Origin of the sequence: Acinetobacter sp. AOR41_HL (assembly GCF_027854645.1) — a bacterium.
GTDB classification, from domain to species: Bacteria; Pseudomonadota; Gammaproteobacteria; order Pseudomonadales; family Moraxellaceae; genus Acinetobacter; species Acinetobacter nosocomialis.
In genome coordinates, this window is the sequence record NZ_JAKTHZ010000012.1 from 1 (window position 1) to 57671 (window position 57671).

Here is a 57671-nt window from a genome sequence, read left to right on the forward strand (position 1 = left end):
CTCAAGTAACTGTTTTTCAACAAGTTTCTATCTGCATCACCGCCGATGGATGTGCATTATAGACCATCCAAATCCCTTTGCAATACCTTTTTAACTTCCCACGCATCAACCGATCATTTTTTAGGCTTTTTAGTCATTTTTCTATATTATTTGACCAATTTTACATTGATAATAGCTTATCGCTTCTGTATTAAAATATATCTCTATCCAACTGCATATTGAACAGAGCCTGGCTAGCGGTTAAGGAATTATATGAATTATTCTAATTTACTATTATCGAGCTTATTAACTGTGGGTCTTTATACCTCAGCACACGCTCAGGAAAATCTTACTGAAGAATCTGCCGCTAGTCCGGAAGATGCTACTTCGACAAAGGCTCAGCAGGGCCGCCCCCGCTCACAAATTATTAAAGACTTGAAAGCACTAAAAGCTAAAGATTTAAAAATTAATGCAAACGCTGCTCAACCGGATACAGTAAAAGATCCATTACAGTCATTAAACCGTCCGATTTATTCTTTTAATGACATGTTGGATCGCAATATTCTTCGTCCAGTTGCAGTTCAATATAATGAGAAAACTCCAGAAGATGTGCGTGGCTCTTATCGTCAGTTCCGTAAAAATCTTGGAGAGCCATGGAATGCTGTTAACCAGTTAATTCAAGGACGCCCTGGACGTGCAGCAAAAACACTCGGCCGATTTACTGTTAATACATTAACAACTTTAGGTTTAGCTGACCCTGCTAGTCGCTTAGGCCTTCCGCCTGAAGATGAAAGCTTTGGTGTCACTCTTGCTTATTATGGCGTTCCTTCTGGGCCATTTTTGATGTTGCCTTTCTTTGGACCGAGTACATTACGTGATGGGATTGGCTTAGCTGTAGATTCTCAGGCTCGTCCACAAAAGTACATCATGGATAACCAAGATGGTCTTTACTGGTCAACTAATGTCTTACAGGCCATTGATACACGTGCTCAATATCTAGATTTGGATCAAACCATACAAGGTGATCAATATGCGATGATTCGCGATTTGTATCTCCAACGTAAGGCTTTCCAGATTGCTGAGAAAAAAGGTAATTCAGCAGACGTATCTTTTATTGATGATGACGAATCTGAAGATGTACCAGATGATAGTCAAACTAAAACTAAAAAATAATTAAAGAAGAAATCAAGGTATTGTACTCTTCATATAAAAAGGCAATACCTTGATTTTGATCATACATCCTCTATGATGGATAAAGTGATCTTGTAAAAGGACTACCATATCTTCTATGTATTTTATTAAACCGACCCGCTCTATCCCTTTCTTAGAGCAAGCTCTGGAAGCATTACCAGACTTACAAGTCATTCACATAGATGATCTCGATTTATATGATCCAACAATTATCGCAATTGCAGATGTACAAGATTTCCTGACTCATAAATGGCGTTTACCTACCATTGTGATTGCTTTTGAGCATGAAGGTAGTGCTTTAGCTCAAGCATGGGAAGCAGGTGCTCTTGCGGGATGGGTATGGAACCAGTTACCTCAAGATTTAAACAAGGCATTAACAAGGATTGATGCTCAATATAAACGCAATCAAGATAGTCGCGATTTGCCTTCCGCCGCAGAATTGCAAAAACGTTTATTACCAAATCCTATTGATTTATTAAATTATGAAGTTGAAACTTTTTTTCAACCTTCCGCCTATCTATCAGGTGACTGGTATGATTATTGGAAATTAAATGATAAAGAGGTTTTATTCTATCTTGCCGATGTATCGGGACACGGTGTTACAAGCAGTTTATTAACTTCATGGATGGCTGCCTTTCATGGTCGTTCAAAAACACCGCGACAGTTGATTAAAAAATTAAATGGAATGTTAGTTCAAGAGAATATTGAAAAACATATTACGATTGTAGTTGGTATTTTAAATCTGGAAACACATAGCCTTCGTTGGTCTAGTGCAGGTCACTACCCTCCTCCAATTATTTTTGAACCTAATCAACCTCCAAAAATTTTAACAACTAGTAGCTTTCCTTTGGGCTTAACTGACGAACTAGAAGTTGAAGAACACGTTTGCACATTAAATCGTCATGCACGTTTCATAGTTTGTTCAGATGGAGCATTAGAACCATTTGATGGCGGATTGAATGATCAATTTCAACAATTGGTTCAACATTTGCAAAATCAATCATTCCAAGCCCCTGATCATGTTGCTGATGACATTGCCATCTTTAGTCTTTGTCGAATGAATTAATTTAAAAATCAAACAATTAAAAAATATACGACTTAAGGACTCTTGAGTCTGAGATGGCACTATGTGATAATTTTTCTATCCTTCTCTGAAAATGGCATTTATATGTCAACAGGTCATGTTGAATATGCAAGCTTAAATGGAACGCATATTTTCAAACTTATTGGTGAAGTGCGAGCCCATTCTTGTATAAGTCTAGACAAACTTTTAAACAGAATTGAACAGCAAGAGAATGTTGTTGGTGCAATCGTTGATTTAACCCAAACAACATTTATTGATAGTACTGTATTAGGTATCTTAGCTAAGCTAGGTTTAAAACTGAAACAGACTCATCATATTCAAGCTGTGATGCTATCTACCAATCCAGATATCACAACCTTAGCCAACAGCATGGGGCTAGGGCAGGTTTTTGTCATTCTGAATTATTGTGGCGATCCTAACGTGTGCACTTTAACGTTAACGGATGAACACATTACTCATAATGCGATGTTAAGAACTGTTCTGGATGCGCATAAGACATTGATGAAACTCAATGCAAATAATCAGAATATGTTCGAGCCACTTGTTAAGCAATTGCAGAAAGAACAAGATACGCTTGAACAAGTATCTGATAAGCAAAATGCCTAAATTTTATTGCTAATCGGGATTTGTATATGACTCTTGTTTCAGTTGTTCAAATGAATTCTCAAGATGACATTGAAAGCAACTTTCAAATAATTGAGTCATTGATTCAGCAAAGCAAGGCTCAAAATGCTAGCTTAATTGTTTTTCCCGAGAACTTTGTATGTTTCGCTGCTGGTAAACAGCGTGAAACAGCTGAGCAATTTGAATCGATCCAGCAAAGACTTGAGAAACTTGCGCATCAATATCAAATCTGGATTGTTGCAGGTACTCTGCCGTGCCCATTCCGTCCAGATGGATCTATCATTCAAGATGGCCGTGTGCGTACAGTAAGCTTATGTATCAGTCCTGAAGGTACAGAAGCACGATACGACAAAATACATTTATTTGATGTACAAGTTGGCGATGCTGTTGGTGGATATCAAGAATCCCGTTTCTTCGAGCCTGGAACAGACGTTGTAGTCACATCTACTCCTTTTGGCAATATCGGCCTAATGGTATGTTATGACTTGCGTTTTCCCGAGTTAGCTTTAACCCTCAGACAACAAGGCGCTCATCTATTGACTGCTCCGGCAGCATTTACCTATACAACAGGGCAAATGCACTGGCAGCTGTTGTTGCAAGCACGTGCAATGGATAGCCAATGCTATGTTTTAGGAGCGGCACAACAAGGTTGGCATGGGGAAAAACGTCAAACCTGGGGACATGCAGGAGCAACTGATAGCCGGGGACAAATTTTAAGTATGATTGAACATGAAGGTAATGGTTTAATTACTATACCTTTTGATTTAGCTGCTCAAGAACTTGTTCGCACTTCAATGCCTTTAATGACTCATCGTAAATTAATTCACTATTAAAAGCTTAATTATTCATGTGGAAATACTTATTTAGCATTTTTTGCTTAGGGGCAAATATTCACTGTTACGCAGCGGATTTCGGTGCAACAAATCATTTTGTTTCCCCAAATTTAGAGCTTAAACAAAATACTTTTCCACCTACTCCAAAAAATATTCCTCTTCCTGCTTTTGGGCAACGAATTATTGGCTGGGGAACTGGTGCTGAAGGTGCAAGACAACGTTTAGAAAACATTCAACCAGCTGATGTTTCTATGATAAAAAAACAAGGCACAACCTTGGAAATGATTACAGCTTGGCAGGATTTTTACGAACAAGAGCAACAACGCGATGAGAACAATCCAACTGCAAGATACCGTGCTCGTTTAATGAAAAAAATTGCTGACCTCTGGTAATTGTTTCAAATTCATATTTTAAAGTTATAGAGTAATCCTTTGATTACTCTTTTTTTGCGTTATCTGATTTTTATCAATAATTCAGAATTATGAGCATTTAAGAAATTAAACATAAAGCGATATACTAGAAAAGCACCCACTAGTTTTCTGAGGAATATATGGACCAAGACTGTCAAAACTTAAAGCTTGAGAATCAATTATGTTTCCTCATTTATTCAACAAATTTAGCTCTTAATCAACTTTATCGTAAACTTTTAACTCCATTAGGTATTACCTATCCTCAATATTTGGTGATGTTAGTTTTATGGGAAAAAGATGAGATTACTGTTTCAGAAATTGGCAGCAAGTTATTTTTAGAGTCCTCCACCTTAACACCAATTTTAAAAAAGCTAGAAGCACTGCAATTTGTTAATCGTACTCGTTCAAAAGAAGATGAGCGACAAGTAATTATTACGTTAAGCGAAAACGGGAAAAAACTTAAAGAACGGGCAGTGAATATTCCAGCTCATATATTGGAAGCAAGTTCTTGTGATATGACCACGTTACTCGGCCTAAAAGATCAACTGACACAGCTTCGTACAAATATAGCTAAATAATCACCACTTTTTTTACAAAATTAACTTGTTAAAATATTTAAGTCGTGTACGATATATTTGTATTCAATTTAATTTAGGAATAAAAAGATGTCTTTAGAAAAAGTTGTGTATCGTGCAAAAGCTAAAGCAACTGGTGGCCGTGATGGTCGTGCAACTTCATCAGACGGTGTATTAGACGTACAACTTGGTGTGCCTAAAGAAATGGGTGGCGCTGGTGGTGCTGTAACCAACCCAGAACAATTATTTGCAGCTGGTTATTCAGCGTGCTTTTTAGGCGCTTTAAAATTTGTTGCTAACCGCGATAAATTCAACATTAGCAAAGATGCTTATGTTGAAGGTGAAGTTGGTATTGGTCCAATTCCTACAGGTTTTAGTATTGAAGTTACTTTAAATGTTTATTTAATTGGTATGGACCGCGAAGAAGCTGAAAAATTAGTTGCAGCAGCTCATATTGTTTGTCCATATTCAAATGCGACTCGTAACAATATTGATGTAACTTTTAATATTGTGACTGAATAATTATTCATATTGAAAAATGCCCGAATATTATCGGGCATTTTTTATATCTTTCGTATTATGCTTCACTTGCTTCATTAGTTACACGAAGTACTTCTTCAAGTGTAGTTTTGCCTGAGAGCACTTTACGCAAGCCATCATCTCGAATAGAACCAGAATACTGACGGGCATAATTTTCTAATTCAAACTCTGCTGCATTACCATGAATGAGTCGGCGCATAGGTTCATCAATAGGTACAATTTCATAAATCGCTGTACGGCCATTAAACCCTAAGTGGGAACATTGCTCACACCCTTGAGCTTCCGGTAACTTTAAAGTTGGCTCATGCGAAATATGCTGAAAAACCTGCTTTTCAAAAGTATCGGCTTCACGCCATGTCATACAATGTGGACATAAGGTACGAACCAAACGCTGAGCAACGACCCCAATTAAAGAACTTGAAAGTAAGAACGGTTCAATTCCCATATCTTTAAGGCGAGTAACCGCACCAATAGCAGTATTGGTATGTAGTGTCGATAAAACCAAATGACCTGTTAATGATGCTTGTACTGCAATTTCAGCAGTTTCTAAATCACGAATCTCACCAACCATTACAACATCTGGATCTTGACGTAACATTGCCTTTAAAGCACGAGCGAATGTCATATCCACTTTGGTATTAACTTGTGTTTGCCCTATGCCTTCAAGTTGATATTCGATTGGGTCTTCGGCAGTTAAGATATTGCGCGTATTATCATTTAAATCAGATAAAGCTGCATATAAGGTAGTGGTTTTTCCCGAACCCGTAGGACCTGTAACTAAAATAATTCCGTGTGGACGATGCACCAATTGAGTTAAACGCTCATAGTCATTTGCCATTAACCCCAAGTGAGTCATATTAAGGCGACCCGCTTGTTTATCAAGCAAACGCATAACAACTCGCTCGCCATGAGACGAAGGCAAAGTAGATACACGCACATCAACTTCACGTCCAGCAAGTCGTAAAGAAATACGTCCATCTTGCGGCACACGCTTTTCGGCAATATCTAGTTTCGCCATAACTTTAATACGTGAAACAAGTAACGGTGCCAACTCACGGCGCGGCTGTACAATTTCACGTAATTGACCATCTACCCGCAAACGAACGGATAATTTTTTTTCAAAAGCTTCAATATGGATATCAGAAGCACCAACTCGAATCGCCTCTGATAGAAGTGCATTGATCAGACGGACAATAGGCGCGTCATCTTCTTGGTCCATTAAGTCTTCTGTTTCAGGAACCTGATCGGCCAAACTCAATAAATCTGGATGATCTTCTAGACCTGCTGCAACTTGTTGCGACTCCCCTGTGTCACCAGCGTAACTCGTACTTAATAAGCTATTAAACTCTTGTTCAGTACATAGCTGATAATGTGCAGGCTTCCCCAAAATTCGTCTTGCTTCCTGCAATGCAATTTTTTCTGTATTTTGACGTCTAACAATAAAAACTTGATCACCGTCATAACGAAATAAAACACCATGACGCTTGGCAAAACTATATGGAACTTGTATTTGTTTCAATATTTGCATCACAATTTATAATGATGAGTAAGATGATTTTGAGTGTACTCTAAGCAGATTACAGCGTGAAGTCTGTTTAACAACTCGGTAGAGGAATTTTACGTCTTGTTTGAAAATAATGAATATCAGCCTCGCCCCCAGAATTCTTTAAAATGGTGGGGTGAACAGCACTTTGAAATTAACCAGTCCAAAGCATGGCAATTCGGTTCAATGCTCTTTCGTTTAACGCGGGGCATAAAAGAATGGCGTATCGAATATTATCGTCCCACTCTCCAAGATGATAATGAACAAGATTGGCACATTATCTCGGATGCAAATTTTGGTTTCCCCCATACTGTTCAAGTCGAACGTTACATGTTTAGAAAAACTAATCCAAAGTTTCTACTTATGCCTCGTTTGGCGGACCGATCTGTTGTGATTAAACCTGTTGATCCAATTTATATTCCAGCAGGTCAGCGAGGGACTCTTTATATTAGTACTCCTTTATGGATTGCAGGTTTAGTTGAAAGTCAGCATGAACCTTTATTTGAGATTCCTGTAATTCAGCCTAAAGATACATGGTTTGGACCCAATGCACAGCAAGGTGAAATTTGCTATGCCACCTCTGTTGATGGACGTACCGATTTAAATCTATTAACACCACGTGCTTTTAGAGCAGTTACGCCGATTGATTTTCACAATACCAGTAATCATCAATTACGCTTTGATCGTATGAATGTTCCGGTTACTGCCCTACCGCTATTTTATAGTGAAAGTACGGGACGCTTATGGACCTCACAGATTAAAGTTTATTATGAAGGGTCTGACCGCCCTGCCCGCATTCGTATTGAAAACCGTACACCGCCTCTTGCAGGTGAAGTGACTTACGTACATCCCCCACGTTCACCTGGCGGTGCACTATTTAATATGTTTGATTCATTTTTCTAAGGGGGTTTTATGGCTGATTCAAATATTCCTAGAGATATCGCTGATAGCCTCAAAAGTATATTCACCAATATTAATACCGAACGTATCAGTGAAATTTTAGTCGGTGTTGTGCTTTGTTTTATTGGTTTTGTCCTTGCCCGTATTATTTCCAATACATTTATTAGAACCGTTGGCTCACGTTTTAATGCTCATCAGCGTCTGGTATGGCGCCGCGGTATTTTCTATTTTATTTTCTTACTCTTCATTATGACGAGTTTAAAAGAAGCCGGTTTCAAACTTAGTGTATTCCTAGGGGCAGCGGGGATCTTAACAGTAGCGCTCGGTTTTGCTTCGCAAACCTCTGCCAGTAACTTGATTAGTGGTTTATTTTTGATTGGTGAAGGTTCATTTGAAGTCGGTGATACCATTCAAATCACCCTCATTCGTGGCAATACCATCGAAGGTGAAGTCATCTCAATTGATTTGCTTTCAGTAAAATTACTTACACTCGACAACGTCTATATTCGTTTACCGAATGAACAACTTATTCGTGCCCCTGTACACAACTTATCTAAATACCCGATACGCCGTATTCCAATTACACTCGCCATTAACTTTCATGAAGACATTATTAAAGTCCGTGAGGTTCTACTTAACGTCGCAGCAAATTACCCACTCGTGTTAGATGACCCAAAACCTGCGGTTACAGTAACTGCATTTAGGGAATCATCGATTGAGCTTTTATTTGCAATGTGGTGCCGCCAAGAAAATTCTTTAAAAGTTCGAGATGAAATGCAAGAACGTATCCGAAATGGCTTTTTAGATAACCAAATTGAGATTCCTGTTCCTAAAATGGGATTAATTGATCGACCATCTACTATTTTTGCTGAAGACGATATCGATCAATACAGTAATCAAAAAGAGTTAAAAAGAGAGCCTAAAGCTTAGGCTCTTGATTCTTCTTTACAGAGGATGATGGTGGTAATGGTGCAAGATAAGCAATAATCAGCATTACCCCACCTGCTCCAATAAATGAAATAACTCGAGTTAACGTTGCACTTTGCGATAGATCAAGCAAAATCAGCTTTAATACAACAATCCCTAAAAGTGCAGCGCCTACAAACCAGAGTTGACGAATCATTTTTCGACTAGAGAATGTCGTCAATACAAATGCCAAAATAACCCAAAGTAAGGTCAAACTTAGCTGTACTACACCATTTGTCCAAATTGAAGCACTCCATAGCGGTGTTGCCCAGTAATGGTGCAAGCCTCGAACGACTACACTACTAAATACCAGTAAGCCCACTAAAATTGTTGTAATTTTAAAAGTCCACTCCAGTGACTTATCTTGATCAAAATCATGTTGATAAATAATAAAAAGTAAGCCTGCAAATACCGCAATTGAAAGAAAGTCCGTTAAGTTAATTAAAGGAATAAAATAAAGGTACTCGGCAGAATGGCTATCAATACTCACCGCAAGCAACCACAGTAAGCTTAAACACCACACCGGAATTTGATGCAATAGTGTCGTTTTATGAGTTTTATAAGCCCAAAGCGAATAAGCCACAGGAACAAAAGCCAAAGCCACAATTGGCATTTTTGGAAAAATAGCCACGCCAACTATTGCTAACGCTAACCAGCTTAAACCAGCCCAGACTTTTAAGTATCCAGACTCACCCGTCTGTGGTTGAGCCATAATAAATAAGCCGCTAAGAATAATTGTAGCGACTAGGAAAGTAGTTTGCTGTAATGAGTCTCCCCATTTAAACAACGTAAATACTTGACTAACAGAGACCTCCCCCAAAACTAACAACAGTAACAGGCTAATTAAAATTAACTGCAAACTCTGCCATTGCACACGTAATTTATAGTGTACGACTGCACTAAATATTGCGATTAGGGCTACAGCGAAGATCAAATACGGACTTAAACCATGATGATGCCATGCCATTATTTCTATACCAGCTACGGCGCCCGCATACATACCTAAGCATAAGAAAATACCGCTAAACATACTTGCGCTAAAATAGCGTTGCTCTTTACTGTTGTATTGCAATAAATAAAAAGCAGAAATGAATTGAGCAATTGCATAAATGCTAGTGCTTAGCGTTGGAAACTTTTCATTTGCCCAAACCTGATAAAACAGTGCAAGTGAACTGAGTAAAACTAAAACTACGCCAATATATCGGCTTAAACGATAGCGCTCAGTTACTCCCCAAACGATTAAAGCCGTACCTTGTGCAACCCAGCCAATAGCAGTCCAGTGCGCCCCTTTTGCGAGTGGAAAAATTAAGGCAAAAAAAGCAACCGCGAGTATAAAAAAACTTTTTGCAAGAACTGAAAGTTGTGGATGGTTTTTTTTAATCCAATAAGTTAATACCGCATAAGTACACGCTAATACAGCAGCACCAATCGTCAAAGCTTGGGTCGACTCATGAACTAAATAAGCATGAAGTGTAAAGCCTAATACAGGAACACTAAAAATAAGGCCAACATCTAAGAGTGGAGGTACACGAATCCCCTCTTGTTTTTCATGTGCTGAAACCCGCGATATATTTTGGCTATAACGAACACTTAACCAAATAAACAAAGCAATATGACACCATAAGATCCAGTCTAATGTGTCAAATTTTGCAGGTTCAGCATAAAATGCGATTGCACTACCACCAATAAACATTGTGGCAAAGAAAGCAATCTGATTTAGGATTTTCCAAGGCTGAATAAAATTAACAGTGGCGACTGCAAGATTAATAACCAGATAGTAACTAAATAAAAAAACCACATCAGGACGATATTGCGGAATAACTAAAGGAGCTGCACAAGCCATACCCAGTGCGAGTATTGCCAAATAAATAGCTTGTTGTTTTAAACTCAGGAATACTGTAATTGCTAATAAAATCGTAAATAGAATACTTGCTGTAGTTAGGCTGGTAATTACACCAAAATGATGCGAGAACACAAGCGTTAGAAAGACAACAGCTAACCCGACACCTTGCAATGCCACAGCAAATAGCTGGTTTTTCTTTTGCAAGGTATATCCAAATGCTGTTAATACACCTCCTGCAATCGCAATAAAACCAAGTTTCACACCTAAGCTCAACTGCCAATGCTCACTGGCAAAACGCAGTAAGAGCACCACCCCAACCATAAGCACAGCAACAGCAACTCTTAAAATTGGATTACCATGAATCATCCAATCGACTGCTGGTTGCCACCATGCGGTGGTCTGTGTACGAGCTATTTGTTCTTCTTGATCTAAAGCTGTTGTTTCAGGCAAAGCTGGCTCGGTAATATTGTTTGGATCAGCTTGCTCTGATACAGGCATTATCACTTCTGTATGTATAGATTCATTTACACTTACTGTTTGCTTGGCTGACTCGAGGAACAATAGACGAGTATGAAATGTACTAATAGTTTGCATCAAACATAACAATAAAACCAGTAATGCCCCACCAGCAATCCACATCCAATGATTGATATAAGCAACTAATGCAACTAAAGCAGCCGCATAAATGACTGTGCGTTGTATGTGAATAGAATAAAGTGGGGTTCTCTGCCGAGAAAACTGTTGTTCTAAATGAGTTAAACGTTGATGTAGATTTGATAACGACTGAACTAGTATGACAGTAAGAGCAATAGATAAAGCAACAACGGCACTCTGAAATTTAAAACCAATTGAAATGGCTAAAAACAAAGTCAAAGCGATCAAAACAACGATCATTCCCTGTTTGTCTTTTTTATACATGGGCTTAGCAATATGACACCTTCATTACATATCATCTTACTTCAAGCCAATACAAGCGTATATTTATACATACAAAATACTGCAAAAATCATAAACCTGCATTCATAGCCGTTTTCACGTAAAATACCCCTAATTCAAATTAAGGAATTGTTCAATGCCACCATTTGTCTTGGTTGATGGGTCCTATTTTTTATTTCGTGCATATCATGCATTACCACCATTGACGACCTCTACAGGGTTACATACCAATGCAATACGTGGGGCAATTTCTGCCATTCAAAAATTAATGCGCCGTATGCAACCAACACATATGGCCGTAATTTTCGATACGCCTGAGCCAACTTTCCGTCATAAGCTTTCACCTATTTATAAAGGTGACCGCCCGACTATGCCGGAAGAGTTATCTCAACAGATTCCATATTTACACGCTCTAATTAAAGCGCAAGGAATTCCTTTATATAGCCTTCCGGGTGCTGAAGCTGATGACATTATCGGCACACTTGCTAAACGTGCCGTACTCGAGGGCCATCATGTACTTATCTCAACTGGAGATAAAGACATGGCTCAGCTCGTCAATGACCATGTCAAACTTGAAGATAGCTTTAAAGATCGTGTAATGGACACCGACGGTGTATTTGAAAAATTTGGTGTTTGGCCAAATCAGATTATCGATTACTTAACCCTTATGGGCGATGCGTCTGACGGTATTATGGGCGTGCCTGGCGTGGGAGCAAAAACAGCAGCCAAGTTACTGACCGAATATGGCACTTTAGATAATATCATTGCTAATGTAGACCAGCTTAAAGGCAAACTGAGCCAAAATATTAAAGATAACTTAGACAATATTAAGCTTGATCATCAGTTGGCAAGTATTGTTTGCGACCTTCCTTTAGAACTCGACTGGCATGAGTTAAAGCTTACTGATCCAAACGTAGAGGCTTTGCGTAATCTATACACTGAGCTCGAGTTTAGAAACCAATTACAGTCGCTTGATCATCCAAACAATCCAAATAGTTCAAGCTACAAACAGCAAGCTTCACAGACCGTGGTTCAAAATGAAGTTAAACCTGCTGAAACGATAGAAACAGAAGATCAAGCTAGCTTAACTAGTCAAGATGATCAGCTTGGGACTGCAAATTATCATACTGTTTTAACTCAAGAAGCTTGGGATCAAATCTGGCAACGCATGCAAAATGCCGATCATTTTGCTATTGATACAGAGACCACAAGTCTTGATTACCGTATTGCCGAAATGGTTGGTTTTTCAATCGCCTTTGATGCAAAAGATGCCTATTATGTGCCTTTAGCGCATAACTATGAAAATGCGCCACAGCAGCTGGATCGTGAACAAATTCTGGCTCAAATTAAGCCAGTATTAGAAAATGAAGCGGTTAAAAAAATCGGTCATCACCTTAAATATGATGCGCACATTTTTGCTAATCACGGTATAGAACTTAAAGGCTGGTATTTCGATAGCATGCTGGCATCTTATGTATTAAATGCAGCAGCAACTCGTCACGGTATGGATGATGTAGCTCGTGTCTATTTAAGTCACTTAACCACAACTTTTGAACAAATTGCTGGTAAAGGTGCTAAACAGAAGACTTTTAATCAAATTGAGATTGAAGTTGCAGCTCATTATGCAGCCGAAGATGCACATGTGACTTATCGTTTATATGAAGTCCTTTCAAATAAACTTAAAGCACATCCTGAGCTAGAAAATATTTTATATAATATCGAAATGCCGGTTGCCCGAATTTTGTCAGGCATGGAAGAAGATGGTATTCGTTTAGATCATGCATTCTTAGATAAATTAAGTGTTGAATTTGCAAAAACCATGGAAGGCCTTGAAAATCAGGCTATGGAAATTGCAGATGAAACTTTTAACATTGCTTCACCTAAACAAGTAGGCGAAATCCTATTTGATAAATTAGGTATTAAAGGTGGTAAAAAAACTGCAACTGGACAATACAGTACCAGTGAAAGTGTTTTAGAAAAAATCGAACACCCATTAGCGGAAATTATTCTAGAACATCGTGGGTTAGCAAAGCTAAAAAGTACCTATACTGACCGTCTAGTTGAACAATCTCATAACGATACCCATCGCGTACATACAAGTTATCACCAAGCTCTCACAGCGACAGGTCGTCTATCTTCTTCGGATCCTAACTTACAAAATATTCCAATTCGTAGACAAATTGGCCGTCAAATTCGTAAAGCATTCATTGCACCAGAAGGACGAGTTTTACTAGCAGCCGATTACTCACAAATTGAACTTCGTTTAATGGCTCATTTTTCTCAAGATGATGCTTTAGTACATGCGTTCCAGCACGGACAAGACGTTCACCGCCGTACTGCTGCAGAAGTATTGGGTATTGCGATCGAAGATGTAACAAACGATCAGCGTCGCCAAGCCAAAGCTGTAAATTTTGGTTTACTTTACGGTATGTCCGAGTTTGGCTTAATTCGTCAGTTAGGCTTCACACGTCAAGAGTCGCAAAACTATATTAAGCAATACTTCCAACGCTATCCGGGTATTTATGAATACATGCAACGTACCCGCCAAGTAGCATCGGAGCAAGGCTTTGTTGAAACTATTTTAGGACGTCGTCTTTATACACCAGATATTGATGCTCGAAATGTGATGGTACGTAAGGCTGCTGAACGTGCTGCGATCAATGCGCCTTTACAAGGTAGTGCAGCTGATATTATTAAACTTGCAATGATTGCAGTTGATAAAATCTTGCCAAAAGATCAAGCAAAACTACTACTTCAGGTACACGATGAATTAGTGTTTGAAGCCGATCAAAACATTGCCGAAGAACTTTCTAAGCAAATCGCAAGTGTTATGGAATCCGTTGTCGAAATTTCTGTGCCTTTAGTAGTTGAAGTTGGGCAAGGGCAAAACTGGGATGATGCACACTAAGTCATCAATAAACCAATAAAAAAGGGCTGTGAAATACAGCCCTTTTTTATCGTCTCAACTTAAAGTCCAGTTAAAAGAACTTTAGCAACTTCATTCATTAAGATCTCAGCAATATAGAGCGCTAAGAATGCCAAAATTGGCGACAAATCAATCATTCCCATATTAGGCAGTAAGCGACGGAACGGCGCTAATAATGGTTCTGCCAAATCTTGAATGACTTCAATATAAGGTGAACGAGATTGAGTGAACATCACCACCCAACTCAAAATGATTGTCGCAAAAATTAAATAACGACAGAAACGAATCAAATCTTGGATCATTGTCACAAATGTCAGAATCACTAAATGAATCGGACTATTTGGCATTGAACCTGAAAGATACATCACACCGAAAATTTTCAGTAAATATAAAATAATTAAAAGAACTAACGCGGCTAAATTGAATCGGCCTTTTGCGACTGTTGGAAAAATTCGGCCAAAAATATCAACAATCTTCGTCGCCTTTACTGTCGATAAAACCACAGGATTATAAGGACTTACTGCCGCCAATTGCATTAAGAACCGGAAAAAGACCAATAAAATCGCAACGTTAATTAAAATTCCAAAAATTAGCGCAGAATTTGCACCCATAGTTGTCTTATCCTATTAAAGCTATTTTGCACTGTCACTCAGTTCTTGAGCCAATTCTTGGCTACGTTTCTGTGCAGCAGCTAATGCAGATTGAATATTTTGAGAGATTTGTGCACGATCAAAAACTTCAAGTGCAGCTTGTGTTGTACCATTCGGTGATGTCACATTTTTACGTAGTTCAGACGGAGTATTTGAACTCGTAATTGCCATTTGAGCCGCACCTAATGCTGTTTGAAGAGTTAAAGCAGTTGCAACTTTTTCATCTAGGCCTAGATTTTTACCTGCACGGATCATACTTTCCATGAGATAGAAGAAGTAAGCTGGGCCTGAACCTGAAACTGCTGTTACCGCATCAATTTGAGCTTCGGAGTTTACCCAAATTGTTAAACCAGTTGCTGCTAAAATTTGACTCGTTAATTCACGGTCTGAAGCACCAACTACATCAGTCGCATAAATACCATGTGCGCCAGTTTGAACTAATGCTGGCGTATTAGGCATAACACGAACAATTCGTTCGCTATCAATAAGATTTGATATTGTCTTAATTTCCGCACCAGCAATGATGGAAATAACCAGTTTATCCGATAATAAGCCTTTCAGCGGACGTAGAACATTCGCTAGAACTTGTGGCTTTACCGCAAGTACAACAACATCCGCATTTTTAATTGCAGCCACATTATCTTGTGTTACATGAACTTCTTTTTCTTGTAATAAATGACGGATTTGTTCAACTGGATCTGAAACGGTAATACGTGTTGGCGGCAAACCTCTTGAAATCAGCCCGCCGATCAACGCTTGGGCCATATTACCACCACCAATAAAACAGATATTACTATTTACTGCACTTGTCATAACCATATTCGCCATTTACCAGATCACAAGAATGAGAAATTAAATCTGGTTGCCATCCTCCTTGCTCACAATACGGAGACTGAGCCAACCAAAATCCTTTCGGTGTAAAAACCCCAAGCATAACATTATCTATGACTAATATTTGAATTGTATGACGAAGCCAAGGCAAAATATGTGCTTCTTGAATCGCTTTTTTTAACGGCCATTGTCCAACACGACCATATAGATGAATCTTTTCCCCACCTTGACGTCGAATTATTTTCAATTTTTTATTCAATAAAGAATGACTTAAACCAATTTTTTTACTCTCAATATTGAACAGCCCTGCTGCGCCCTGCCATTCTTCTTGTAATTTAAATGAATGCTCCAGTTCAGCTTCAACCGGATTTAATTTTTCAGCAAGATAAATCTGTTTACTTAACCTATAAAGAATATTTTGATAACGGACGTAATAAAACTGGTTCCAATGTAAAGCGGCTTGTGCATCAGATTTAGAATCAATGACTTCTTTTTTTAAGCGCTCGACCATTTCAAATGCAGGCCGATATTGCCCATCACCCTTCATCCATGCAGAAAGTAACTGGCGCTGTCGTGCAAAAGATAACTCAAATAATTTCGTTAAATCTAAATAGTCAGCTGAACCCGAATATTGCCAATCATTTTTCAGAACTTCTTCTAAAATTTCGGAAGCATCCTGCATGAGATAACTGGTTCGGCTCAGCGCCTGCTGCATTTTTGGAAATCTTTTTGATAAAAATGGCCAAAGCTCTTCACGACACCACACACGGTCATAATGGGTATCATAATTCATTGGATCATCAATATACTTCACTTCAAGCTGAGCAGCCCAAGAAGCAATTTGCTCACGTGTTAAATCCAAAAAAGGACGCCAAATCGTCATATTTTCACGGTAATCAATGGCTTGCATTGCAGCAAGTCCATCTACACCTGTACCTGACAATAAACGTAAAATAGCTGTTTCGGCCTGATCTTGCTGATGATGAGCAAGCAATAGAATTTCATTTTGTTGTAAATGTTGCTGATAAGCTTGATAACGTGCTTGACGTGCTTGAGCTTCCAGATTCCCATCAGAAATCTGTACTTTTTGAATAATATAAGAAATATTTAAACTTGTTGCCTGACTGGCAACAAGTTTCCCCCATTCTGCACTTTGTTCTTGCAGTTGATGATCAATGTAAATTGCCCGGATCTTTTGAGGGAAAATTTGAGTCATTAAATGTAGTAGTAGCATTGAATCCAAGCCACCACTACATCCAATAAGAAAAGAACTATTTTCTGAAAACTCTTGAGCCTGCTTTAAGACGTGATGCCTAAATTTTCGCTGCCAAACTTCATTAAACGTTGATAACGTGCTTCGCATCGTTCATTTGCATCCATCGGTAGCAATTCATCCAAAGCTTGCTTTAAAACTACTTTTAGGTTTTGCATCACACGCTCAGGGTCTAAATGAGCTCCTTCGCCTTCATCTACTACATATTCAACAATACCTAGAGATTGTAGTTTATCTGCTGTTAAACCTAAAGCTTCACTCGCTTGAGCTGCTTTTTCAGCAGTCTTCCATAAAATAGATGCACAACCTTCTGGTGAAATCACAGAATAAATACTATGTGATAGCATAATCACACGGTCAGCAACCCCAATACCTAGAGCACCGCCAGAACCACCTTCACCGAGTACTGTTGCAACAACAGGAACTTTCAAACTTGAAAGTTGAGCAAGACTAGTGGCAATTGCTTCAGCTTGTCCACGTTCTTCAGCACCAACACCTGGATATGCACCCATCGTATCAATAAACGTGAAAACCGGAAGATTAAAACGCTCAGCCATATCTAGTAAACGCTGAGATTTACGGTAACCTTCTGGGTTCGCCATACCAAAGTTGTGCTTTAATTTTTCACGGGTACTACGACCACGGTGTTGTCCAATGACCATCACAGGTTGACCGTCAAAACGAGCAAGACCACCTACCATCGCACCATCGTCACCAAACAAACGATCACCATGCAAGGCATCAAACTCTGTAAAGATTTCACCGACATAATCTAGAAACTGCGGACGATCAGGATGACGTGCAATTTGAACCGTTGTCCACGCTTTGGACTGAGTAGCTTTTTTCATAGGTCGAATATTATCCCTTTAATCGATAAATTTTTCCGACTGAATATTCAATTCAATGTCCCAATGCTTAAACTGCTCTTGCTCATCATGCAAGTCGGCAACTAACAATGGCCATTGTTTGGCATCACCAGAAACACTAAGCTGCCATTGTTGATCATTTATGATGGTCAATTCAATGGCAGGAAGCATCTGATCACTGCGACTATGGTTGAGTAAAACTGCAAGGCGAAGTAATAAACTTAGGTAGAGTAATTTATTACCGCCCGCCTTTAAAACTTCATTTTTTACATCATTACGTAATTTACGACGATGATGAGCAACTAAATGTGAAAGATGGTTTTGATCAATTTGTGAGAAACCAGGAATATCAGAATGCTGTAATAAATAAGCACCATGACGATGATAACCACCATGACTAATTGCTAAACCAATTTCATGCAAATATGCTGCACGGCGCAGTAAGTCACTGTCTTCACTGGTTAAATTCAGAGATTCTGCTACCCCATCAAATAAGTGTTGAGCTGTATTTACAACTCGTTCTGCTTGTTTCGGATCAGCGTTATAACGTCCCATTAGGGCTTGCACACTACGATCTCGGATATCTTCATGCTTAAAACGACCTAAAAGGTCATACATGACTCCTTCACGTAATGCACCATCAGAATATGCCAAATGTTCAATTTCTAATACTTCAAAAACTGCGTACAAAATTGCCAATCCGGCTGGCAAAACTGCTCGTCGATCTTCTCTAAGTCCTTCAAAATCAATTTCAGAAATATTTTTGAACTTGAGCAACTTATCTTTAAGTTTATAGAGACCCTCACGAGTAACATTTTCTTGCTCGTCACTTAACCCCATATTTACCATAATTTGACGGCAGGCTTTAATTGTACCGCTAGAACCAACAACAGTATCCCAACCTTCCATTTTATAAGTTGTTGCGATCGCTGAAAGTTCTTTGCGCGCAGCAACCACTGCCTTATCAAAAGCTTTTTGGGTAATTTCACCATCAGCAAAGTAGGCTTTAGTATATGCTACACAACCCATCTGTAATGATTCGGTATAAATCGGCTCGAATTCTTCGCCAATAATAAACTCAGTAGACCCACCACCGATGTCAACTACTAAGCGGCGTCCACCATTTGCCATCGTGTGAGATACACCGAGATAAATCAGTCGTGCTTCTTCACGGCCTGCAATAATTTCAATAGGTTTAGGTAATATTTCAGCAGCTTTTTGAATAAACTCATGGCCATTTTTAGCCTGACGTAAAGCATTCGTTGCCACAATTCTTAAACGATTAGGTTGAACCGACCCCAAACGCCCGACAAAACGAGCCAAACATGCCAAGCCACGTTGCTGTGCAGCTTCTGTTAAGTTTTTATTTTCATCCAGACCAGCTGCAAGCTGTACTTTTTCTGACATTGAAGCCACTTTTTTAACTTCACCGTGATCTACCCGTGCAATGGCAAGGTGAAAACTGTTCGACCCCATATCTATGGCAGCAAGTAATTCTTCATCAATCAGAAAGTCAGACATTATTGAACTAAACCCATAACAATTCACGCCTAGAGTAATTCACAAGAATGCAATTGAAAAGCCATTTTCATCAACAATTAATAGCCATCGATAATTTTCGATTTGTTAAACGATTGTACAAGCCGATGGTGAATATCGTGAGCATCCATTAGACAAATTTAATTAAGCCTTGAATAATAGCATCAAACCCTTACATTGAACTAAGTAGCTATGTAATACTGATAGAGATTATATCCTCCTATAGTGATAGCACTTTTTTCTAAAAATTGGAGCCGTACCATGTCTGCGACTATTGTAAATACAACTGATGATAACTTCCAAGCAGATGTTCTAGATGCAGAAACACCTGTACTTGTTGACTTCTGGGCAGGTTGGTGTGCACCTTGTAAAGCGATTGCACCTGTTCTTGAAGATTTATCAAGTGAATATGCTGGTAAAGTAAAAATCGTTAAAGTTGACGTGACTTCTTGTGAAGATACTGCAGTGAAATACAATATCCGTAATATTCCTGCTTTATTACTTTTCAAAAATGGTGAAGTAGTAGCGCAGCAAATCGGTGCTGTACCTCGTTCTAAACTCGTTAGCTTCATTGACGAAAACGTTTAAGTCCGAACGTTACAGATGAAATACGCTATATCTCTATAGCGTATTTTTTTCGGCTATAAATTGACAAATTAGCTGATCTCACTTATATTGCATGCTCAAGAGGCACTGAAGGGAATCGTCTTCTGTCCGGCTTCTTACAAGACACAAACATAAAGATCGCCACTCGGCAACAGAAATTGTTTTTTCACATTTCTCTTCGAAACAGTTAATTAGACTTCTGAATTGTTATTGTGTAAATACAATTGCGATACTCTTTTTTGTATGCGAGCGATTTTTCTTCTTTTAAACCACACTCTATTCTTTCCTAATTCTGACCCCTATGAACTTAACTGAACTCAAGAAAAAACCAATCGGCGAACTAATTAAAATTGCTGAATTTATGGGCCTTGAAGGTATGGCTCGTAACCGAAAGCAAGATATTATCTTTGCCATCTTGAAACGCCATGCAATGAATGGCGAAGAAATTTTTGGTGACGGCGTTCTTGAAATTCTCTCTGATGGTTTTGGTTTTTTGCGCTCTGCCGCAGGTTCGTATTTAGCCGGTCCGGATGATATTTATGTGAGCCCCTCACAAATCCGACGCTTTAACTTGCGTACAGGTGATACCATCACAGGTACTATTCGCCCTCCGAAAGAAGGTGAGCGTTATTTTGCGTTGCTCAAAGTTAACCAGATTAACTATGACACGCCAGAAAATTCTCGAAATAAAATTTTATTTGAAAACTTAACTCCCCTTTTCCCAACCGAACAATTGGTTATGGAACTTGGTAATGGTACAACAGAAGACTTAACTGCCCGTGTTGTCGACTTAGTTGCGCCAATTGGTAAAGGACAACGTTCTATTATTGTTGCACCGCCAAAAGCGGGTAAAACAATGTTACTTCAAAACATTGCACAATCTATTGTGAGAAACAATCCGGAAGTGTTCCTTATTGTTTTACTTATTGATGAGCGTCCAGAAGAAGTAACTGAAATGGAACGTACCGTACGCGGTGAAGTCGTTGCCTCAACATTTGATGAAGCACCAGCACGTCACGTACAAGTAGCTGAAATGGTCATTGAAAAAGCAAAACGTCTTGTTGAACATAAAAAAGATGTTGTGATTTTACTTGACTCTATCACACGTTTAGCTCGCGCATACAACACTGTAATTCCTTCATCAGGCAAGGTATTGACCGGTGGTGTAGATGCACATGCATTAGAACGCCCAAAGCGTTTCTTCGGTGCTGCTCGTAATATCGAAGAAGGCGGTTCTTTAACAATCATCTCTACTGCTCTTATTGAAACTGGCAGTAAAATGGACGATGTAATTTACGAAGAATTCAAAGGTACTGGTAACCAAGAAATTACACTTGATCGCCGTATTGCTGAGAAGCGTGTCTTCCCTGCCATGAATATTAAGAAGTCAGGTACACGTCGTGAAGAACGTTTAATGGATGAAGATAAATTACGTAAAGTCTGGATCCTCCGCAAACTCCTTCATCCTATGGATGAGTTGGCTGCTATGGAATTCTTACTTGACCGTATGAAAGAAACCAAAACAAATGATGATTTCTTTGATCAGATGAAACGTAAAGCTTCCACTTAATCATTATGTTGTTTTCCAAAAAGCTACTCTCATGAGTAGCTTTTTTATTTGGTTGACATGCTTTACACAAAAATACATTTTGTTAAACCTTATGTAAGGATATATTTAAGCTTTTGAAAACAAATATTTTTAATATAAAAAAATTATGTTTTTTAGTAGCTTACTTATACCTTTTCCAATATATCTAATCTAATTGATTGTTTTTTTCTGTTAAAAAACAGGCTGTTTTTTCAATTTTTCTGCGCTTTTTTGACAGGTGACAGTAGTATTTCAACATTTGCAGTGATAGCATAGCGGCAGACCAGTTAGACTGCTCCATGCGTTGTTACCTAGCTACGTTTAGGAATAATAAAAGCAAAACAGCCTAACTTAGGTTTTTTTAATCTCAAATTTTTTTTGTGAGAGTGATGCCATGTTATTCAAAAAATTCGCTGTTGCTGCTGCTGTTGCCGCTACTTTAGCTTTCGTTGGTTGTTCTAAGAAAGAAGAAGCTCCAGCTGCTGCTGCTGCTTCTGAAGCTGTAGCTGCTGCTTCTGAAGCTACTGCTGCTGCTTCTGAAGCTGCTGTTGCTGTTGACGCTGCTGCTTCTGAAACTGCTGCTGCTTCTGACGCTGCTGCTTCTGCTTCTGACGCTGCTGCTGCTGCTACTGACGCTGCTGCTTCTGCTGCACACTAATCTAGAATCTAGATTAGATAAAAAGAGGACGTTATGTCCTCTTTTTTTATGCTTAAATTTTATGATTTAAACAAATATATATTCGATATATGATTTAAATGAATTTGAGCGCTCCATAAAACATGTTAATTCTAAAGCTATAAAAAAATTATAAATAAAAAAAAGCAGATCAATCGATCTGCTCATTTCCAACGCGTTGTCTAAATTTCTGACCTGCTCTGAAGGTCACTACACGACGGGCAGAAATCGGAATTTCTTCGCCTGTTTTAGGATTACGTCCTGGACGCTCGCGTTTATCTCTAAGCTCGAAATTACCAAAACCAGAAAGCTTAACCTGCTCACCCGCGATAAGCGCTTGGCTAATTTCGTCAAAGAACAACTCGACCATTTGTTTTGCTTCACGGCGATTTAAGCTGGTTAACTCACTTAAATGATCAGCCATGTCTGCTTTAGTTAGTGCTGTCATGAGGCCCTCAATGTCGCTTGATAAGTGTTTTCCAACACTTGGATTATATTGTCCATACCAGATTTAATTTCAGCATCTTCAAGCGTACGTGAAGGATGTTGCCATAATAGTGCAAACGCTAATGAACGTTTACCTTCTTCGACACCCTGCCCCGTATACACATCGAATAACCAAGTAGAGTCTAAAAGCTCTCCACCAGTTTTTTCGATTAACTGCTGAATATCTCTAACATTTATATTATCAGAGATTAAAAGCGCAATATCACGTCTAACCGAAGGAAAACGTGATAATTCTGTAAAATTAGATACATAAGATTGCAAAACTGCTGCCTGATCAAGCTCAGCAACCCAAGTTGTGCTCAAATCGAGCTGATTTTCTAAAGATGGGTGCAAACGACCTAGGTAACCAATTGATTTACCATCAACTAAAATTTCAGCAGACTGTCCTGGATGTAACCATGAACGCTCTGAACGTACATATTCAACTTTGACACGTCCAGCAGCTAAAACTTCCTCTACTTCACCTTTAAAATCGAAGAAGTCCATTGGTTGTGGCTTAGCATGCCATGATTCTGGTTCACGAGAACCTACAGCAATTAAAGCTAATGTCGGGATTTGCTTTAAGTCTTGAATAGAATTGGCATCTTGATAATCAAAACGTAAACCAAGCTCAAAGAAACGTACACGGCTTTGCTGACGATTTAAATTATATTGCACACAAGGAATTAAACTAGAAAGCAAAGTGCTACGCATTGCTGCCAAATCACTTGAAATTGGATTTGCTAGCATAAGTGGATTGATTTGCGGGTTTAACTGCTTTTCAAGTTTTGCATCAGCAAAGCTAAAGCTGATTGCTTCTTGGTAACCTAAAGTAACTACTGTTTGGCGTAGCTGTGCAATTTCAAAACGATCTTGGTACTTAGCAAGCTGAACATCCATGCTTGGTAAGCTGATCTGAATATTGTCATATCCATCAATACGAGCAACTTCTTCAATCAAATCTTGATAAATTGCCATATCATAACGATGTGAAGGTGGAACTACGCTCCATTCGCCATCAGCTTTAAAAGTTACTTCACAACCTAGTCGAGTTAAAGCATCTGTAATAAATTCAGCAGCAACTTGATATCCCAATAATTGGTCTACCTGAGCTTGCTTAAGTTCGATCGCTTCACGTTTAGGAAGTAAATCAGATTTTTCAGCTATAGTAATTGGACCAAACTCACCACCTGCCAACTCTTGAATAAGCTGGGAAGCACGGTTCATCGCAATCAAAGGTAATTCGAAATCTACACCGCGTTCATAACGTTGCGAAGAGTCTGTGTGTAAACCAAAACGACGAGCACGCCCGGCAATCGCAAGCGGAGCAAAGAATGCACTTTCTAAGAAAATGTCTGTCGTATCATCAGTTACACTTGACGCTAGACCACCCATAATACCGGCAATTGCTAAAGCTTTCTGGTCATCAGCAATAACCATCACATCTTCTTGCAATTCAACTTCTTGATCATTCAAAAGTTGCAACTTTTCTTGCGGCTTAGCTTGGCGAACTTCTACAGTACCTTCGATTTTAGCCAAATCAAAAGCATGCATTGGCTGGCCTAATTCCATTAGAACGTAGTTCGTTACATCAACTAAAATACTGTGTGTACGAATTCCTGAACGTGCTAAAGCTTGTTCCATCCATTCAGGAGTAGCAGCTTTCACATTGACATTTTTAATGACACGTCCTAAATAGCGTGGAGCACCCTCTGTACTGATAACAACCTTTTTCTCATCAGTGATTGTCGCATCAACCGATTTAATTTCAGGTTCATTCATTTGCAGTTGGTTAATCACTGCAATTTCACGTGCGATACCACGGATACTGAAACAGTCACCACGGTTTGGCGTAATACTAATATCGATGACGTTATCATCAAGTTTTAAGTATTCACGGATGTTTAACCCTACTGGAGCATCGGCAGGTAACTCAAGCAAACCATCGATTTTATCTTCAAGATCAATTTCAGAAGCGCCGCACAGCATACCTTGTGACTCGACACCACGAAGCTTACCTTTTTTGATTTTAAAATCGCCTGGTAATACTGCGCCAATAGTTGCTACAGGTGCTTTCATTCCAGCACGAACGTTAGGAGCACCACATACAATTTGCAGAGGCTCACCTGAACCAATATTCACTGTTGTTACACGTAGACGGTCTGCATCTGGATGCTGTTCAACTGTTAAAACTTCACCAACTACAACTCCGGTAAATGGCTTAGCAACAGGCGCTAGTTCATCTACCTCAAGACCAAGCATAGTCAACTGATCAGATAATGTATCACTATCAATTGCAGGGTTAACCCATGTGCGTAACCAATTTTCGCTAATCTTCATCTTTATAAACCTTATTTAATCCTGAAAAAATGTTAGGCAAATTGGCGTAAGAAACGCACGTCATTTTGATAGAACATACGCAAGTCATTAATGCCATAACGCAACATTGCAAAACGTTCTACCCCTAAACCAAAAGCAAAGCCTTTGTATTTATCAGGATCAATACCCGCAGCACGCAATACATTTGGATGCACCATGCCACAGCCTAATACTTCTAACCAACGTCCACGCTCATCCATGATATCTACTTCTGCACTAGGCTCTGTAAATGGGAAATATGATGGACGGAAACGTACTTTTAAATCTTTCTCAAAAAACTCATTAAGTAGGTTAATTAATAAACCTTTTAATTCAGCAAAGCTGGTGTTCTCAGCAACATACAAACCTTCGATTTGATGGAACATTGGCGAATGCGTTTGATCCGAGTCACAGCGGTATACACGGCCCGGACATACAATACGAATTGGCGGCTGACTTGTTTCCATGGTACGTATTTGCACACCAGAGGTATGCGTACGCAACAAATGGTTTGCATCAAAATAGAAAGTATCGTGCATGGCACGTGCAGGGTGATGCCCAGGAATATTTAATGCTTCAAAGTTATGATAGTCATCTTCAACTTCTGGCCCTGTTGCAACCGTAAAACCAGCTTTAGTAAAGAATTGGCAAATACGTTCTTGCACTTGAGTAACAGGATGAACTGTACCAATACGCTGTCCACGACCTGGCAAAGTAATATCAATGGTCTCATTTGCTAGTTTTTGTGCTAGCGCAGCTTGTTGTAATGCCGTTTGACGCTCAGTTAAAGCACTATTAATCGTTTCTCGAACAGCATGAATCGCAGCACCTTGTACTTTACGTTCTTCAGGGTCCATTTTCCCTAATGCTTTCGATTGTTCTGCAAGCTGGCTTTTTTTCCCTGTAAATTGCACACGCACCTGATCAAGTGCAACAAGGTCTTGAGCTGCTGCAATGGCAGCAAGCGCTTCTGTGGTCAGGGCTTCCAGTGACATATTAACTCTCAAAGCAACAAATTTAAAAATATAATAAAACACTGCATTCTAACAGTTTTTCACCGTATTGATGAAGTTTATCCATCATGAAAAATGTATTAGGCAACAAAAAGATAAAACGTATAAAATAATAGCATCGTCAATGAGATCAATTATTATGGCGCTCAATCAGATTTGGAAACAACAACTTACACTTGTGACCTACGGTAATGAATACCTTCGCCAGAATTTAAGCTTCAACCAATGGCGACAACATCATATTTTTGACCAGCATAGTTTTCAATTTCGTGACTTAATTTCACAGCATTTACTTGCTCAACATTTCCAAGTTTGGTTAGAAGCACTCAAAAAACAAGGGACAACTCAAATATCTCTTCACCTATCTACTATTTTAAATGAAGAGCAAAACCCGAATAGTAATGTCGAGCTTTTACCTTATGCTCATTTTATTGTAAGCCACCAAAACAATAAAAAAATCGCATGGATTTTTGGTCATGAGCTTGCAGAGTGGTACAGTAGCGATAACGAATTTGAACCACCTTTAAATCAGCGTAGCGATTTACGCTTAGAAACTTTCTGGCGTTTTGAATTGAATGAAAAATTATCTAAGAAAGTTGAAGCTGACTTAAAGGCACCCCAATGGGATGAAATTGCTGACTTTATGGAAACCGAGTTATTTCGGAGTAAGTATGCAGCAGGTTTTGAAGAACCCGAATTTCAGAAAAAATATTTTGATGGATCAACTCATCAAATTTCGGTAGATCATCAACCAACACTTGCACTTATACCTGAGAACTACCCAGCAGATTGTGCACATCAACTCCTCTACCGCACCCAAGCTCTATCTGACTATTTAGAGCAGAAAAAACGCAGCGCAAATGATCCTTTAGGGGAAGACCTAGACCAAGAACAAATTATTAACTTAAGAAACTTTACCCACAAAACTGATGATCTATTTGCAAAGCTCATTGTGAAAACAGCCAATCATTATCAAACTGCACAATTAAAACCAGTTGAAAAACCTTCTCCTTTTGATGCAACGAATGAGTCCACAACTCATTTAAAAGCACCTCATCATAAAGCTGGAGGAACAGGTGTAATTAAGCTTATTGTACTAACGGTAATTATTTGTGCCTTAGCTTATTATTTTGGTCTTTAATCAAGATTAAAGTTTCCATTGATAAAGTAATTCTGTTATTCCGAGGCCGAACTCTGGTAGTTCGGCTTCATTAATTAACTGTGCTCCCATTTTTTCATAGAAGAAACGGTTCGGATTTTTATTAAAGACTTCTAAATGAATAAAAGCATAACCTTGATTTAAAGCGCATTGATAGAACTTTTGGAATAATTCACGGCCTATACCTTGTTTTTGAACTTCTTTTAAAAGATAAAAAGCAAGAATTTCAGCAATATTACTTTCTGGGTTTAAATAGCCATCGAGAAAGCCTTTCACTACCCCATTTTCAGTATAGATAAATAACTTATGATCAGGACTTCTGCTTATCTCTTTCCATAACTGTTCTTTATCTAGTACGTTAAGCTCATCTAATATTTCTTGCTTAACCATACCGGCATAGGTTTCTTTCCAACCTTGCACATGTACTTCTGCAATAGATAATGCATCGTTAAATGATGCTATACGAATATCTGAATTATTTAATGACTTCAATTTGTTCCCCTCACCTTACTACTTTTTTTAAAGTGAAGCATTGGTTGATCTCACACCAACCTATTCAGTTAAAAGCCGCTCTCGAACATGCATTAAAGCAAACCCCAACAAATTTAGACCTTGCCATAGAGATGGATCTTGGACATGTGGATGGTCTTGCGCCATACCAATACCCCAAATTTTATCGACTGGAGATGCTTCAACCAAAATACGGTCTTTCGTTGCTAATAAGAATTTTTTCAATTCAGAATGCTGTGAGAATTTAGCAAAATTCGCCTGCACCACTATGTCAAAACGTTTTTCTCGCCATATCTGTTCATCATAGTTACGCACTTTACGACCGAGTTGCTTCGCTTCATTCGGATGTCTAACCTGCAAAATCTGTGCAAAAATTTCTTCATCATTAAATAATTTTGCTTTTTGCGCCATCATATAGTGTTCAGCAGTAAAGTACTCGACACCTTCTACTTTGAATTGCGCTGGGAACCACTGGCTAAAACAGCTTTTATCAACAAGATCAGCTTGTTTAGGAGTATGTCCCCAAAAATATAAGTATTTATACTGGTGACCTTGCTGTACTTTTTGAATTAAGTCATTTAGAAATTTTTCGTCTTTCATCATTTATCTCTGATTATTTTCTCTTTTTAAAATAGAACCATTAAAAATAAAAAAGACCGCTAAAAAGCGGCCTCTTTTTGAATCTCTAAGCTTATGCAGCTAATGCACCTTTAGCTTTTTCAGCTAAAGCAGCAAATGCTACTGCATCATGCATAGCGATGTCAGCTAATACGCGACGGTCGATGATCACTTGAGCTTTTTTCAAGCCATCGATCATACGGCTGTAAGACAAACCGTTTTGACGAGCACCAGCATTGATACGCGCAATCCATAGAGCACGGAATTGACGTTTCTTTTGACGGCGGTCACGGTAAGCGTATTGACCAGCTTTGATTACCGCTTGGAACGCTACGCGGTAAACGCGTGAACGAGCACCATAGTAACCTTTAGCGCGAGCAAGAATTTTTTTGTGACGGCGATGAGCCACTACACCACGTTTTACACGAGCCATTTATAATCTCCTTAGATGTATGGGCACATACGACGAACTGAATTCATGTCAGAAACATGAACCATTACACAGCCGCGTAATTGACGGATACGTTTAGCAGATTTTTTGGTCAAGATGTGGCGCTTGAACGCTTGTTTACGCTTAAAACCGTTTGCAGTCGCTTTGAAGCGTTTAGCTGCACCACGGCGAGTTTTTAACTTAGCCATAGTAACCTCTTTTAGGCACCTGTTCGGCGCGATTGCACCATTGCAAAATCGACCTGCAGGTAAGGAAGCGCGTATTTTATAGTATGCTGACTAAAATTAAAACTACTCGTAGTGCTTTTTTAGATGAATGTCTTAACAAATTAAAAATTCATATCGTTTTTTTTTAGAGATTGGTCACTGCTAATAAATTCAACATTATGCCTTATTTAGCTCTATAATATGTTCAAATTATCAACATACGATATTTCAAATGCAGAAACATGATGCATTCGCTGCACTACGCTATAGAGATTTCTCTATTGTTACCATTAATCAATTTTGCTTAACGTTAGCAATTTTGATTCAAGAAATTATTGTTGCTTATTCACTTTATCAAATTACCAAAGATCCTCTAACTTTAGGTTTAATTGGACTAGCAGAAGCCATTCCATTTATTGCTCTATCGCTTTGGGGTGGCTATTTTGCTGATAAATTTAATAAACAGGTCATTATGAAAATCTGTTTATTTTTCTCGGTACCTCTACCTTTAGTTTTGTGGTTGTTGTTTCATTTGCATGGTTTAGGTCATATCAGTGTAAATTTCCTTTCTTGGGGTATTTACGCAGTCATCTTTGGCTTAGGTACGATACGTGGGTTTTATAATCCCTCTGCCACCTCATTGAAACCGTTCTTAATTCCACGCGAGCTTTATGCTAATGGTGCAACATGGACAACGATTGGTTGGCAAAGTGGCGTGATTATTGGGCCTATGCTAGGCGGTTTTATGCTTGCTTACTTAGGCAGAGAAACCAGTCTTTTTAGTGTTGCTGCCCTACTCAGCATCTGTTTTATTCTTATTAATTTATTACAAAAACGAAGCTTTCCTAAAATTGAAACTGCGAATGTATTAGAAAGCTTAGGTGATGGTTTCCGCTTTATTTGGAAAACCAAAATCGTTCTCTGGGCTATTTCTTTAGACTTAGCCTCCGTTTTATTTGGAGGTGTGATTGCCTTACTGCCTATCTTTGCTGAAGATATTTTAAAAGTAGGGCCAGAAGGCTTAGGTTATTTGCGTGCAGCGCCTTCTATTGGTGCACTCATTACCATGATTGCTTTGACCCGTTTTCCGCCAACTCAGCACGCATGGCGTAACATGCTACTTGCAGTTGCCGGATTTGGTGTATTTACGATCCTTTTCGCTTTCTCAAACAATATGTGGTTATCCCTATTTGCACTGGCCATGACAGGTGCTTGTGACAGTATTTCAGTTGTGGTTCGACAAACCATTTTGCAAATATTCCCACCAGAAAATATGCGTGGTCGGGTAGCGGCTGTAAATGGCATGTTTGTGTCATCTAGTAATGAGCTGGGTGCATTTGAATCAGGCTTGGCTGCTAAATATTTGGGAACTATTGCAGCGACTATTTTTGGTGGTTGTATGACGCTTGCAGTGGTCACGTTCTGTTGGTTAAAAACCAATGACCTATTTAAAGTCGACATTACCAAAAGCTCGGAAGACTAAATAAATAGTTTTAATATAAGCATCTTCGGATGCTTGTATTTTAAATAAAGTCTGTAATTACCCAATAAATGAAAATATAACGCCCAGCCTTAGCAATAAGAACCATAAATAAGAAGCGCCAAAAATTTTCTTTGAATAAGCCCGCAACTAAAGTAATAGGGTCACCAATCACAGGAGTCCAACTTAAAAGCAGCGAATAAAAACCATATTTATGATAAAAACGTTGAGCCTGCTCTAAACGTTTTTCGGAAACCGGGAACCACTTTTTATGTTTAAACTGTTCTATTTTTGAACCTAACCACCAGTTCACACATGAACCGAGTACGTTTCCAAAAGTAGCAATCGAAATGAGAAGAAAAGCGGACTGTTGATTTTTTAATAATAAAGTAGCGAGTACAGCTTCTGATTGTAGTGGTAATAATGTAGCAGCCCCAAAAGCACTCAAAAAAAGTAAAAAGTAACTTAGCATTCTAATTAAACCAAACTACCTTTCACTTTATTCATTGTGCTACCAAGCAAAATTAGATAACTTTAATTGATAAAGCTTTTTGTACCGCAGGACGTGCTGTTAGGCGGACAATGTATTCTTGTACATAAGGATAATCCTCTAATTGAATCCCCTGCCATTCATAGCGCAGAATCCAAGGTAAAATTGCCATATCAGCAATTGAGTATTCCCCTGCAACAAACTTCTGACCAATAAGCTGTTTGTTTAATACGCCATATAAACGCTTAGTTTCATTCACATAACGTTCAATTGCATAAGGAATTTTCTCTGGCGCAAAGCGGTTAAAATGATGATTCTGCCCAAGCATAGGCCCTAGCCCACCCATTTGCCACATGAGCCATTGTTCAACTTCAACTCGCTCTTGTTCATCTGTTGGATAAAACAATCCAGTTTTTCGACCTAAATATTGTAAGATCGCGCCTGATTCAAATACTGAAATTGGCTCACCACGTGGACCGTCCTGATCAACAATTGCGGGGATTTTATTATTCGGGGAAATTTTCAGGAAATCTGGTTGAAATTGATCATTTTCTAAAATATTAATTGGATAAAGGGTGTAATCCAGTCCCATTTCTTCTAAGGCAATTGTGATTTTATGTCCATTGGGTGTTCCCCAATAATATAGATCAATCATTCTATTTTCCTATTCATCGTTATCATGACTGCGTCTTGCGTTATATCATGTTTTGGCTAATACAATGATATGTCCAACACCAAAAAACACATAAAATTTGAGAATAACTTTGGTTTAAAAAGTTATTAAATCGCACTTTAAAGGAATTAAATCAAGAAATGACGGGCATAAAAAAGCACTGCGTTTGCAGTGCTTTTTTTGAGTATTACTTTTTCTTTTTCGGTCCAAGTAACATACCCATTTGTCGACCTTCCATTTTCGGAGCTTGCTCTACAATACCAAACTCAGCTACGTCTGCTTCAATCTTTTGCAATTGAGCTAAACCAAGTTGTTGGTGAGCCATTTCACGACCACGGAAACGTAAAGTGATTTTGACTTTGTTACCTTCTTCAAGGAACTTCAAAATAGCACGAAGCTTAACTTGATAATCACCTACATCAGTTGCTGGGCGTAGTTTGATTTCCTTCACTTGCACTTGATGCTGTTTTTTCTTGGCATCTTTTTGCTTCTGTTTCAGGTCAAACAAGTGCTTGTTGTAATCCATGATTTTACAAACAGGCGGCTCAGCGTTTGCGACAATCTCAACAAGGTCAAGATCTGCATCCTCAGCAGCACGCAGTGCTTCATTTAATGAAACAATTCCTTTTTGCTCACCATCAGCAGCGACGAGGCGTACTTCTTTTGCACGGATCTCATCGTTAATTGCTGGACGGTTACTCTTTGCACCTTGTTGTTGGTTACGGTCAGGCTGTTTAATCTTTCTTACTCCACAATATACCGGCCACGTTCGGCGACGGCAGATTTCACTAAGTCAATGAAAGCATCCACTGACATAGTACCTAAATTTTTTCCTGAGCGAGTACGTACATTCACTGTACCTTCTTCAACTTCTCGATCACCAAGAACTAACAGGTAAGGAATGCGCTCTAGAGTACGCTCACGAATCTTAAATCCGATTTTTTCATTTCTCAAGTCAGAAATAGCGCGAAGGCCATTTTCCTTGAGTTTTGCCACAACTTGCTCACTTGCTTCAGCTTGAGCATCGGTAATGTTCATGACACATGCTTGTACAGGTGACAACCAAGGTGGCATGAAACCAGCGTAGTGTTCAATTAGTATACCAATAAAACGCTCAAAACTACCAAGAATTGCACGATGCAACATTACAGGCTGATCACGTTCGTTTTCTTCAGTTACATAAGAAGCGTCTAAACGAACTGGCAAGTTGAAGTCACATTGAATGGTACCACATTGCCATACACGACCAAGACAGTCTTTTAAAGAGAACTCAATCTTTGGACCATAGAATGCGCCTTCACCCGGCTGCAATTCCCATTTAAGACCAGCTGCATCTAAAGCATCTGCTAAAGATTTTTCAGCTAAATCCCAAAGAGCGTCATCACCTACACGTTTTTCTGGGCGAGTAGACAACTTCATTTGAACTTCTTCAAAGCCAAAGTCTTTATAAACGTCTAAAGTAAGTTGAATAAAATCTGCAACTTCTTTACCAATCTGTTCTTTAGTACAGAAGATATGTGCATCATCTTGTGTAAAGCCACGAACACGCATAATACCGTGTAAAGAACCAGATGGTTCATTACGGTGACAAGAACCAAACTCAGCTAAACGAATTGGTAAATCACGGTAAGATTTTAATCCTTGGTTGAACACTTGAACGTGACAAGGACAGTTCATTGGTTTTACAGCATAGTTACGACTTTCTGAATGAGTCGTAAACATGTTTTCTGCATAGTTTGCTGCGTGACCAGATTTCTCCCAAAGCGTAAAGTCTACGATTTGCGGAGTTTTAATTTCTTGGTAACCATTGTCTTGCTGAACTTTACGCATGTACTGCTCTAGTACTTGATAAATAGTCCAACCATTTGCATGCCAGAACACCATACCCGGTGCTTCTTCTTGCATATGGAACAAGTCTAATGCTTTACCAATTTTACGGTGGTCACGCTTTTCAGCTTCTTCAATACGCTTGATGTAAGCTGCTAATTGTTTTTTATCAGCCCAAGCCGTACCGTAAATACGTTGAAGCTGTTCATTCTTCGCATCACCGCGCCAGTAAGCACCAGAGATTTTAGTAAGCTTGAATGATTTTAAGAATTTTGTGTTCGGTACGTGCGGACCACGACACATATCTAAATAGTCTTGATGGTAGTACAAGCCCATTTGAGTTTCTTCAGGCATGTCTGCAATCAAGCGTAATTTGTATTCTTCACCACGAGCAGTAAATTCAGCAATGACTTCATCACGTGGAGTCATTTTTTTAACAACATCGTAATCTTGATCGATGAGCTTTTTCATGCGCTCTTCGATTGCTGCCATATCATCTAATGTAAAAGGACGTGGCATCCAGATGTCGTAATAGAAACCTTCTTCAATGACTGGACCAATCACCATCTTTGCTTCAGGGAAAAGTTGCTTTACTGCATGCCCTACAAGGTGTGCACAAGAGTGGCGAATGATCTCAAGACCTTCTTCATCTTTTGGAGTGATAATTTGTAAGGTCGAGTCTTCGGTAATTAAGTCACATGCATCAACTAAGCGATCATTTACTCGTCCAGCAACGGTATTTTTTGCTAAACCAGGCCCAATACTTTGAGCGACTTCCATAACAGATACAGGGTGATCAAAATTCTTTTGATCGCCATTTGGCAATGTGATAATTGGCATAGAAAAATCCTTAAGGAGTGATGCCCTATACGAAGGAGCATTTCACCGCGAGATTATGATCGAGGCAAGCCTCAAAATATAAAAACGGTGTAAATCAAAATTAAAAAACCTGAAAGATTTTACACTTGTTCAAGCCAAGTGAAAACCTTTGTACTCATAAAATCATAAATACATTTTGCTTATACGGTAAACAGCAATAAGTGACTTTAATAAGTGCTCTACCTAAATTTTAAGAAATACATAAATAGGATAATTATTCATCAGAACTGTTTTAAGATGTTGAAAATAGCATTTGTGCTCATTTCCTGACTGAGGGGTATTTCTGTTTAAGACTAAAGCATTAATGCTTTGATTAATATTAAGTCATATTTTCAAAGAATGAATTAAAAAATAGAACATGGAGTTATTTCACATGGTTAGTGCATACGATGAATTACCACGCACACCCGCAAACTTTGTTGCGTTATCCCCTCTGCGCTATTTAGAACGTGCAGCTTATATCTATCCAGACCAAGCGTCTATCATTCATGGTAATCGTCAGATTTCATGGAAAGAAACTTATCAGCGCTGTCGTCAATTTGCATCTCAGCTTCAACAATTAGGCATAACTAAAAACGATACCGTTTCAGTTTTATTGCCAAATGTACCAGCAATGATTGAAGCCCATTTTGCTGTACCTATGGCAGGTGCCGTTCTTAATACACTAAACACCCGTTTAGATGCTAAAACCATCGCTTTTATGCTAGAGCATGCTGAGACGAAAGTGCTTTTGGTTGACCCCGAGTTTGTTAATCTAGCCCGAGAAGCCCTATCACTCATTCCAAACCAACATATCATTGTGATTGATGTAGCTGATGAAGAATATGAAGGTGAAAATCAATTTCTTGGTTCGTTTGAATATGAAGTATGGATAGCTCAAGGCGATGCTAATTTCGAATGGCATTTACCGCAAGATGAGTGGGATGCAATTAGTTTAAATTACACATCAGGAACAACGGGTAATCCTAAGGGAGTGGTTTATCACCACCGAGGTGCTTATTTAAATGCAGCTAGTAATATTTTAGCTTGCGGTATGAAATCTCGAGCTGTTTATTTATGGACACTTCCTCTTTTTCACTGCAATGGTTGGTGCTTTGCGTGGAGTATTGCAGCAAGTGGCGGAACCAATATTTGTTTACGCAAAGTTGACCCCGAACTGGTGATGCAGCTTATTGCTAAACATAAAGTTGATTACTTCTGTGGCGCTCCAATCGTCTTATCCATGATTATTAATCTACCGAAAGAAAAGCAGCCAAGCATAGAACATCATGTTGAAGTTATGGTGGCAGGTGCTGCCCCACCTGTCGCTGTAATTGAAGGTATGCGAAATATTGGAATCAATGTCAACCACGTTTATGGTTTAACTGAAACCTATGGACCATCTGCCCTTTGTGCCTCTCAAGCAGGATGGAGCGACCTGTCAATTACTGAACAAGCGCAACTACACTCTCGTCAGGGTGTGCCTTATCCACTTCAAGATAGTATGCGAGTATTAGACCCTGAAACGATGCAACCAGTTCCAAATGACGGTGAAACCATGGGAGAAATTATGTTCCGTGGCAATATTGTTATGAAAGGATATTTAAAAAATCCAAAGGCAACCGAAGAAGCTTTCGCTGGTGGCTGGTTTCATACTGGAGATTTAGCTGTTTGCCATCCAGATGGTTACGCAAAAATTACTGACCGCTCTAAAGATATTATTATCTCGGGCGGAGAGAATATTTCATCTTTAGAAGTTGAAGATGTTTTATATAAACATCCTGCGGTTTTAACAGCGGCTGTTGTGGCAAAACCTGATGAACGTTGGCAAGAAGTACCATGTGCATTTATTGAATTAAAAACGGGTGCTACAGTGACTCCTGAAGAAATTATTGCACATTGTCAAAAAGAACTGGCACGTTTTAAAGTTCCCAAAGATGTAGTGATTACTGAAATTCCAAAAACCTCAACAGGCAAATTGCAAAAATTCATTTTGCGTGAATGGGCAAAAGAACGCGTTTAAACAATATAGGAAATAAAAAAGCGACGTGTTAAACGTCGCTTTTTTAGTTAAAACGAAATTAACCTTGATCTGACAATAAAGCGACTTGTTGCACGTAGTTAATAAACTTACCTTTAGATGCTTCAAGATCTGCTTCTGCAACTTGCTGAGTCTTATCACGGTTAATCCTTAACACATGCTGACGCAAAGTATGACGTTCTGATGCATTATAGATTTTACTAAACTCGTTAATTGCAGGATCACCTTGCTCGATCATACGATCTACCCAACGCATAAGTTGAGCTTGTTTTTTCGCGCCTTGTTGAGGAGTCAAATAAGATAAAATGACTGTCTCATCTTCATTACGCAAGAGTTTACCAACACGTTGAAATTGGCGACGGCGTGCTTCAAACGAACTAATATTCTGGACTTCTAAAAGAGCATCAATTAAACGCTCATCAACCGGAAGCTTTTGAATCTGTTTGATAGAAAGTTGTGCTAACTGCTCACCTAAAGCAGCCATACGTTGAACTGCTTTTTTCTGTTCGGTTTTACTTGCACGTCCTTCTAAAGAATCAAAATCTTCTTCAGTATAACGCTGGGGACGACGTGCCACGATTAATCTGCCTCATAAAATTTTGCGGCGAATAACGCCTGTACTTCATTTAATGCCTGTTCTTCGTCAGTGCCATCAATGACCAAACGTAAAGTGGTCCCTTTTCCTGCACCTAACATCAGTAACGACATAATATTTTTAGCATCTACTAAATGATCGCCCTTACCAATCTGAATTGACGAACGAAACTTTGTAGTGACCTCTATCAGTTTTCCTGATGCACGTGCATGTAAACCGAGTTTATTAATTACATCAACAGTTGTGTCTATCATGACCAGTGCTTCATTTCTCTGTGTAAGACCTGAACAGACCATTCTGCCTCAAGTGCTTGTTTTAGTCTATCTACCATATAAACTGAACGATGCTGGCCGCCAGTGCAACCTATTGAAACCGTCATATAATGACGATGCCCTTCAGCAAATGCCGGCAGCCATTTTCTTAAGAAGTGGTGTATATCCTCAAACATTTCGTTTGCTTGCGGACTTGCTTCTAAAAACTGCTTAACTGGCTCGTCTAAACCAGAAAAGCGGCGTAATTCTAAATCCCAATGCGGATTTGGTAAATGCCGTACGTCAAAAACATAGTCGGCATCTAAAGGAATGCCATGTTTATAACCAAATGACTGCAATATAACAATCAGATTATCTGACTGCCCTAATTTTGACAGCAAGATATGTTTTAAATCATGAACACTTTTATCAGTGGTATCAATATGAACCGTTGCTCGGAACTGAATTGGAATCAGTAACTGCTTTTCTTCATGAATACATTGCAAAAGGCTTTTGAAGCGATTTGCCAACGGATGTGGACGACGCGACGCACTAAATCGTGCAATCAAATCCTGATCTTGTGTCGTCAGATAAATCACATCAACCGTACCATGTTTTTGTAGTTGCTCAAAAACATGGTCGAACTCTTGCATATCAGCCCGAGTACTTCGGACATCTACACCTAAAGCCAGTTGCTCAAGATTATTTTCATGATCTAGCTTTGCCACAATTTCAGGCAGCAATGCCAAAGGTAAATTATCAATACAGTAATAGCCCAAATCTTCTAATACTTGAAGAGCTGAAGATTTTCCTGAACCAGACTGTCCTGTCACGATAAGTATACGCTTCATGGCATGGCTGTCCTTTTATGTATTATTGAGGTGCAAAGGCAACTTGTAAATTATCAATTAAACGTGTTCCGCCCAACTTGGCCGCGACAAACAACACAATATCACGATCAAATTGAGACACAGCCAACAAGTTTGGCTGACGAGCTTCCACATAATCCACAACAAAACCATTGTCTGTCAACAACGTTTTTAAATCTGCCAAGACTTGTTGTAAATCTTTACCTTGGTGTAATTGCTCTTCAGCTTGCTTTAGTCCTTGATAGATGACTGGCGCAATCTGACGTTGTTCCGGAGTCAAATAACCATTTCTTGAACTCAGTGCTAAACCATCTGCTGCACGAACAATGGGCACGCCAATCACTTCTAATGGAATATTTAAGTCTTGTACAAACTGGCGAATCACCGCCAACTGTTGATAATCTTTTTGACCAAAGAAAGCATAGTTCGGTTGCACAATATTAAAGAGTTTTGTGACAACCAGCGCTACACCATCAAAGTGCCCAGGACGTGAACTACCGCATAAGTCATCTGTAATCTGGCTGACACTAATATTAGTTAAACGAGGTTGTGTGCCGTACATTTGCTCAACTGAAGGCGCAAAAATAATATCACAACCAACATCAGCAAGTAGACGACTGTCCTGCTCTAAAGTACGTGGATAGTTATCAAAATCTTCCCCCGGACCAAATTGGGTCGGGTTTACGAAGATACTAACAACTACAACGTCACATAACTTTTTCGCTTCACGAACAAGGGTGAGATGGCCTTCATGTAGATTTCCCATAGTTGGGACAAAACCAATGATTTTACGTGCAGCTCTAGCAGGATTTAAAGAAGCAGCTAAGCCTTGTATAGTGGTTTCTGTTTTCATGAATTACAGCTCAACTTGGAAAGTATGTTCTTTGGCTGGGAACGACTGATCCTGTACAGCAGCATGAAACGCTTTAAAAGCATCCAAAATCGCTGTTTCACCAGATTGTTCTTTCATAAAGTTACGTACAAAACGCGCAACTCGACCAAAAGTTAAACCTAACATGTCTTGTACTACAAGTACCTGACCATCAGTTGCATTACCTGCCCCAATACCAATCACAGGAGTATCCGGGAATAATTCAGCAATTTCTTGACCCAATTGTGCCGGAACGCACTCGAGCAATAAAACTGCCGCGCCCGCTTCAACCACCGCCGTACAGTCAGCAATAAGTTGATCCGCTGCTTCACGGGTTCTAGCTTGTAGTTTGTAGCCACCAAAAACATGTACAGACTGAGGGGTTAAACCTAAATGTACGCATACAGGCACACCATTACGTGTTAACACCTGTACAGTTTCACTTAGCCATGCGCCACCTTCGATTTTGATCATCTGCGCACCAGCTTGCATAACTGTTTTCGCATTCTGCAAAGCATCATTTAAAGTGGCATAACTCATAAATGGTAAGTCAGTCATAATCAAAGCATGCTGGTTACCACGGCGCACTGCCGCTGTATGATAAGCCATGTCTTCAACAGTTACAGGTAAAGTTGAATCACGACCTTGAATTGCCATTCCAAGAGAATCACCAATTAAGATAGTATCAATTTCAGCAAGTTCCATTGCTTTTGCCATACTTGCATCGTAACAAGTTAGACAAGAGAACTTACGTCCTTCGGCTTTAAATTTTCTTAAGTCACTTAGACTAATCATGATGGTATCCTCTACAGGAGTTTGCAGAACGTAATAAGTCAGACTTTAAGCCCAAGACTCATCAGCAAGTACAGTCAGCGTTGGCTGCTGTAAGAGTTCTAAATTCTTAAGTGGCTGATCATTGATATGTAAATCAGCGTCTAAATCTAATAAAGGAATCACAACAAAATCTCGTTGCATTATTCCTACATGCGGCACCGTTAAACGCTCATTTTGTATTTTTTCATCGCCATAAATCAGCAGGTCTAGGTCCAAAGTTCGCTCCCCCCAATGACGGAGTCTTACTCGCCCAGCTTCTTGCTCAAAACGCTGTAAATGATCGAGTAAGTCAAGCGGAAGTAACTCAGTTTTTAGCTGAGCTACTGCATTTAGATAATTGGGTTGATCTTGGGGACCCATTGGTGGGCTTTGGTACAGTTTGGATACCTTCACTTCACCAATAGTTTTAAGCTTGGCTATCGCTTCAGACAAAATCTGACGTGAGTCACCTAGGTTACTTCCTAAGCCAATATATGTGGTTACTGTCATTGTGTCGGCCCAAAAATAACTTGGCTCAAATCACGTTGTACCCGCTTGCGCTTTAAAATTGGGTGATCGCTCGTCATATTGGTTTGTGATGTGGAAGATTTTTCCATAAAACGATCAACAGACTGCTCTTGTCGTGCACGTTCTTTCTTACCACGACGGCTTCGAGGCTCTGGAACGTCCACCAAAGGCTCAATTTCTGCATCAGCTCTATTGTTTTCAATAGGTTCAACAGCAACCTTACGACGACTTTTAGCTTTTTGACGATTATATTGGCTAATCGCAGCTTCTTTTTCATCGTTTGACATTTCTTGGTAAGCATCCCACCAGCTTCCCATTCCTTGTGTTGTGTCATCTCCTGACTTTTCACGAAGTAATAAGAAGTCAAAGCCTGCACGGAAACGCGCATGGCTTGCCAATGCTTCAATTTGCTGTGGCTTTGGATTAAGCAATCGGGTTTGCATTTCCCAAACTTCACGAATAAAAGTTTCGGCAAAACGAGGAATGACTGTACGTGTCGCTTGACGTTTTAAAACATCTAAACCTGCTTGAGCACGTGCTTCGGCTGGAACAACGCCTTTTGATAAATAAAAGTCACAACGCTCTAAAAATGGCTGCCACAATAAAACTGCATAGAAAAATGCAGGGTTAATGGTTTTACCAATTTGAATGCGTTGATCTGTATTTTTTGCAGCGCGTTGAATAAATGGCGTGAGATCTGGACGAATATCAGCAAAAAGCTGCTTCCACACGCCAAATTCAATTAGCATTGGTAATACACGTGCCAAATGACCCATTGTGAAAAGCTTCTGAGACTCATCGTATAAACGGTGCGGAGAAACATCACGAAGCAATTGTGTCATCTCAACATCAAAAATATCGAGAATTGCCGGATCAATTTTAAAATTTAGCTTAGCTGCAAAACGTAACGTCCGTAGCATACGCACCGGATCTTCTTCAAAACGTTGCACAGGATCGCCCAATAAACGCAAAGTCTTATTCTTGACATCATCAATTGCTTTACAAAAATCGAGCACAATACCCTTACGTGGTTGGTAATAAAGCGTATTGATAGAAAAATCGCGTCGAGCAAAGTCCTGTTCGATGGTTCCCCAGTTATTGTCACGCAAAATCATGCCAGAAGCATTGGTAACTGCTTTTTTAGGAGGAGCACGGAAAGTCGCAACTTCAATCAGCTCACGTCCTGAATAGACATGTGCCAATTCAAATCGACGGCCAATAATTCGGCATCGACGACCAAAAACTTCTTTAATTTGAGAAGGTGTTGCATTGGTGACTGCATCGAAATCTTTAGGATTGAGTCCTAGCATTAAATCACGGACACCACCCCCAACAATATAAGCTTCATAGCCTGCTTTGGTCAGACTATCGATCACATCTAAAATCGAAGAAGGAAGTTGGGCTGTGGACAAACCACATTTTGACGCTCGCAAGGTTTGCAAAAGACGCTGTCTCCTACGTCAGGACGTAAATAACAAGTTGTCGCTAATCATAGCTCTAACACACACAAAGGGCAATTTGATTCTCTTTAGATTGCGCAGGAAATGATAATTGACGAACAGAACTTTTATAAGGCTAAACGTGATTTATTTTTTTCAAAAATAGCGGGTCCGATTCCTTTGACGTTTTTAATTTCATCAATATTTTTAAAACCACCATTCTTTTGTCTGTATTCCACAATCGCTTGAGCCTTTTTCTCACCTATACCTTTTAACTGCCGAAACTCATTTACAGTAGCCTGATTTAAATGAATCTGCCCAGTAGAATCATTTAAACTGTTTGTTTGAGAAATTTTAGAACCATAAGAATGAGAAGACTTAGAGACGTTTAACTTTTGGTCGTACATCTGCTGTTTAGCCTTCCATTCCTGAAAATTCTGATCAAACGATTGAGCAAAAACCGAAGGTGAAATCACACCTAAGCACAACATCATTAAAATAAAACAATTATTTTTCCAAAGTATCATGCTGTATCGCATGTCGTTTTTCCCCTGAATGTAATTGTCGTTTTGCTTGGTTCCACAATTCATCCATCTCGGACAAGGTCATGTCTTCTAATGTTCTTTGCTGTTTTATGGCTTGCTCTTCAATAAAAGCAAAACGACTTCTAAATTTATGTATGGTTGATAAAAGTGAAGTTTCACTTGAAATGTTAAGTTTACGTCCTACATTGACCAATGAAAACAGACAATCTCCAAATTCGTCTTGAATTTCATTAATATTTTGATTTTTAAGCGCCTCTTTGAATTCACCGAGTTCTTCCTCTAGTTTTACATAAGCATCTTCTACTGTTTCAAAATCAAATCCGACTTTTGCGACATTTTTTTGAATTTCCTGTGCTTGAGACAGTGCTGGCCCATGTTTAATTTCATCTAATCTTGATTGTGGCTTGCCTTGCTTTTCTTGTTGTTTAATTTGTTTCCATAACTCACTGACTTGTTGGGGTGTTAAGTTATTAAATTGATCAGCTTGAAACACATGTGGATGACGGCGAATTAACTTTTCACTAATTGCCTCAACTACATCTTGAAAATTGAACGCCCCTTGTTCGCTAAACATTTGCGATTGAAATACAACTTGTAATAACAAATCACCCAACTCATTTCGAATTTCATCAATATCGCCCTGACGGATAGCAGCCTCGACCTCATATGCCTCTTCAATCGCATATTTAGTCAGTGACATTGGAGTTTGCTCTTGGTCCCACGGACATTTTTCACGTAGCTCTTGCATAATTTTAAGCAATTTATCCATGGTAACCCTCAAGTTCAAAAAGTCGGTCAGTAAATTTAAAATCTTAATTTGCTATGATCAAAATTAAAGCGGCAAATCATTCGTCATATTGTAACGATAAAGAGAAAAAAAGATGAAACATAGCATTCTGATTAGTGGCGCAGCTCAAGGTATTGGAGCAGAAATTGCACGAGTATTTTACAAACAAGGGTATAAAGTAGGTATTTATGATATTAACGAATCACTTGCTCAAAGCTTAGCAACAGAGTTAGGACCCAATGCATGCGCTGGTTATTTAGATGTCAGTGATTACGAGCAATGGCAACATATATTAAAAGAATTTACCGACTGGGCTGGCGAGCTTAATATTTTAGTAAATAACGCAGGAATTTTATATTCTGGGGCCTTTGAACACATCGATATCAATTCACACCAAAGAACAATCAATATTAATGTAAACGGTGTAATCAACGGTTGCCATGCTGCACTCCCTTATTTAAAACAAGCTTCTTTTGCACGAGTCATTAATCTTTCTTCGGCTTCTGCAATTTACGGGCAAGCTGACCTTATTTCTTATTCAGCCAGTAAGTTTGCAGTTCGCGGAATTACCGAAGGTTTAGATGTGGAATGGAAAAAATATGATATTCGTGTTTTAGATGTGATGCCTTTATTTGTACAAACCGCAATGGTCAATAATATGGATGCAGGTAGTATTCAAAATATGGGCGTTGACTTAACACCAAATGATATTGCTCAGCAGGTCCTTTCACTTGTCGAGAAAAAAGCTCATTTCTGGACTCCTACCCACACTCCAGTTGGTATAAAAACCAAACTGCTTTATCAACTCTCAACCATAAGTCCACAGTTTTTAAATCGTTTAACTACTATTTATTTATCAAGAAAGTAGTTAAAAAAAAGGCCGTCAATTGACGGCCTTTTTACTCAGTTTATTTAAACACCTTGAATCATGCGTCGTGCGCTAATAATCCCCGGTTGTTGCTCTAAACGAGCCAACAAACGTGAAAGCTGAGCCAAACCTTTGACCTCAATGAGCAACTTCATATTGGCAATACCATCTGCCTCAGAAATTGTATTCACCTGACGAATATTAATTTGGTCAGAGAAAATCACTTGAGTTAAGTCTTTGAGCAAACCACGACGATCGTAAGCTTCAACCACAATTTGAACACTTTGACCACGAGTTGGCTGCATTTCCCAATCGGCTTCAACAGCACGTTCTGGTTCTTGCTTGATCATGCGTTGATAATCAGAGCACAAGACTTTGTGAATACTTACACCACGGTTCAATGTGATATAGCCAGCAATTGATTCACCATGAACCGGTTGGCAACACTGTGCAATATGTAACTCAACATTGTCTAAACCATCAATTAAGATGCCATGCGCAGACAAAGTATGACTGGCGCGCGGATTTAATGTTGGTTTAAGTACCAGCTCAGGCTCATCCTGATCCAGATGCATTTGACGATTAATCTGATTAATCAAGGCATGCAAGCTGATATCACCGCTGACCAGACTAACTAAAATGTCATCCCCTGTTTTCACATTAAAATGTGATGAGTAGTCGTTCAGGTCGATACTCTTAGGGTGAATCGCCAATCGAGACAATTCTTTGTTTAATAACTCACGACCAACTTCAAGGTTCTTGCTACGATCTTGCTGTCTGAACCAATGACGTAGTTTGTCACGTGCACGAGCTGTCTTGATATACCCTAAAGAGTTCACCAACCAGTCACGGTTAGGCTCACGGTCTTTTTTGGTTAAAATCTCGACCTGTTCACCAGTTTTTAGCGTATAGGTTAATGGTACATAGCGTTGGTTAACACGTGCCGCATAACACTTGTTTCCAACTTCTGTATGCACATGATAAGCAAAGTCTAAAACCGTTGAACCACGTGGTAATTCTTTAATATCACCATCACGGCTAAACACATAAATCTTTTCAAAACCTTCAAAGTCTTGAAGCTGATCAAAGCCTTCCGTCTCATCTTCGTTTTGGTGTACTGTGGTTTCATTACGTTCTTGGTAATGTTCCAAAACGGCACGAAGCGAATGTAAACGATGGTTAAAAGAATGGTCGGTATTCTTTGAGCCTTCTTTGTAGTTAAAGTGCGAACATACACCTAATTCTGCTTCATCATGCATCTCATGAGTACGGATTTGTACCTCTAAAGATTTATTTTCAGCAATTACAGCAGTATGTAATGAGCGATAACCATTAGCTTTCGGGTTAGTAATATAGTCATCAAACTGGTGTGGAATATGGCGCCAGATTTGATGAACAATACCTAATGAGTGATAACACTCCGGCACGCTATTGACTAACACACGTAAGGCACGAATGTCATAAAGCTGATCGAAACTCAGGTTTTTACTTTTCATTTTTCGATAAATCGAATAAATGTGTTTTGCTCGACCTGTAATTTCTGCCTCAATACCGTAAGATGCCAATTCATTTTTTAAGCGGTCGATTACGAACTGAATATAGTGTTCGCGCTCAAGACGCTTTTCATTGAGTAATGAAGCAATCTCTTTATAACGGTCTGGTGCCAAATAACGAAAGGCTAAATCTTCTAGTTCCCACTTAAGCTGTGCAATACCCAAACGGTGCGCCAATGGCGAATAAATAGTTAGAATTTCACGCGCTACACGCTCTTGACGCTCACGTGACGAGTTGGCCAACTCACGTAAAGAATAAGTACGCTCAGCTAACTTAATTAAAACAACACGGACATCTTCAGTCACTGAAATCAGCATTTTATAAATGCCGCTTAAATGTTCCCTCTGGTTGTTATTAAAATGGTCTTCTAGTCGTTTATTTTTTTCAATGAGTTCTGAAAGCTTACCCATTGCCAAAGTACCTTTGACAAGGTTATAGACTTGCTCACCAAACTTGCGCTTTACTTCTTCTATATCAGTAATGTCTTCACGAACACTACGATAAAGCATTGCAGCAGATAAAGTATCTTCATCTACATGTAAATGCGCCAGAATATCCGCCATTCCAACACCAGTAGCAAATGTATTGGAACGATGATTAACCGTTGAATCTAACTCTTTTTGCAGGGTTAAATGCGCAACCTCTTCGAGTTGTTTAAGCTCTGCCCCATCTAATATTTCACGAACCCGATCCAACCATGAGGCTAAACCGACTTGTGTTTCGGCGGCATGCTCTACAGTCGTTTCCTCTGACAACTCAGTTAGTTGTTCAGGTAACTGTTCACGTACTGTGACCATACCATTCTCCTGGATATGTAACTCATGTTTTTAATCGTTTATCTCTTGAATTTTTTCAAATAAAGCAATTGATTCAACATGTTCTGTGTGCGTAAACATGTCCATAACCGCTGCTTTTTTTAACTTGTATCCATGTTGAGCCAAAACACCTGCATCCCTTGCTAGTGTTGCTGGATTACATGATACATAAACGATTCTTTTTGCTCCAAAGTTTGGTACATACTGCATAATTTCATATGCACCAGCACGAGGAGGATCAATCAATAATGCATCAAATCCTTGATTTGCCCAAGAATGATGCGAAAAATCTTTTGTTAAATCTTGTGAAAAGAAGTTTGCTTGCACCAGATTGTTGCACTTGGCATTATCCGTTGCTCGCTGCACCATTTCTTCACTTGCTTCCACACCAACAACTTGTCCATTTGCACCAACACATCGTGCAAGTGGAAGCGAAAAATTACCTAATCCGCAAAACAGATCCAGTACTCTTTCACCCTGCTGCAATTGAAGCAATTCACATGCCAATTGCACCATTTGTTCATTTACTGTGCCATTGACCTGCGTAAAATCCAATGGCGAAAAAGCAAAATTTACTTCAAATGCATTTAAAGCATAATGTAATCGCATAGCGCCTTGCTCTTCATCAATACGACGAAGACTTTCGGGACCTTTAGGTTGCAAATACAACTGCCAGCCTTTGTGTAACGCGAATTGTCTTAATTGGTTGACATCAGAATTGTTTAATTTTTCTACATGGCGAACCAATAAAGAAGTTTCCTCATCACCTTTTGCTAATTCTACATGACCAATATGTGCTTTGCCTTTTAGACTTTGGAGTAAAGTACGCAATTCTGGCAGGCTAGCTGATAACTTTTTATCCAAAACACTACAGGTATGGATAGAAGTTAAACGATTACTATGATGCTCACGGAAACCTAAAATCAAACGGTCCTGTTTTGGCAAATAGCGCACACCAATACGCGCTCGACGGCGATAATCACTTTGTAAAGATCGAATTGGCTCTAACCACTGTTCAGGTTGAATACCCGCAAAGTGTTGTAAATGTGACTGGAGTACATTTTGCTTTAAGCGAATTTGCTCATCTGGATGAATGTGCTGCATGCTACAGCCGCCACAAATACCATAATGAGGACAAACAGCCTCTACGCGATTTGACGAAGGTTCTGCTAAAAGCTCAATCATTTCAGCTTCTTCAAGGCGCTTAGCCTCATGCGTAATTTGAGCCTTTACTGTTTCTCCAGGCAACGCATAACGGATAAATACCTTTTTACCATGCTTATCTGCCGGATGATCCGGATGAGAACCATAGTGCGCAATTCCTCGCCCCTCATGAGAAAGAGTTTCAACCTGAAAAATATATTCAGGTTGCTGAGCTTTGCGAGATTTGGCTTGCTGTTTCAAAGAATGAACCTAAAAATCTAAAGGATTAAAATAGTGGGATGTAAAGTCGGTATGTTTCGACGAACGTTGCCACACTTCAAGAAAATCGGCCTGCTGAGGCATAGTCTGTAAATATTCAATACTAGAACTAATCCAATGATTATGTTCATCTACATTGATTTGACCTTTAAGTAACAACCAACGCAAATAAATAAACCATGTATTGAGTACATCACCCTCACAATAACTGGTTAACTTTAACCATTGCTGAGCACGTACATATTCAGGAACATGATACCCCGATTCACCACGCTTACCTGGTAAACCTAAAATACAGGCAACCTCATCAAGTTTCTGGAAATTACGGCCATTAAACATTGCCATCACATCCATTAAATCAATATGACGGTGGTGATAACGGTTTTGGTAATTATTAAAACGCTTCTGGCTATCAAGCTCACCTTGATCGAACAAGCCCGGTGCAGAAAGACCATGATACATGGCACGGAACAAGATAACCGGCAAATCAAATTGTGAGCCATTCCAACTCACCAAAGTGGGATGGCGCTTGTCAAAAATAGATAGAAATTTCTGTAAAATTTCAGCTTCTGAATAGTGCTCTCGACTAAAAGAAAACAGTCTAAAGCCCGATTCATCAATCCATAAACCAGAGATACAAACGATTTCATGCAATGGCAAACGCTGAAAATCCATACCTGATTCTTGGCGGCGGATTTTTGTGAGTGCCTGTTCAACATCTGCCTCTGGCAAATCAAGATGATATAAATGCGCTCCCGCTTTTAAATCAGTTAAAGTTTCAATGTCAAAAACTAAAGTTGGGAAACGCATTCTTTCTCTCAATTATGAGTTATCGTCCTGTACTGAGAACAAACCTGTAGACAAGTAGCGGTCGCCACGGTCACAGATAATGCAAACAATAACAGCTTCTGGATTTTCTTCTGCAATCTTAATTGATGCCCAAACTGCACCACCTGAAGATGTACCTGCACTGATACCTTCCATACGAGCCAATTTACGCATGGTTTTTTCCGCCTCAATTTGAGGAATATCAATAATTCGGTCTACACGACTGCTATCAAAAATTGTTGGTAAATATTCTTTTGGCCAGCGGCGAATACCGGCAATACTTGAACCGTCTGCTGGTTGTAAGCCCACAATCTGAATGTCTGGATTTTGTTCTTTTAAATACTTAGAAACACCCATAATGGTACCGGTTGTACCCATTGAGCTTACAAAGTGAGTAATTTTACCACCCGTTTGCTTCCAGATTTCAGGACCTGTCGTCAGGTAATGAGCTTCAACATTATCAGGATTACCAAACTGGTTTAAAACATGACCTTTGCCGTCTTTTTCCATTTGCAAAGCTAAATCACGTGCGCCTTCCATACCTTGCTGTGGAGTCACTTCTATCAGCTCTGCGCCATAAGCTAACATCGCATCTTTGCGTTCTTGGCTCATGTTATTTGGCATGATAAGTTTCATTTTATAGCCGCGCATTGCCGCAACCATAGCCAAAGCAATACCTGTATTGCCGCTAGTCGCTTCAATTAACGTATCGCCCGGTTTAATTTGACCACGCTTTTCTGCCTGCATAATCATGTTATATGCAGGGCGATCTTTTACAGAACCTGCCGGATTATTACCTTCCAATTTTGCTAAAACCGTTGCCTGCGTGTGACAAGCCAAGCGCTGCAAACGGACTAGAGGTGTTTTACCTACATAGTGATCTAACAAAAATTCGTCGGCTAAAAAATCAGGTTGTGTATTACTCATGATCAACACCTAAATCGGGGTGGCACTATTGTATGAAAAAATGATCGGTACTGCACCCATTTCACTATGCTTTTTAATTAAAGTGATTAAAGCCCAGTCAGTTATAAAATGCCGTCTGTTTTAAAATAAAGCGTGATAATATGCCCTACAGAGAGATCAATCCGATGTAGCCATGTCTAATTTCAATAAAACCTTATCGAAACGCTTACGTCTGAATCATGCATATGGGCAACTGATTGCTCTTATTTTTGTGCCCATGATGATTTTAACTGGTGTTGGTGCTTTTCTGGTTTTAACTGAAACATCTTACTCTGCAAAACAACAGCAACTGCATCATGCCTCAGCTATTTTGGCGCGTTATAATCAAATCGCTAAAGATCTCTATACATTAGTAGAACTCAAACCCGATGAATATGACCATGCTCAACATATTATGCAAAGCATGTTCAGTGAAAAAAATCTCAAGCGTGCTGCTTTAATTGACAGTAATGGTCAGACTTACTTAAGTGTAGGCTATCGAGATAATCGTTATTGGCCTAACTTTACGCAAAACAATAGTTTTTTTGGCCCGATCTCTTATAACAATAACAATATTTATGGGGTTCGCATCAGCAATATCACAGGTAAAACCCCTGTCTGGCTAGTGATTGAAATGGATAATCAACCACTAGAATTAGCACGTTATCGTATTCTGATCGCTTTAGTTATTACGAGTTTAATGACGCTGCTCTTACTTTTGCTCTGTCTAAATTTCTTCTCTCGTCGCTGGGTTGCACCAATGTACGAAATTCGGATGCAACTACAGCGACTCAATGCAGACACATTAGATCAGCATATGGTCATTAACAGTACGGGTGAATTACGCTTACTCCAACGTGATATCGCAAGTGTGGTGAAAAGACTACATTTTAGTTTTTTAGAGCTTAAAGAACACACCGAACAAACCGAAGAAGATTTACGTAGAACATTAGATACCCTCGAAGTTCAAAACATTACTTACCGTCAAGCACGTGACCAAGCGATTTCATCAAATCAGGCAAAATCAGTTTTCCTTGCCAATATTAGTCATGAGCTTCGTACACCACTTAACAGTATTGATGGCTTTATTCATTTACTACTTCGCCAACAAAATCTAAGTAATGAGCAAAATCTCTATTTACAGACTATTCGAAAATCTTCTGCCCATCTATTAGCATTAATTAACGATGTATTAGATTTCTCAAAAATTGATGCAGGTAAATTAGAGCTTGAGACAGCACCGTTTGATTTAGAAGAAGCAATTTTCGATGTGATGGATATGCTGTCTCCATTGGCTGCGCAAAAGCATATTGCCATGGCATTTTATTATGCAGACAACATTCCTCAAGAAGTCATTGGAGATGCCTTACGCTTTAAGCAAATCTTGACCAACCTAATTTCAAATGCAATCAAGTTCACGCCAGACGGCGAAATTATTGTTCGTGTCCGTATGGAGCATGATGACATTGGTCAATGTTTACTGCATTTTAGCGTTCAAGATAGTGGTATTGGTTTAAGTGGTACTGACCGTAAAAAATTATTTGAGTCATTTTCACAAGGTGATGCATCTGTTACCCGTCAATTTGGTGGTACAGGCTTAGGCCTTGCAATTTCCAAACAACTGGTTCATCTCATGCATGGACAAATTGGTTTTGAAGATAACCAAGAACGTGCACCAACAGAAAAAGGTTCAACATTCTGGTTTACTGCACAGTTTGCTGTAGATGAAGAGCATGAGATAGAACACCCTCACTTCGAACACTTACAAGTGGTGTCTTATTTAGCACATCCTGCAACAGCAAGTGTATTACGATACTATCTTGAAAATTACCAAGTTCCACACATTGAAACTCAATCAATTTTGGACTTGTTTAGCCGCCTAAAACACCTCGACCAGAAAGATAATACATGGCTTATTGTTGATCATAGTGGCGATACAGAAGCTCTGCTTAAAGAAATTCGTAGCCGCTATCAGGGCAATTTAGCAGTTTACGGCTATCAAATGACCCTTGAGCCAAACATGCTCACTGAATATCGTGCTCGCCCACTTTATCAACCATTAAGCCGTAGCGGACTCATTCAATTATTAAGTGACCAACCTATTTTTGAAGAGGAACAACAAGACTTTAATGGTCAGGGTTTACATATTTTAGCGGTCGATGACCATTTACCGAACTTAATTGTTTTAGAAGCACTATTAGGTGAGTTAAATGTCAAAACTACTAAGGCTTTAAGTGGACAAGAAGCGCTGAATATCATCCAAGAACGCATTGACCAAAAACTCAAACCGTTTGATTTGGTGTTTATGGATATTCAAATGCCAGTTATGTCAGGCATTGATACTACTCGTGCGATCCGTTCACTAGAGTCAACGCTAGATGGAGAAATGCAGCTTCCAATTATTGCATTAACAGCCCATGCCCTTGCTGATGAAAAACAAAAGCTTCTGAAAGTTGGTATGAATGACTATGTCACCAAACCAATTCAAATGGAGCAAATCATTCAGATTTTAACGCAATGGACTAAAAACAATTTCACTGCACAAGCTTTAGATAAAGATCACCATGTTGTTGCCGAGGCACTCGACCCAGAAATATTAAACTGGCAACAAAGCCTACAATTGGCTGCAAATAAAGAAGATCTTGCCCAAGACTTATTGAAAATGTTGGTAGACAGTTTCCCAACCGAGCTAGATGAAATGCAGCAACTCATTGAGCTTGAAGACTTTCCTCAACTCGAACATGTGTTGCACCGCCTCTATGGTGCAACTCGCTATGTAGGCACACCAAAGCTTCAACAAGTTACTGGTGACTTCGAGCAATTCATTTCAACATTACGTAAAGAGCGTCGCAGAGCTGACGATGGCTTCATTGAAGAAGTCATGAGACGTTTCGATGAATTAGGTCTTGTCATTAAAGAAGTTGAAAGTGCAGCTCACCAAATTTTAGTTATACCAGACTAACAAGAACCTGTAAAAAAGGCATGACTGACCTGTCATGTTTCCAATTTCAAGCCATGTTATGCTCCGCTTATCGATAAAAAATAAGCGGGAATTTCATGGCACTTTTACGTATTGAAAAAAATAATGGTATTGCAACAGTTTATCTAAACCGTCCTGATAAACGTAATGCCATGAGTTTCGCCCTCCTTAAAGAACTCGTTTCAACGGCTAAAGCCATACAAAAAGACCGAGATATCCGCTGTGTAATTTTGACGGGTGAAGCACAAGTGTTTAGTGCTGGTATTGATTTATCCGACTTAAACAATCCTAAAAACTCTGCATTTGCCATTTGGGAACTTGTTAAGCCAGGGCAAAGTCTTTTCCAAAAAGCTTTTCTTATTTGGCAAAATTTGCCCGTCCCTGTTATTGCCGCTCTTGAAGGTTATTGTTTTGGGGCAGGAATGCAACTTGCACTGGCTGCCGATATTCGTATTGCCCACCCAGAGACAAAAATGTCGATTATGGAAAGTCGCTGGGGACTAGTACCTGACATGGGACTTACTCGCTCACTCAAAGGTTTGATAGGTGTTGACCTTGCCAAAGAACTCACCTTAACTGCCCGTGTGTTTGACGGAAACTATGCAAAAGATATTGGCCTTGTAACTCACCTAAGCGAGAACCCTTTAGAAAAAGCGAATGCAATTGCCTCAGAAATGCTACAACGTTCACCTGATGCATTGACTGCTGCAAAACGTGTATTAGATGCAATGGAGCACCAGCCAGAAAAATCATTGCGTCTAGAAAAAATCTGGCAACTTAAATTATTACTTGGTAAAAATAGCAAACTTGCTCGTAAAAAAGACAAACATCCGGAAGTTAAATTTTTACCACGCCAATATAGATAAGAGCTTTGAAGATGAATTTTGATCGTAATACACCTATAGCTTTTTTAGGTATAGGACTTATGGGAAGCCGTATGGCTAGTCGCCTTATTCAAGCTGGTTTTCAAGTTGCTGTCTGGAACAGAACAGCATCTGCTTGTGAAGAACTTATCGATATTGGCGCACATGCTCTCGATCTTTCAAACATCGGACAATACCCTATAGTTTTAACTTGCCTAGCTGACGATAAAGCTGTGCAAGCCGTATTTGAGCAAATTCAGCCTCATTTAAAAGCAAATCAAGTTATTGTCGATTTCTCAAGCCTGTCTGTTGCTGCAACAAAAGCACTTGCTCAGGGTGCTGCTTCACAAGATGTGATATGGATTGACTCCCCTGTTTCAGGCGGTACAGCCGGGGCAGAACAAGGCACGCTAGTCATTTTTGCAGGTGGAGATGCTCAAACTATTGAAGCTTTGAGTCCTGTTTACAATGTACTCTCTCAACGTCTAACACGTATGGGTGATACAGGTACGGGCCAAGCCACTAAAATTTGCAATCAGCTGATTGTGGCAGCAAATAGTGCTCTTATTGCCGAAGCTGTAGCACTAGCAGACCACGCAGGTGTAGACACGACATTACTCGCTCCCGCCTTAGCAGGTGGATTTGCTGACTCAAAGCCTTTTCAAATACTTGCACCACGCATGGCAACTCATACTTTCGAGCCTATTCAGTGGAAAGTTCAAACATTATCCAAAGATCTTAACAACGCGGTAACATTGGCTAACAATGTTAATTTAGACATACCTGTTGCACAAAAAGCTCTATTACAGCTACAAACTCACCAAAAAAATGGCTTTGCTGAGAAAGATTTAGCTACTATCATTCAACTAGTAGAGCAATAATAAACGGAGTTTGTGTATGGGTCGTCTTGCCGTTAACTTATCCATGATTTTTACCGAAGTTTCTTTAATTGATCGCTTTGCATTAGCCCATGCAGAGGGCTTTGAACATGTAGAAATCCAATTCCCATACGAACTTTCCATTTCCGATATTCAAGACCAGCTTGAACGTTACAACCTAAGTTTATGTTTAATTAATGTTCCTGCTGGCGATCTTATGCAAGGTGGTAATGGTTTAGCAGGCATACCTGGCCAAGAAGCAGCATTCCGTGAAGCACTAGAGTTAGCTATTCGCTATGCCATAGCCTTAAAAGTGCCTCGTGTTAATATTTTGGCAGGTAAGCAACCTCAAGATTCTGACTTACTTCCTTGCCTTAAAACACTTGCAAGCAACTTAAAGCTAGCTTGTGATTTACTTACAGAACACGATATTGAACCTGTATTTGAAATGATTAATGGCACAGATATGCCACGCTTTTTAGTACAGAACATTGCCCAAGCCCAAGAGATGCTTGAAGCAGTCAACCACCCTGCTTTAAAAATGCAATATGACTGTTACCACATGGCGATGATGGGTGAAGATGTACTTGAAGGGTTACAAGAAAATATTCACCAGATTGGCCATATTCAGTTTGCAGACTGTCCTGGACGCCATGAACCCGATACGGCTCAAATCCCTTATGAGCAAATTTTTTCATGGATTAAACAAAGCACGTATGACGGTTACATTGCAGCAGAATATAAACCTAAAAACGGGTCAAATCAGTCATTTACATGGAAAAAGAAATACTTTTCGGATGATGTAAATATATAAACTGTTACTAGTTTTGTTTGAAATTCTGAGTGAAAACCACTATATTAGATAGTGAGTAATTGTCAGGAAAATATACCCTATATGAATTTAGAACCATCGCCCAGCGTGTCTAATTCTCACGATTTCGCAATGAACACCTCAAATAAAGACGTACAAGCTTGTCTCAAAGTCGTCCATGACGCTTTAGTTGATGTAAAAGCAAAAGATATTCTACAGTTAGATGTTAGTTCTATTAGCAACGTTGCGGATGCTATTGTCATTGCGAGTGGTACATCTACTCGTCACGTCAAAGCACTTGCTGACAATGTTGCAGAAGAAGCTCGAAAAGCTGGTTTCCGCCCGATTGGCGTTGAAGGCGAACGAGATGCCGAATGGATCTTAATTGATCTTGGTTTTGTTGTAGTACACGTGATGCTACCAACTGCCCGCAAATTCTATGATTTAGAAAGCTTATGGCGTACTGCCCCAGAGTCAGTCGCATAAAATTTTGCTTTTAAAAAAGCGGCTCTTTTGAGCCGCTTTTTGTTTATATAACTAATCAAAATTTTATTTAAAAAAACTATCTTTTATAGCCTCAGATATCCTCATCAAAGCTTCAACAGCACTTACGAGCTAGTCATCAATCTTACTTAAATTTGACATGACAAATTGTCAGAATTCCAGCACTATAACAATTCTTATAGTCTCATCAATAAATAGCATAACCGGAGCACTAAAAAGTGAAGATACTCATTACAGGCGCCAACACAGGTATTGGTTTTGCCACAGCAGAACAACTTGTACAACAAGGACAACATGTGATTTTGGCATGCCGAAATCCTCAAAAAGCACAAGAGGCACAAAACAAACTACGCTCACTCAACCAAGGACAAGTTGATATCGTTTCTCTTGATCTGAACAGTCTTGAGTTAACCAGAAAAGCTGCTGATGAAATTGCAGATAAATATGGCAGCCTTGATGTGCTTATTAATAATGCCGGGCTATTTGCAAAAACAAAACAGCTCACCGCAGATGGGTTTGAACAACAATTTGGCGTTAATTATTTAGGTCATTTCTTACTTACTCAAAAGTTACTTCCGGCTTTAAAACAGTCACCTAAAGCACGGATTATTCACCTTGCATCTATTGCCCACTGGGTTGGCTCAATTAAACCTAATAAATTTCGTGCAGAAGGTTTTTACAACCCCCTGTTCTATTATGGACAATCCAAGCTTGCAAACTTACTGTTCAGCAACACATTAGCTAAACAACTTGCTGATAGTACAATTACAAATAATGCATTACATCCCGGCGGTGTTGCTTCTGATATTTATCGTGATTTACCAAAACCAGTTTATGCAGCCATGAAAGTAGGTTTAGTTCCAACGTCAGTTCCCGCAAAGCTCATTACAGAAATGGCGATTGGAGACTCATGGCAAAATCGCAATGGCGAATATGTCAGCGCGCATATGCCTGACTGGAAATCTTCTCATGCCAAAAACCAGCAACTGGCACGCGACCTCTACCAACAATCAATGGACTTAGTAGAAAAGTTTCTTTAAATCCCAAAAAGCAAAAAACCACCCGAAGGTGGTTTTTTGTATCAAAGCAACTTAGTGGCCTGTACCATTAATTGCTTTAGTCATGTCTTCAACAACTTTCTTAGCATCACCAAAGATCATCATTGTTTTTTCGTTATAGAACAAGTCATTATCAAGACCAGCATAACCCGTCGCCATAGAGCGCTTAATCACCATGATTGTACGTGCTTTATGTGCTTCAAGAATCGGCATACCATAAATTGGTGAACCTGGGTCATCTTTTGCAGCAGGGTTCACAACGTCGTTTGCACCAATAACAAGTACTACGTCAGTTGCCGGGAAGTCAGAGTTAATCTCATCCATTTCCAAGATATCTTCATATGCTACATCTGCTTCAGCAAGCAATACGTTCATGTGACCAGGCATACGACCAGCAACCGGGTGAATTGCGAAACGAACACGAACACCTTGCTCTTTTAGAATTTCACACAGCTCTTTCACAGCATTTTGTGCACGACCTTGCGCCATACCATAACCCGGTACAATCACAACACTGTCTGCATTTGACATCAAGAAGCCAGCATCATCAGCAGAACCTGAACGGTAGTTACGTTGAACTTGTTCACCTTTAGCCGCTGTAGAAACTGCCGCACCACCCATTACACCACCAAACAATACGTTGATGATTGAACGGTTCATTGCTTTACACATGATGTATGACAGAATCGCACCAGATGAACCTACAAGTGAACCTGCAACAATCAACATGTTATTTTCAAGGGTAAAACCAATACCTGCCGCTGCCCAACCAGAGAACGAGTTAAGAAGCGATACCACCACAGGCATGTCACCACCACCTACTGGTGCAATCCATACCCAGCCAAATGCAAGTGCAAGTGCGGTCATTGCCCAGAAAGCAGTCATATTACCAGTTGTG

56 protein-coding genes and 1 pseudogene (1 of these 57 running past the window's edge) are annotated in these 57671 nt (G+C 39.4%); 23 read left to right on the forward strand and 34 right to left on the reverse strand.

All coding sequences use genetic code 11. The annotated features are described in order from the left end of the window. The first annotated feature begins 252 nt into the window (after window positions 1-252). The 7 genes from MKL35_RS03290 (at window position 253) to MKL35_RS03320 (ending at window position 5218) form a co-directional block, all read left to right on the forward strand. Window positions 253-1152: an MlaA family lipoprotein gene (locus MKL35_RS03290; RefSeq protein WP_270912834.1), complete on the forward strand. Its 900-nt coding sequence runs from the start codon at window positions 253-255 to the stop codon at window positions 1150-1152. Between the two features lie 115 nt (window positions 1153-1267). Then, window positions 1268-2236, forward strand: coding sequence for an RsbU family protein phosphatase GigA (gene gigA / locus MKL35_RS03295; RefSeq protein WP_002054548.1), 969 nt, complete (start codon window positions 1268-1270; stop codon window positions 2234-2236). A gap of 102 nt (window positions 2237-2338) precedes the next feature. Then, window positions 2339-2860: an anti-anti-sigma factor GigB gene (gigB, locus tag MKL35_RS03300; protein WP_000103065.1), complete on the forward strand. Its 522-nt coding sequence runs from the start codon at window positions 2339-2341 to the stop codon at window positions 2858-2860. A 26-nt stretch (window positions 2861-2886) separates the two neighbouring features. Beyond that, on the forward strand, window positions 2887-3711 hold the full coding sequence (locus MKL35_RS03305; protein ID WP_106479540.1) for a carbon-nitrogen hydrolase family protein: 825 nt from the start codon (window positions 2887-2889) through the stop codon (window positions 3709-3711). Between the two features lie 14 nt (window positions 3712-3725). Continuing rightward, window positions 3726-4103, forward strand: a complete 378-nt coding sequence (locus tag MKL35_RS03310) for a DUF4951 domain-containing protein (protein ID WP_032048518.1) — start codon at window positions 3726-3728, stop codon at window positions 4101-4103. A gap of 158 nt (window positions 4104-4261) precedes the next feature. Then, window positions 4262-4699 (forward strand): MarR family winged helix-turn-helix transcriptional regulator, encoded by a 438-nt coding sequence (locus MKL35_RS03315; RefSeq protein ID WP_004710519.1) that lies wholly within the window; start codon window positions 4262-4264, stop codon window positions 4697-4699. Between the two features lie 87 nt (window positions 4700-4786). Continuing rightward, window positions 4787-5218: an organic hydroperoxide resistance protein gene (locus tag MKL35_RS03320; protein WP_000051124.1), complete on the forward strand. Its 432-nt coding sequence runs from the start codon at window positions 4787-4789 to the stop codon at window positions 5216-5218. Window positions 5219-5273: 55 nt separating this feature from the next. Here MKL35_RS03320 and gspE read toward each other — a convergent pair whose 3' ends face one another. Beyond that, window positions 5274-6764: a type II secretion system ATPase GspE gene (gspE, locus tag MKL35_RS03325; RefSeq protein ID WP_083009167.1), complete on the reverse strand. Its 1491-nt coding sequence runs from the start codon at window positions 6762-6764 to the stop codon at window positions 5274-5276. Window positions 6765-6860: 96 nt separating this feature from the next. Between gspE and MKL35_RS03330 the strand changes: the two genes are divergently transcribed. Then, window positions 6861-7682: a hypothetical protein gene (locus tag MKL35_RS03330; protein WP_002054549.1), complete on the forward strand. Its 822-nt coding sequence runs from the start codon at window positions 6861-6863 to the stop codon at window positions 7680-7682. A 9-nt stretch (window positions 7683-7691) separates the two neighbouring features. Continuing rightward, on the forward strand, window positions 7692-8609 hold the full coding sequence (locus tag MKL35_RS03335; protein WP_004883114.1) for a mechanosensitive ion channel family protein: 918 nt from the start codon (window positions 7692-7694) through the stop codon (window positions 8607-8609). On the opposite strand, the gene MKL35_RS03340 is transcribed toward MKL35_RS03335, so the two are convergent. Beyond that, on the reverse strand, window positions 8599-11406 hold the full coding sequence (locus tag MKL35_RS03340; RefSeq protein ID WP_106479539.1) for a DUF2339 domain-containing protein: 2808 nt from the start codon (window positions 11404-11406) through the stop codon (window positions 8599-8601). The two genes, MKL35_RS03335 and MKL35_RS03340, sit on opposite strands and share 11 nt — an antisense overlap. 154 nt (window positions 11407-11560) lie before the next feature. Here MKL35_RS03340 and polA point away from each other — a divergent pair, with 154 nt between their 5' ends. Then, complete coding sequence (gene polA, locus MKL35_RS03345) at window positions 11561-14332, forward strand: DNA polymerase I (RefSeq protein ID WP_119689248.1); 2772 nt, start codon at window positions 11561-11563, stop codon at window positions 14330-14332. Window positions 14333-14391: 59 nt separating this feature from the next. Here polA and MKL35_RS03350 read toward each other — a convergent pair whose 3' ends face one another. The 5 genes from MKL35_RS03350 to ppx are packed head-to-tail and all read right to left on the reverse strand — an operon-like array spanning window position 14392 to window position 19491. After that, complete coding sequence (locus MKL35_RS03350) at window positions 14392-14961, reverse strand: YggT family protein (RefSeq protein ID WP_002054582.1); 570 nt, start codon at window positions 14959-14961, stop codon at window positions 14392-14394. A 21-nt stretch (window positions 14962-14982) separates the two neighbouring features. Further along, window positions 14983-15819, reverse strand: coding sequence for a pyrroline-5-carboxylate reductase (gene proC, locus MKL35_RS03355; RefSeq protein ID WP_079377114.1), 837 nt, complete (start codon window positions 15817-15819; stop codon window positions 14983-14985). Next, on the reverse strand, window positions 15794-17194 hold the full coding sequence (gene tilS, locus MKL35_RS03360; RefSeq protein ID WP_106479537.1) for a tRNA lysidine(34) synthetase TilS: 1401 nt from the start codon (window positions 17192-17194) through the stop codon (window positions 15794-15796). Before tilS ends, proC begins: the two co-directional genes overlap by 26 nt. Next, window positions 17131-17952 (reverse strand): acetyl-CoA carboxylase carboxyltransferase subunit alpha, encoded by an 822-nt coding sequence (locus tag MKL35_RS03365; protein ID WP_002054564.1) that lies wholly within the window; start codon window positions 17950-17952, stop codon window positions 17131-17133. Before MKL35_RS03365 ends, tilS begins: the two co-directional genes overlap by 64 nt. A gap of 18 nt (window positions 17953-17970) precedes the next feature. Then, window positions 17971-19491, reverse strand: a complete 1521-nt coding sequence (gene ppx, locus MKL35_RS03370; RefSeq protein WP_002054555.1) for an exopolyphosphatase — start codon at window positions 19489-19491, stop codon at window positions 17971-17973. Between the two features lie 279 nt (window positions 19492-19770). Between ppx and trxA the strand changes: the two genes are divergently transcribed. Both trxA and rho read left to right on the forward strand, forming a co-directional pair. Beyond that, complete coding sequence (gene trxA / locus MKL35_RS03375; protein WP_002054512.1) at window positions 19771-20097, forward strand: thioredoxin; 327 nt, start codon at window positions 19771-19773, stop codon at window positions 20095-20097. A 319-nt stretch (window positions 20098-20416) separates the two neighbouring features. Then, entirely contained in the window at window positions 20417-21685 is a 1269-nt protein-coding gene (gene rho, locus MKL35_RS03380) for a transcription termination factor Rho (RefSeq protein WP_001054522.1), read from the forward strand. A gap of 184 nt (window positions 21686-21869) precedes the next feature. Here rho and MKL35_RS03385 read toward each other — a convergent pair whose 3' ends face one another. Next, window positions 21870-22004 carry a hypothetical protein gene (locus MKL35_RS03385; RefSeq protein WP_017393480.1) on the reverse strand — a complete coding sequence of 45 codons (135 nt, stop codon included), beginning with the start codon at window positions 22002-22004 and terminating at the stop codon, window positions 21870-21872. A gap of 93 nt (window positions 22005-22097) precedes the next feature. On the opposite strand from MKL35_RS03385, the gene MKL35_RS03390 reads away from it, so the two are divergent. Further along, complete coding sequence (locus MKL35_RS03390; protein WP_004698569.1) at window positions 22098-22361, forward strand: hypothetical protein; 264 nt, start codon at window positions 22098-22100, stop codon at window positions 22359-22361. Between the two features lie 169 nt (window positions 22362-22530). On the opposite strand, the gene MKL35_RS03395 is transcribed toward MKL35_RS03390, so the two are convergent. From MKL35_RS03395 to pheS, 3 genes are read right to left on the reverse strand one after another with little or no spacing between them, the layout of a single operon-like run. Then, entirely contained in the window at window positions 22531-22827 is a 297-nt protein-coding gene (locus MKL35_RS03395; RefSeq protein ID WP_000126166.1) for an integration host factor subunit alpha, read from the reverse strand. Next, on the reverse strand, window positions 22824-25205 hold the full coding sequence (gene pheT / locus MKL35_RS03400) for a phenylalanine--tRNA ligase subunit beta (protein ID WP_106479536.1): 2382 nt from the start codon (window positions 25203-25205) through the stop codon (window positions 22824-22826). Before pheT ends, MKL35_RS03395 begins: the two co-directional genes overlap by 4 nt. Window positions 25206-25237: 32 nt before the next feature. Continuing rightward, window positions 25238-26218, reverse strand: coding sequence for a phenylalanine--tRNA ligase subunit alpha (pheS, locus tag MKL35_RS03405; RefSeq protein WP_002054514.1), 981 nt, complete (start codon window positions 26216-26218; stop codon window positions 25238-25240). 157 nt (window positions 26219-26375) lie between these two features. On the opposite strand from pheS, the gene MKL35_RS03410 reads away from it, so the two are divergent. After that, window positions 26376-27377, forward strand: coding sequence for a hypothetical protein (locus MKL35_RS03410; protein ID WP_106479535.1), 1002 nt, complete (start codon window positions 26376-26378; stop codon window positions 27375-27377). A gap of 6 nt (window positions 27378-27383) precedes the next feature. Here the strand turns inward: MKL35_RS03410 and MKL35_RS03415 are convergent, their stop codons facing one another. The 5 genes and pseudogenes from MKL35_RS03415 to MKL35_RS03435 form a co-directional block, all read right to left on the reverse strand. Then, window positions 27384-27887, reverse strand: a complete 504-nt coding sequence (locus tag MKL35_RS03415; protein ID WP_106479534.1) for a GNAT family N-acetyltransferase — start codon at window positions 27885-27887, stop codon at window positions 27384-27386. A 60-nt stretch (window positions 27888-27947) separates the two neighbouring features. Beyond that, the gene (locus MKL35_RS03420) at window positions 27948-28505 is read right to left on the reverse strand and encodes an NADAR family protein (protein WP_106479541.1); all 558 of its coding nucleotides are present in this window, start codon (window positions 28503-28505) and stop codon (window positions 27948-27950) included. A gap of 91 nt (window positions 28506-28596) precedes the next feature. Next, window positions 28597-28956, reverse strand: a complete 360-nt coding sequence (rplT, locus tag MKL35_RS03425; RefSeq protein WP_000124858.1) for a 50S ribosomal protein L20 — start codon at window positions 28954-28956, stop codon at window positions 28597-28599. An 11-nt stretch (window positions 28957-28967) separates the two neighbouring features. After that, complete coding sequence (gene rpmI / locus MKL35_RS03430) at window positions 28968-29162, reverse strand: 50S ribosomal protein L35 (protein WP_002054552.1); 195 nt, start codon at window positions 29160-29162, stop codon at window positions 28968-28970. An 11-nt stretch (window positions 29163-29173) separates the two neighbouring features. Further along, window positions 29174-29281: pseudogene (locus MKL35_RS03435) on the reverse strand (hypothetical protein); the annotation flags it as partial. 131 nt (window positions 29282-29412) lie between these two features. Between MKL35_RS03435 and nreB the strand changes: the two are divergent. Further along, entirely contained in the window at window positions 29413-30663 is a 1251-nt protein-coding gene (gene nreB, locus MKL35_RS03440; protein ID WP_106479533.1) for a nickel resistance MFS transporter NreB, read from the forward strand. A 40-nt stretch (window positions 30664-30703) separates the two neighbouring features. On the opposite strand, the gene MKL35_RS03445 is transcribed toward nreB, so the two are convergent. From MKL35_RS03445 to thrS, 4 genes are all read right to left on the reverse strand, one after another. Further along, window positions 30704-31132 (reverse strand): YqaA family protein, encoded by a 429-nt coding sequence (locus MKL35_RS03445; RefSeq protein WP_106479532.1) that lies wholly within the window; start codon window positions 31130-31132, stop codon window positions 30704-30706. Between the two features lie 52 nt (window positions 31133-31184). Next, a complete protein-coding gene (locus MKL35_RS03450; protein ID WP_002054551.1) occupies window positions 31185-31805 on the reverse strand; it encodes a glutathione S-transferase N-terminal domain-containing protein in 621 nt (206 codons plus the stop codon). A 205-nt stretch (window positions 31806-32010) separates the two neighbouring features. Further along, window positions 32011-32562, reverse strand: a complete 552-nt coding sequence (infC, locus tag MKL35_RS03455) for a translation initiation factor IF-3 (RefSeq protein ID WP_079377112.1) — start codon at window positions 32560-32562, stop codon at window positions 32011-32013. Between the two features lie 5 nt (window positions 32563-32567). Then, the gene (gene thrS / locus MKL35_RS03460) at window positions 32568-34490 is read right to left on the reverse strand and encodes a threonine--tRNA ligase (protein WP_004710556.1); all 1923 of its coding nucleotides are present in this window, start codon (window positions 34488-34490) and stop codon (window positions 32568-32570) included. Window positions 34491-34902: 412 nt separating this feature from the next. On the opposite strand from thrS, the gene MKL35_RS03465 reads away from it, so the two are divergent. Then, complete coding sequence (locus MKL35_RS03465) at window positions 34903-36531, forward strand: acyl-CoA synthetase (RefSeq protein ID WP_106479530.1); 1629 nt, start codon at window positions 34903-34905, stop codon at window positions 36529-36531. Between the two features lie 58 nt (window positions 36532-36589). Here MKL35_RS03465 and yjgA read toward each other — a convergent pair whose 3' ends face one another. The 9 genes from yjgA to mazG form a co-directional block, all read right to left on the reverse strand. Further along, entirely contained in the window at window positions 36590-37126 is a 537-nt protein-coding gene (yjgA, locus tag MKL35_RS03470; protein WP_004883153.1) for a ribosome biogenesis factor YjgA, read from the reverse strand. Between the two features lie 2 nt (window positions 37127-37128). Then, complete coding sequence (locus MKL35_RS03475; protein ID WP_000567533.1) at window positions 37129-37398, reverse strand: HPr family phosphocarrier protein; 270 nt, start codon at window positions 37396-37398, stop codon at window positions 37129-37131. Beyond that, window positions 37395-38246: an RNase adapter RapZ gene (rapZ, locus tag MKL35_RS03480; RefSeq protein WP_002054547.1), complete on the reverse strand. Its 852-nt coding sequence runs from the start codon at window positions 38244-38246 to the stop codon at window positions 37395-37397. The genes MKL35_RS03475 and rapZ overlap by 4 nt, the downstream gene beginning before the upstream one ends. 22 nt (window positions 38247-38268) lie before the next feature. Next, the gene (gene panC / locus MKL35_RS03485; RefSeq protein ID WP_106479528.1) at window positions 38269-39117 is read right to left on the reverse strand and encodes a pantoate--beta-alanine ligase; all 849 of its coding nucleotides are present in this window, start codon (window positions 39115-39117) and stop codon (window positions 38269-38271) included. Window positions 39118-39120: 3 nt separating this feature from the next. Beyond that, entirely contained in the window at window positions 39121-39930 is an 810-nt protein-coding gene (panB, locus tag MKL35_RS03490) for a 3-methyl-2-oxobutanoate hydroxymethyltransferase (RefSeq protein ID WP_106479527.1), read from the reverse strand. A gap of 45 nt (window positions 39931-39975) precedes the next feature. Further along, window positions 39976-40458: a 2-amino-4-hydroxy-6-hydroxymethyldihydropteridine diphosphokinase gene (folK, locus tag MKL35_RS03495; protein ID WP_006581366.1), complete on the reverse strand. Its 483-nt coding sequence runs from the start codon at window positions 40456-40458 to the stop codon at window positions 39976-39978. Next, a complete protein-coding gene (pcnB, locus tag MKL35_RS03500) occupies window positions 40455-41918 on the reverse strand; it encodes a polynucleotide adenylyltransferase PcnB (RefSeq protein ID WP_004710567.1) in 1464 nt (487 codons plus the stop codon). Before pcnB ends, folK begins: the two co-directional genes overlap by 4 nt. 125 nt (window positions 41919-42043) lie before the next feature. Continuing rightward, entirely contained in the window at window positions 42044-42454 is a 411-nt protein-coding gene (locus tag MKL35_RS03505) for a ComEA family DNA-binding protein (RefSeq protein ID WP_083009184.1), read from the reverse strand. Next, window positions 42423-43229, reverse strand: a complete 807-nt coding sequence (mazG, locus tag MKL35_RS03510) for a nucleoside triphosphate pyrophosphohydrolase (protein WP_106479526.1) — start codon at window positions 43227-43229, stop codon at window positions 42423-42425. The genes MKL35_RS03505 and mazG overlap by 32 nt, the downstream gene beginning before the upstream one ends. Before the next feature lie 112 nt (window positions 43230-43341). Between mazG and MKL35_RS03515 the strand changes: the two genes are divergently transcribed. Continuing rightward, window positions 43342-44115 carry an SDR family oxidoreductase gene (locus MKL35_RS03515; protein ID WP_106479525.1) on the forward strand — a complete coding sequence of 258 codons (774 nt, stop codon included), beginning with the start codon at window positions 43342-43344 and terminating at the stop codon, window positions 44113-44115. Between the two features lie 44 nt (window positions 44116-44159). Here the strand turns inward: MKL35_RS03515 and MKL35_RS03520 are convergent, their stop codons facing one another. Genes MKL35_RS03520 through cysM form a run of 4 tightly spaced genes read right to left on the reverse strand, consistent with a single transcriptional unit; the run spans window position 44160 to window position 49661 of the window. Next, the gene (locus MKL35_RS03520; RefSeq protein WP_002054537.1) at window positions 44160-46466 is read right to left on the reverse strand and encodes a RelA/SpoT family protein; all 2307 of its coding nucleotides are present in this window, start codon (window positions 46464-46466) and stop codon (window positions 44160-44162) included. Between the two features lie 30 nt (window positions 46467-46496). After that, the gene (rlmD, locus tag MKL35_RS03525) at window positions 46497-47888 is read right to left on the reverse strand and encodes a 23S rRNA (uracil(1939)-C(5))-methyltransferase RlmD (protein WP_106479524.1); all 1392 of its coding nucleotides are present in this window, start codon (window positions 47886-47888) and stop codon (window positions 46497-46499) included. Between the two features lie 9 nt (window positions 47889-47897). Further along, window positions 47898-48716, reverse strand: coding sequence for a 3'-5' exonuclease (locus tag MKL35_RS03530; RefSeq protein ID WP_002054539.1), 819 nt, complete (start codon window positions 48714-48716; stop codon window positions 47898-47900). 12 nt (window positions 48717-48728) lie between these two features. After that, window positions 48729-49661, reverse strand: a complete 933-nt coding sequence (gene cysM / locus MKL35_RS03535; RefSeq protein WP_002054567.1) for a cysteine synthase CysM — start codon at window positions 49659-49661, stop codon at window positions 48729-48731. Between the two features lie 172 nt (window positions 49662-49833). Between cysM and MKL35_RS03540 the strand changes: the two genes are divergently transcribed. The 6 genes from MKL35_RS03540 (at window position 49834) to MKL35_RS03565 (ending at window position 56755) form a co-directional block, all read left to right on the forward strand. Further along, window positions 49834-52641, forward strand: coding sequence for a GacS-like sensor histidine kinase (locus MKL35_RS03540; RefSeq protein ID WP_106479523.1), 2808 nt, complete (start codon window positions 49834-49836; stop codon window positions 52639-52641). 95 nt (window positions 52642-52736) lie between these two features. Further along, complete coding sequence (locus MKL35_RS03545; RefSeq protein ID WP_016803787.1) at window positions 52737-53525, forward strand: crotonase/enoyl-CoA hydratase family protein; 789 nt, start codon at window positions 52737-52739, stop codon at window positions 53523-53525. A gap of 11 nt (window positions 53526-53536) precedes the next feature. After that, the gene (locus MKL35_RS03550) at window positions 53537-54403 is read left to right on the forward strand and encodes an NAD(P)-dependent oxidoreductase (RefSeq protein WP_209796433.1); all 867 of its coding nucleotides are present in this window, start codon (window positions 53537-53539) and stop codon (window positions 54401-54403) included. Between the two features lie 16 nt (window positions 54404-54419). Further along, entirely contained in the window at window positions 54420-55214 is a 795-nt protein-coding gene (locus MKL35_RS03555) for a hydroxypyruvate isomerase family protein (protein ID WP_106479522.1), read from the forward strand. Window positions 55215-55295: 81 nt separating this feature from the next. Then, window positions 55296-55697 (forward strand): ribosome silencing factor, encoded by a 402-nt coding sequence (gene rsfS / locus MKL35_RS03560; RefSeq protein WP_001047580.1) that lies wholly within the window; start codon window positions 55296-55298, stop codon window positions 55695-55697. A gap of 236 nt (window positions 55698-55933) precedes the next feature. Next, on the forward strand, window positions 55934-56755 hold the full coding sequence (locus MKL35_RS03565; RefSeq protein ID WP_106479521.1) for an SDR family NAD(P)-dependent oxidoreductase: 822 nt from the start codon (window positions 55934-55936) through the stop codon (window positions 56753-56755). A gap of 51 nt (window positions 56756-56806) precedes the next feature. Here MKL35_RS03565 and MKL35_RS03570 read toward each other — a convergent pair whose 3' ends face one another. Next, window positions 56807-57671, reverse strand: the 3' portion of a protein-coding gene (locus MKL35_RS03570; RefSeq protein ID WP_106479520.1) for an NAD(P)(+) transhydrogenase (Re/Si-specific) subunit beta. Its footprint extends 590 nt past the window's final position; only the last 865 of its 1455 coding nucleotides appear in the window; its start codon lies beyond the right edge, outside the window — the gene reads right to left on this strand; its stop codon occupies window positions 56807-56809.

Bases quoted from the DNA above. Each gene is read 5' to 3' on its own strand.
- ppx (WP_002054555.1), bottom strand. From the start codon at position 19,491: ATGTCTGACTTTCTGATTGATGAAGAATTACTTGCTGCCATAGATATG.
- MKL35_RS03410 (WP_106479535.1), top strand. From the start codon at position 26,376: ATGGCGCTCAATCAGATTTGGAAACAACAACTTACACTTGTGACCTAC.
- MKL35_RS03475 (WP_000567533.1), bottom strand. From the start codon at position 37,398: ATGATAGACACAACTGTTGATGTAATTAATAAACTCGGTTTACATGCA.
- MKL35_RS03420 (WP_106479541.1), bottom strand. From the start codon at position 28,505: ATGAAAGACGAAAAATTTCTAAATGACTTAATTCAAAAAGTACAGCAA.
- MKL35_RS03505 (WP_083009184.1), bottom strand. From the start codon at position 42,454: ATGCGATACAGCATGATACTTTGGAAAAATAATTGTTTTATTTTAATG.
- polA (WP_119689248.1), top strand. From the start codon at position 11,561: ATGCCACCATTTGTCTTGGTTGATGGGTCCTATTTTTTATTTCGTGCA.
- rplT (WP_000124858.1), bottom strand. From the start codon at position 28,956: ATGGCTCGTGTAAAACGTGGTGTAGTGGCTCATCGCCGTCACAAAAAA.
- proC (WP_079377114.1), bottom strand. From the start codon at position 15,819: ATGGTTATGACAAGTGCAGTAAATAGTAATATCTGTTTTATTGGTGGT.
- MKL35_RS03365 (WP_002054564.1), bottom strand. From the start codon at position 17,952: ATGAAAAAAGCTACTCAGTCCAAAGCGTGGACAACGGTTCAAATTGCA.
- MKL35_RS03320 (WP_000051124.1), top strand. From the start codon at position 4,787: ATGTCTTTAGAAAAAGTTGTGTATCGTGCAAAAGCTAAAGCAACTGGT.
- folK (WP_006581366.1), bottom strand. From the start codon at position 40,458: ATGACAGTAACCACATATATTGGCTTAGGAAGTAACCTAGGTGACTCA.
- pheS (WP_002054514.1), bottom strand. From the start codon at position 26,218: ATGTCACTGGAAGCCCTGACCACAGAAGCGCTTGCTGCCATTGCAGCA.
- MKL35_RS03395 (WP_000126166.1), bottom strand. From the start codon at position 22,827: ATGACAGCACTAACTAAAGCAGACATGGCTGATCATTTAAGTGAGTTA.
- rapZ (WP_002054547.1), bottom strand. From the start codon at position 38,246: ATGAAGCGTATACTTATCGTGACAGGACAGTCTGGTTCAGGAAAATCT.
- gspE (WP_083009167.1), bottom strand. From the start codon at position 6,764: ATGCAAATATTGAAACAAATACAAGTTCCATATAGTTTTGCCAAGCGT.
- MKL35_RS03350 (WP_002054582.1), bottom strand. From the start codon at position 14,961: ATGGGTGCAAATTCTGCGCTAATTTTTGGAATTTTAATTAACGTTGCG.
- MKL35_RS03530 (WP_002054539.1), bottom strand. From the start codon at position 48,716: ATGCGTTTCCCAACTTTAGTTTTTGACATTGAAACTTTAACTGATTTA.
- MKL35_RS03545 (WP_016803787.1), top strand. From the start codon at position 52,737: ATGGCACTTTTACGTATTGAAAAAAATAATGGTATTGCAACAGTTTAT.
- MKL35_RS03445 (WP_106479532.1), bottom strand. From the start codon at position 31,132: ATGCTAAGTTACTTTTTACTTTTTTTGAGTGCTTTTGGGGCTGCTACA.
- gigA (WP_002054548.1), top strand. From the start codon at position 1,268: ATGTATTTTATTAAACCGACCCGCTCTATCCCTTTCTTAGAGCAAGCT.
- panB (WP_106479527.1), bottom strand. From the start codon at position 39,930: ATGATTAGTCTAAGTGACTTAAGAAAATTTAAAGCCGAAGGACGTAAG.
- nreB (WP_106479533.1), top strand. From the start codon at position 29,413: ATGCAGAAACATGATGCATTCGCTGCACTACGCTATAGAGATTTCTCT.
- MKL35_RS03515 (WP_106479525.1), top strand. From the start codon at position 43,342: ATGAAACATAGCATTCTGATTAGTGGCGCAGCTCAAGGTATTGGAGCA.
- MKL35_RS03465 (WP_106479530.1), top strand. From the start codon at position 34,903: ATGGTTAGTGCATACGATGAATTACCACGCACACCCGCAAACTTTGTT.
- MKL35_RS03310 (WP_032048518.1), top strand. From the start codon at position 3,726: ATGTGGAAATACTTATTTAGCATTTTTTGCTTAGGGGCAAATATTCAC.
- pheT (WP_106479536.1), bottom strand. From the start codon at position 25,205: ATGAAGATTAGCGAAAATTGGTTACGCACATGGGTTAACCCTGCAATT.
- tilS (WP_106479537.1), bottom strand. From the start codon at position 17,194: ATGCGAAGCACGTTATCAACGTTTAATGAAGTTTGGCAGCGAAAATTT.
- mazG (WP_106479526.1), bottom strand. From the start codon at position 43,229: ATGGATAAATTGCTTAAAATTATGCAAGAGCTACGTGAAAAATGTCCG.
- MKL35_RS03290 (WP_270912834.1), top strand. From the start codon at position 253: ATGAATTATTCTAATTTACTATTATCGAGCTTATTAACTGTGGGTCTT.
- MKL35_RS03450 (WP_002054551.1), bottom strand. From the start codon at position 31,805: ATGATTGATCTATATTATTGGGGAACACCCAATGGACATAAAATCACA.
- MKL35_RS03390 (WP_004698569.1), top strand. From the start codon at position 22,098: ATGTTATTCAAAAAATTCGCTGTTGCTGCTGCTGTTGCCGCTACTTTA.
- MKL35_RS03315 (WP_004710519.1), top strand. From the start codon at position 4,262: ATGGACCAAGACTGTCAAAACTTAAAGCTTGAGAATCAATTATGTTTC.
- MKL35_RS03340 (WP_106479539.1), bottom strand. From the start codon at position 11,406: ATGTATAAAAAAGACAAACAGGGAATGATCGTTGTTTTGATCGCTTTG.
- MKL35_RS03385 (WP_017393480.1), bottom strand. From the start codon at position 22,004: ATGGAGCAGTCTAACTGGTCTGCCGCTATGCTATCACTGCAAATGTTG.
- MKL35_RS03520 (WP_002054537.1), bottom strand. From the start codon at position 46,466: ATGGTCACAGTACGTGAACAGTTACCTGAACAACTAACTGAGTTGTCA.
- MKL35_RS03305 (WP_106479540.1), top strand. From the start codon at position 2,887: ATGACTCTTGTTTCAGTTGTTCAAATGAATTCTCAAGATGACATTGAA.
- cysM (WP_002054567.1), bottom strand. From the start codon at position 49,661: ATGAGTAATACACAACCTGATTTTTTAGCCGACGAATTTTTGTTAGAT.
- trxA (WP_002054512.1), top strand. From the start codon at position 19,771: ATGTCTGCGACTATTGTAAATACAACTGATGATAACTTCCAAGCAGAT.
- rsfS (WP_001047580.1), top strand. From the start codon at position 55,296: ATGAATTTAGAACCATCGCCCAGCGTGTCTAATTCTCACGATTTCGCA.
- panC (WP_106479528.1), bottom strand. From the start codon at position 39,117: ATGAAAACAGAAACCACTATACAAGGCTTAGCTGCTTCTTTAAATCCT.
- MKL35_RS03540 (WP_106479523.1), top strand. From the start codon at position 49,834: ATGTCTAATTTCAATAAAACCTTATCGAAACGCTTACGTCTGAATCAT.
- thrS (WP_004710556.1), bottom strand. From the start codon at position 34,490: ATGCCAATTATCACATTGCCAAATGGCGATCAAAAGAATTTTGATCAC.
- rpmI (WP_002054552.1), bottom strand. From the start codon at position 29,162: ATGGCTAAGTTAAAAACTCGCCGTGGTGCAGCTAAACGCTTCAAAGCG.
- MKL35_RS03555 (WP_106479522.1), top strand. From the start codon at position 54,420: ATGGGTCGTCTTGCCGTTAACTTATCCATGATTTTTACCGAAGTTTCT.
- gigB (WP_000103065.1), top strand. From the start codon at position 2,339: ATGTCAACAGGTCATGTTGAATATGCAAGCTTAAATGGAACGCATATT.
- MKL35_RS03550 (WP_209796433.1), top strand. From the start codon at position 53,537: ATGAATTTTGATCGTAATACACCTATAGCTTTTTTAGGTATAGGACTT.
- rho (WP_001054522.1), top strand. From the start codon at position 20,417: ATGAACTTAACTGAACTCAAGAAAAAACCAATCGGCGAACTAATTAAA.
- MKL35_RS03335 (WP_004883114.1), top strand. From the start codon at position 7,692: ATGGCTGATTCAAATATTCCTAGAGATATCGCTGATAGCCTCAAAAGT.